Annotated in this window: 43 protein-coding genes and 1 pseudogene; 21 read left to right on the forward strand and 23 right to left on the reverse strand. The window is 74.4% G+C overall.

What is annotated here, in order from left to right; translation table 11 throughout:
- Positions 1-486: pseudogene (locus ACFQ8C_RS09710) on the forward strand (hypothetical protein); the annotation flags it as partial.
- A gap of 3 nt (positions 487-489) precedes the next feature.
- Here ACFQ8C_RS09710 and ACFQ8C_RS09715 read toward each other — a convergent pair.
- From ACFQ8C_RS09715 to ACFQ8C_RS09755, 9 genes are all read right to left on the reverse strand, one after another.
- A complete protein-coding gene (locus ACFQ8C_RS09715) occupies positions 490-1,638 on the reverse strand; it encodes a GNAT family N-acetyltransferase (protein WP_383454107.1) in 1,149 nt (382 codons plus the stop codon).
- Positions 1,635-2,309, reverse strand: coding sequence for a lipopolysaccharide biosynthesis protein (locus ACFQ8C_RS09720; protein ID WP_383454110.1), 675 nt, complete (start codon positions 2,307-2,309; stop codon positions 1,635-1,637). Before ACFQ8C_RS09720 ends, ACFQ8C_RS09715 begins: the two co-directional genes overlap by 4 nt.
- A 47-nt stretch (positions 2,310-2,356) precedes the next feature.
- Positions 2,357-3,502, reverse strand: coding sequence for a glycosyltransferase (locus ACFQ8C_RS09725; RefSeq protein ID WP_383454113.1), 1,146 nt, complete (start codon positions 3,500-3,502; stop codon positions 2,357-2,359).
- Entirely contained in the window at positions 3,499-4,302 is an 804-nt protein-coding gene (locus tag ACFQ8C_RS09730) for a polysaccharide deacetylase family protein (RefSeq protein ID WP_383454116.1), read from the reverse strand. The genes ACFQ8C_RS09725 and ACFQ8C_RS09730 overlap by 4 nt, the downstream gene beginning before the upstream one ends.
- The gene (locus ACFQ8C_RS09735) at positions 4,199-5,881 is read right to left on the reverse strand and encodes a lipid II flippase MurJ (RefSeq protein WP_383454278.1); all 1,683 of its coding nucleotides are present in this window, start codon (positions 5,879-5,881) and stop codon (positions 4,199-4,201) included. Before ACFQ8C_RS09735 ends, ACFQ8C_RS09730 begins: the two co-directional genes overlap by 104 nt.
- 367 nt (positions 5,882-6,248) lie before the next feature.
- A complete protein-coding gene (locus tag ACFQ8C_RS09740) occupies positions 6,249-7,589 on the reverse strand; it encodes an O-antigen ligase family protein (RefSeq protein ID WP_383454119.1) in 1,341 nt (446 codons plus the stop codon).
- Between the two features lie 2 nt (positions 7,590-7,591).
- Positions 7,592-9,046 carry an exopolysaccharide biosynthesis polyprenyl glycosylphosphotransferase gene (locus tag ACFQ8C_RS09745; RefSeq protein ID WP_383454122.1) on the reverse strand — a complete coding sequence of 485 codons (1,455 nt, stop codon included), beginning with the start codon at positions 9,044-9,046 and terminating at the stop codon, positions 7,592-7,594.
- Positions 9,043-10,179 (reverse strand): glycosyltransferase, encoded by a 1,137-nt coding sequence (locus tag ACFQ8C_RS09750; RefSeq protein ID WP_383454124.1) that lies wholly within the window; start codon positions 10,177-10,179, stop codon positions 9,043-9,045. Before ACFQ8C_RS09750 ends, ACFQ8C_RS09745 begins: the two co-directional genes overlap by 4 nt.
- Before the next feature lies 1 nt (position 10,180).
- The gene (locus ACFQ8C_RS09755) at positions 10,181-11,242 is read right to left on the reverse strand and encodes a DUF3344 domain-containing protein (protein ID WP_383454126.1); all 1,062 of its coding nucleotides are present in this window, start codon (positions 11,240-11,242) and stop codon (positions 10,181-10,183) included.
- Positions 11,243-11,618: 376 nt separating this feature from the next.
- On the opposite strand from ACFQ8C_RS09755, the gene ACFQ8C_RS09760 reads away from it, so the two are divergent.
- From ACFQ8C_RS09760 to ACFQ8C_RS09785, 6 genes are all read left to right on the forward strand, one after another.
- On the forward strand, positions 11,619-11,858 hold the full coding sequence (locus ACFQ8C_RS09760) for a chaplin (protein ID WP_383454128.1): 240 nt from the start codon (positions 11,619-11,621) through the stop codon (positions 11,856-11,858).
- Positions 11,859-12,130: 272 nt separating this feature from the next.
- A complete protein-coding gene (locus ACFQ8C_RS09765; RefSeq protein ID WP_383454131.1) occupies positions 12,131-13,063 on the forward strand; it encodes a hypothetical protein in 933 nt (310 codons plus the stop codon).
- 245 nt (positions 13,064-13,308) lie between these two features.
- The gene (locus ACFQ8C_RS09770; RefSeq protein ID WP_383454133.1) at positions 13,309-13,581 is read left to right on the forward strand and encodes a hypothetical protein; all 273 of its coding nucleotides are present in this window, start codon (positions 13,309-13,311) and stop codon (positions 13,579-13,581) included.
- A 161-nt stretch (positions 13,582-13,742) separates the two neighbouring features.
- Entirely contained in the window at positions 13,743-14,792 is a 1,050-nt protein-coding gene (locus ACFQ8C_RS09775) for a hypothetical protein (protein ID WP_383454135.1), read from the forward strand.
- 123 nt (positions 14,793-14,915) lie between these two features.
- Positions 14,916-15,428: a hypothetical protein gene (locus tag ACFQ8C_RS09780; protein ID WP_383454138.1), complete on the forward strand. Its 513-nt coding sequence runs from the start codon at positions 14,916-14,918 to the stop codon at positions 15,426-15,428.
- Positions 15,429-15,714: 286 nt separating this feature from the next.
- Entirely contained in the window at positions 15,715-16,002 is a 288-nt protein-coding gene (locus tag ACFQ8C_RS09785; protein ID WP_383454140.1) for a chaplin, read from the forward strand.
- Between the two features lie 76 nt (positions 16,003-16,078).
- On the opposite strand, the gene ACFQ8C_RS09790 is transcribed toward ACFQ8C_RS09785, so the two are convergent.
- Together ACFQ8C_RS09790 and ACFQ8C_RS09795 are read right to left on the reverse strand one after the other, a co-directional pair.
- Complete coding sequence (locus ACFQ8C_RS09790) at positions 16,079-16,945, reverse strand: tyrosinase family protein (protein ID WP_383454143.1); 867 nt, start codon at positions 16,943-16,945, stop codon at positions 16,079-16,081.
- Positions 16,929-17,327 carry a tyrosinase family oxidase copper chaperone gene (locus tag ACFQ8C_RS09795; RefSeq protein ID WP_383454145.1) on the reverse strand — a complete coding sequence of 133 codons (399 nt, stop codon included), beginning with the start codon at positions 17,325-17,327 and terminating at the stop codon, positions 16,929-16,931. Before ACFQ8C_RS09795 ends, ACFQ8C_RS09790 begins: the two co-directional genes overlap by 17 nt.
- Positions 17,328-17,476: 149 nt before the next feature.
- Between ACFQ8C_RS09795 and ACFQ8C_RS09800 the strand changes: the two genes are divergently transcribed.
- Genes ACFQ8C_RS09800 through ACFQ8C_RS09810 form a run of 3 tightly spaced genes read left to right on the forward strand, consistent with a single transcriptional unit; the run spans position 17,477 to position 19,690 of the window.
- A complete protein-coding gene (locus tag ACFQ8C_RS09800; protein WP_383454148.1) occupies positions 17,477-17,980 on the forward strand; it encodes a DUF5949 family protein in 504 nt (167 codons plus the stop codon).
- A 17-nt stretch (positions 17,981-17,997) separates the two neighbouring features.
- Complete coding sequence (locus tag ACFQ8C_RS09805) at positions 17,998-18,657, forward strand: vitamin K epoxide reductase family protein (RefSeq protein ID WP_383454151.1); 660 nt, start codon at positions 17,998-18,000, stop codon at positions 18,655-18,657.
- A 1-nt stretch (position 18,658) separates the two neighbouring features.
- Positions 18,659-19,690, forward strand: a complete 1,032-nt coding sequence (locus ACFQ8C_RS09810; protein WP_383454153.1) for a glycoside hydrolase family 26 protein — start codon at positions 18,659-18,661, stop codon at positions 19,688-19,690.
- Here the strand turns inward: ACFQ8C_RS09810 and ACFQ8C_RS09815 are convergent.
- Together ACFQ8C_RS09815 and ACFQ8C_RS09820 are read right to left on the reverse strand one after the other, a co-directional pair.
- A complete protein-coding gene (locus ACFQ8C_RS09815) occupies positions 19,656-20,264 on the reverse strand; it encodes a TetR family transcriptional regulator (protein WP_383454155.1) in 609 nt (202 codons plus the stop codon). The two genes, ACFQ8C_RS09810 and ACFQ8C_RS09815, sit on opposite strands and share 35 nt — an antisense overlap.
- 17 nt (positions 20,265-20,281) lie before the next feature.
- Positions 20,282-20,968, reverse strand: coding sequence for a hemolysin III family protein (locus ACFQ8C_RS09820; protein WP_383454280.1), 687 nt, complete (start codon positions 20,966-20,968; stop codon positions 20,282-20,284).
- Between the two features lie 211 nt (positions 20,969-21,179).
- On the opposite strand from ACFQ8C_RS09820, the gene ACFQ8C_RS09825 reads away from it, so the two are divergent.
- Entirely contained in the window at positions 21,180-22,997 is a 1,818-nt protein-coding gene (locus tag ACFQ8C_RS09825; protein ID WP_383454157.1) for a phosphoenolpyruvate carboxykinase (GTP), read from the forward strand.
- Positions 22,998-23,145: 148 nt separating this feature from the next.
- Here the strand turns inward: ACFQ8C_RS09825 and ACFQ8C_RS09830 are convergent, their stop codons facing one another.
- The 6 genes from ACFQ8C_RS09830 to ACFQ8C_RS09855 form a co-directional block, all read right to left on the reverse strand.
- Positions 23,146-23,736: a hypothetical protein gene (locus ACFQ8C_RS09830; protein ID WP_383454160.1), complete on the reverse strand. Its 591-nt coding sequence runs from the start codon at positions 23,734-23,736 to the stop codon at positions 23,146-23,148.
- On the reverse strand, positions 23,723-25,330 hold the full coding sequence (locus tag ACFQ8C_RS09835) for a substrate-binding domain-containing protein (protein ID WP_383454162.1): 1,608 nt from the start codon (positions 25,328-25,330) through the stop codon (positions 23,723-23,725). The genes ACFQ8C_RS09830 and ACFQ8C_RS09835 overlap by 14 nt, the downstream gene beginning before the upstream one ends.
- On the reverse strand, positions 25,327-26,583 hold the full coding sequence (locus ACFQ8C_RS09840; protein WP_383454164.1) for a toxic anion resistance protein: 1,257 nt from the start codon (positions 26,581-26,583) through the stop codon (positions 25,327-25,329). Before ACFQ8C_RS09840 ends, ACFQ8C_RS09835 begins: the two co-directional genes overlap by 4 nt.
- The gene (locus ACFQ8C_RS09845; RefSeq protein WP_383454166.1) at positions 26,580-27,704 is read right to left on the reverse strand and encodes a hypothetical protein; all 1,125 of its coding nucleotides are present in this window, start codon (positions 27,702-27,704) and stop codon (positions 26,580-26,582) included. The genes ACFQ8C_RS09840 and ACFQ8C_RS09845 overlap by 4 nt, the downstream gene beginning before the upstream one ends.
- A gap of 213 nt (positions 27,705-27,917) precedes the next feature.
- Positions 27,918-28,307, reverse strand: coding sequence for a hypothetical protein (locus ACFQ8C_RS09850; RefSeq protein ID WP_383454168.1), 390 nt, complete (start codon positions 28,305-28,307; stop codon positions 27,918-27,920).
- A gap of 101 nt (positions 28,308-28,408) precedes the next feature.
- Positions 28,409-29,620: a pyridoxal phosphate-dependent aminotransferase gene (locus tag ACFQ8C_RS09855; protein ID WP_383454171.1), complete on the reverse strand. Its 1,212-nt coding sequence runs from the start codon at positions 29,618-29,620 to the stop codon at positions 28,409-28,411.
- Between the two features lie 109 nt (positions 29,621-29,729).
- Here ACFQ8C_RS09855 and ACFQ8C_RS09860 point away from each other — a divergent pair, with 109 nt between their 5' ends.
- Together ACFQ8C_RS09860 and mptB are read left to right on the forward strand one after the other, a co-directional pair.
- Positions 29,730-30,176 carry a hypothetical protein gene (locus ACFQ8C_RS09860; protein WP_383454174.1) on the forward strand — a complete coding sequence of 149 codons (447 nt, stop codon included), beginning with the start codon at positions 29,730-29,732 and terminating at the stop codon, positions 30,174-30,176.
- Positions 30,177-30,222: 46 nt separating this feature from the next.
- On the forward strand, positions 30,223-31,647 hold the full coding sequence (gene mptB, locus ACFQ8C_RS09865; RefSeq protein ID WP_383454177.1) for a polyprenol phosphomannose-dependent alpha 1,6 mannosyltransferase MptB: 1,425 nt from the start codon (positions 30,223-30,225) through the stop codon (positions 31,645-31,647).
- Positions 31,648-31,815: 168 nt separating this feature from the next.
- Here mptB and ACFQ8C_RS09870 read toward each other — a convergent pair whose 3' ends face one another.
- Entirely contained in the window at positions 31,816-33,423 is a 1,608-nt protein-coding gene (locus ACFQ8C_RS09870) for an amidohydrolase family protein (RefSeq protein ID WP_383454179.1), read from the reverse strand.
- 13 nt (positions 33,424-33,436) lie between these two features.
- Entirely contained in the window at positions 33,437-34,705 is a 1,269-nt protein-coding gene (locus ACFQ8C_RS09875) for an alanine racemase (protein WP_383454182.1), read from the reverse strand.
- A 171-nt stretch (positions 34,706-34,876) separates the two neighbouring features.
- On the opposite strand from ACFQ8C_RS09875, the gene ACFQ8C_RS09880 reads away from it, so the two are divergent.
- The 4 genes from ACFQ8C_RS09880 to ACFQ8C_RS09895 all read left to right on the forward strand — a co-directional run bounded on the left by ACFQ8C_RS09880 (position 34,877) and on the right by ACFQ8C_RS09895 (position 37,621).
- Positions 34,877-35,875 (forward strand): sugar kinase, encoded by a 999-nt coding sequence (locus ACFQ8C_RS09880; protein WP_383454282.1) that lies wholly within the window; start codon positions 34,877-34,879, stop codon positions 35,873-35,875.
- Positions 35,872-36,648, forward strand: coding sequence for an IclR family transcriptional regulator (locus ACFQ8C_RS09885; RefSeq protein WP_383454184.1), 777 nt, complete (start codon positions 35,872-35,874; stop codon positions 36,646-36,648). The genes ACFQ8C_RS09880 and ACFQ8C_RS09885 overlap by 4 nt, the downstream gene beginning before the upstream one ends.
- Positions 36,641-37,051 (forward strand): RidA family protein, encoded by a 411-nt coding sequence (locus ACFQ8C_RS09890; protein ID WP_383454187.1) that lies wholly within the window; start codon positions 36,641-36,643, stop codon positions 37,049-37,051. The genes ACFQ8C_RS09885 and ACFQ8C_RS09890 overlap by 8 nt, the downstream gene beginning before the upstream one ends.
- A gap of 84 nt (positions 37,052-37,135) precedes the next feature.
- Complete coding sequence (locus tag ACFQ8C_RS09895) at positions 37,136-37,621, forward strand: hypothetical protein (RefSeq protein ID WP_383454190.1); 486 nt, start codon at positions 37,136-37,138, stop codon at positions 37,619-37,621.
- 115 nt (positions 37,622-37,736) lie between these two features.
- Here ACFQ8C_RS09895 and ACFQ8C_RS09900 read toward each other — a convergent pair whose 3' ends face one another.
- Both ACFQ8C_RS09900 and ACFQ8C_RS09905 read right to left on the reverse strand, forming a co-directional pair.
- Complete coding sequence (locus tag ACFQ8C_RS09900; protein ID WP_383454192.1) at positions 37,737-39,080, reverse strand: M14 family metallopeptidase; 1,344 nt, start codon at positions 39,078-39,080, stop codon at positions 37,737-37,739.
- Between the two features lie 198 nt (positions 39,081-39,278).
- Complete coding sequence (locus ACFQ8C_RS09905) at positions 39,279-41,003, reverse strand: chitinase (RefSeq protein ID WP_383454193.1); 1,725 nt, start codon at positions 41,001-41,003, stop codon at positions 39,279-39,281.
- A gap of 339 nt (positions 41,004-41,342) precedes the next feature.
- Here ACFQ8C_RS09905 and ACFQ8C_RS09910 point away from each other — a divergent pair, with 339 nt between their 5' ends.
- The 4 genes from ACFQ8C_RS09910 to ACFQ8C_RS09925 are packed head-to-tail and all read left to right on the forward strand — an operon-like array spanning position 41,343 to position 44,582.
- Entirely contained in the window at positions 41,343-42,197 is an 855-nt protein-coding gene (locus tag ACFQ8C_RS09910; protein WP_383454196.1) for a hypothetical protein, read from the forward strand.
- Between the two features lie 21 nt (positions 42,198-42,218).
- A complete protein-coding gene (gene cpaB, locus ACFQ8C_RS09915) occupies positions 42,219-42,932 on the forward strand; it encodes a Flp pilus assembly protein CpaB (protein ID WP_383454198.1) in 714 nt (237 codons plus the stop codon).
- Positions 42,933-42,941: 9 nt separating this feature from the next.
- Entirely contained in the window at positions 42,942-44,207 is a 1,266-nt protein-coding gene (locus tag ACFQ8C_RS09920; RefSeq protein ID WP_383454201.1) for a CpaE family protein, read from the forward strand.
- Between the two features lie 3 nt (positions 44,208-44,210).
- On the forward strand, positions 44,211-44,582 hold the full coding sequence (locus ACFQ8C_RS09925; RefSeq protein ID WP_383454203.1) for a TadE/TadG family type IV pilus assembly protein: 372 nt from the start codon (positions 44,211-44,213) through the stop codon (positions 44,580-44,582).
- The last annotated feature ends 166 nt before the right edge of the window (positions 44,583-44,748 follow it).

Here is a 44,748-nt window from a genome sequence, read left to right on the forward strand (position 1 = left end):
GAGCCGAAGCCTGAGCCGAAGCCCGAGCCGAAGCCTGAGCCCAAGCCGGAACCGAAGCCTGAGCCGAAGCCCGAGCCGAAGCCTGAGCCGAAGCCCGAGCCGAAGCCTGAGCCCAAGCCGGAACCGAAGCCTGAGCCGAAGCCCGAGCCGAAGCCTGAGCCGAAGCCGGAACCGAAGCCTGAGCCCAAGCCCGAGCCGAAGCCGGAACCGAAGCCCGAGCCCAAGCCCGAGCCCAAGCCGGAACCGAAGCCTGAGCCGAAGCCGGAACCGAAGCCCGAGCCCAAGCCCGAGCCCAAGCCCGAACCCAAGCCCGAGCCCAAGCCCGACTGTTGGAAGGTCGAGCTCGGGGACTGGGTGGAGAGCTGGATCGGTGGGCCGGTGTGCGTGCCCAAGGAGACCGGGTGGAAGGACGAGCTGAAGCCCGGCCTCGGCCTCGACCTCGATCTCGACTGGAAGGGGGCCCTGAACGGGGTCTGGCCGTTCTGACGGTCAGCCGCCCGGCACGGACGCGGGCGCGCGGCCGGGGAGGCGGGCGAGGAGCCGGCCGGCCCAGGCCCGCTCCCGCGCCTGCCGGGCCGCCCAGCGCCGCGCGTCCGCCGCGCCCGCGTGGAGCCACAGCAGCGGGGCCGTACCGCGGCCGGTGAGGAGCAGTCGCCGGTTGCGGACCGGCTCCGGCCGCCAGTGGTGCTTGTACGGTTCGCTGCCCCGCAGCATGCTCAGGGTGGCCCGGCCGCCCGCGCTGGTCTCGCCCGCCCCGTGCCGCAGCAGCATCGCGGCGACGTCGACCTTGCGCTCCCGCAGGACCGGGTCGGCGCCGTAGAGGTAGCCGCCGGCGAGGCGGGGGGACATCAGGGTGAGGTCGGCGGCGACCACGTCGCCGCCGAGCCGGAACTCGGTGACCATCGCGTCGCCGCGCTCCACCATGGGCCGCACCGCCCGCGTCAGGTGCTGGGCGAACCGCTCGCTGGTGTGCTCGGCGGTGACCCCGCGGCCCCGCCACTGGAGTCGATGGAGGGTCAGGAGCCGGTCGAGGGCGGCCGGCACGTCGGGGGCGGTCACCACGTGCGCGTCGATGCCGAGCGCGTCGAGCTTGCGCAGCTTGGCCCGGACCCGCTGGGCCTTCCCGGACGGGATCCGTTCGAGCAGGCCCTCCATGGGGACGGCCGGCAGTTCCAGGCAGAGCGAGTCGGGGAGCCGGCGGCGGGGGCCGCGCCACCGGGCGAAGACGCGTTCGGCGGCGGCGCCGGGCCGCACCTCCCGCAGGTCGACGACCGCGCCCCGGGCGGCCCGGGCGACGGCCTCGGCCAGCGCGGCGGCCGCCTCGGGACGCTCGTCGTCGAGGAGGACGTCGGTGAAGTCGGTGATGGCGCCGCCGAGCTGGGTCAGCACCGGCAGCGGCCCGCGCGCCCGCATCAGGGGCGCCGCCGCCACGAGCGCGCCGACCCCGTCCCGTACGAGCACCACCCGCAGCGCGCCGGGACGTCCGTACGACAGCCACCAGGAGTGCAGCCAGGAGTGGGACTGGAACGGGGTGGCGGAGGAGCAGCGCCCGTACAGCGCCGTCCACTCGGCCGCCAGCCGCCCGAACTCCTCCGTGTCACGGCAGATCTCGGTCCTCAGTGCTCTTCCCGGGGTCACACCGCCTCCGGTTCCGGCTGGTGGGAGGCGGGCGCGGGCACCGCGGCACCCGTGGTCGCGGCCGGGCGGGAGTGGCGGCCCTCGGCGCGTCCGGCCGTCCGCTGGGGGCGGACGAGCAGCGCGAGCCCGCCGAGCAGCCCGCCGGCACAGGCGCCGACCAGCGCGGAGAGCGGCGCGGACGGCGACACGGGGGCCGTCGGCTTGGTCGCGCGGGAGAACTGGACGACCTTCACGCCCGTGCTGCCGGCCACGTGCGAGGAGTTGAGGACGAGCGAGCGGGCCACCCCGTCGGCGATCGACACCGCCTTCGAGGCCTTCGGGGCCCGGGCGGTGATGGAGATCATCGGCGCGTCCGGGGAGGTCTCCGCCCGCACGCTCTCGCGGAGGGTGGCCGCGGTGACGCCCGCCCACACCTGGGCGTCGCCGGTGACCGCGATGTCGGTGGCGACCCGGCCGTACGCCTGGGCGAAGCCGAGCGCCGCCGCCGGGTCGGACTTCTCGCCGGGCACGACGATCACGTAGCTGGTCGCCGCGTACTCGGGGGTCTTCAGCGCCCCGTAGCCGCCGCCGAGGGCGGCCCCGGCGACCACGGCGGCGGGCAGCACCGCCCAGCGTCCGGGGGAGCGCAGTCGGGCGGGCATGCGGACGGCGCGGGATGGGGTGGTGGTCATGACGGGCTCTCTCGCTGGGACGGGCAGGGGGCTTCGGGGGGAGGTGTTCACGGGCCGGGGCGGCCGTGGACGGCCTGGTCGTAGAGGGTCATCAGCCGGTCGGCGCTGCTCGCGATGTCGTAGCGGCGGGCGGCGGCCGGGGCGGGCAGGCGTACGGGCCGGGGGCCGTGCGCGGCCCGCAGCTCGCGCAGGGCGCCGACCAGTTCGGGCACGGACTCGCCGATCCGGCGGGCGCCGGGCGCCGCGTCGGCCGGCAGGTCCTCGATCGCCGGGCACGCCACGTACAGCACGGGCAGTCCGGCGGCGAGCGCCTCGACGGCGGCGAGTCCGAAGGTCTCGTCGGTCGAGGTGGAGACGAAGACGTCCATGGCGGCGAGGAGTTCGGGCAGCATCGGGCCGGCGGGCCCGTCCGCCGGCGGGTCCTCGCAGGCGCCGAAGAACAGCACCCGGTCGGCGGCGCCGCACGCGTCGGCCACCGCGCGCAGCTCCTCGCGCCGCTCGCCGTCGCCGACGAGGAGGAGCCGGGCCTCCGGCACCGAGGCCACGGCCCGGATCAGCCGGTCGAACCGCTTCCCCGGGGCGAGCCGCCCGACCCCGCCGACCACGAACGCGTCCTCGGGGATGCCGAGGACGCCCCGGGTGAGCCGGCGGGCGCGGGGGACGAAGGCGAAGCGGCCGGTCTCGATGCCGTTCGGCACCACCTCGATCCGCTCCGGCGCCACCCCCCAGTCGGCGAGGCGGCGGGCCACGCTGGCCGAGACGGCGACGGTGGAGGTGCCGAGCCGCTCCGAGGCCAGGTAGAGCGCGCGGGTGCCCGCCGACAGGGGGCGGCCCTCGATCTGCGAGGCGCCGAGCGAGTGCTCGGTGGCGATGACCCGGCGGACCCCGCCGAGCCGGGCGGCGAGCCGGCCGTAGACGCAGGCCCGGTACAGATGGGTGTGGACGAGGTCGTAGCCGCCCTCGCGGACCAGCCGGGCGAGCCGGGGCAGCGCGCCGAGGTCCCGGTTCCCGGTCATGCCCAGATGGGTGACCGGGGTCCCGTCGGCCTCGATGCCCTGCGCGACCGGGCCGGGGTTGGTGAGCGTCACCACCCGGCCCTGCACGGGGAGGTGGCGCAGCAGCAGCCGCAGCTGCTGCTCGGCTCCGCCGATGCCGAGCCCCGTGATGACGTGCAGCACCTTCAGCCGGCTCATCCGAGCACCGCCGCGGCCGGGCCGGTGCGGGCCGGGACCAGTTCGGCGGGGTGGCGGCGGCGCAGCGGGTGCAGGGCCCGCTTCGCGGTGAGCCGCCACGAGGTGTCGTCCTCGCCGATGTGGACGCGGGGCAGGGCGTGGGCGCCGGTCAGCGGGCCGGGGTCGATGGCGCAGGCGTAGCCGTACCCGGCCTTGCGCACGGCGCGGACCACACGCGGGTCGACCGCCCCGTACGGGTAGCAGAAGCCGTCCACGGGGCCGCCGGTGATCTCCTCCAGGAGGGTCCGGGAGCACCGGGTCTCCTCGGCGAGGGTGGCGTCGTCGGCCTCCGTGAGCCGGCGGTGCGTCAGGCCGTGCGAGCCGATCTCCATGCCGGCGCCGGCGATCCGCTCGATGCCCTCCTCGGTGAGCAGCGGCTTGCGCGGGCCCTGGGCGTCCCAGTCGTTGACGCCGCCGAGCCGGCCCGGCAGGACGTAGACCGTGGCCGTGAAGCCGTGGCGGCGCAGCAGCGGCAGCGCCGAGTCGAGGAAGTCGGCGTAGCCGTCGTCGAAGGTGAGGCCGACGAGGCCCTTCGCGCGGCCCTCGGCGGTCGCGGCGAGAAGCTCCCGCACCGACACCCCGCGCAGCCCCCGGTCGCCGAGCCAGTGGAGCTGGCGGGCGAAGCGCACCGGGGAGACGGTCACGCGGTACGGATCGTCAGCGGTGTCCGTGATCGAGTGGTACATCGCCACCCACAGGGGCGGCTTCGCCCACAGGGGTGGCTTCGGCAGCAGACGGCGCAGCACGGCGGGGGCGGGCATGGGCGGTCCTTCGGCGTCGGGTGGAGGTGTGGGGGAGGGGAGGGATCTCCGGCGCCCTGGCGGCGCAGGCGATGAAGGTCAGGAAGACGCCGGCGACGACGAGGCACACGACTGCGAGGGAGAGCAGCGGCGGGCCGATCGCCATCGAGCAGAGCCAGCCGGCGCCGGTCGCCCAGGCGCCGGCCGTGGCGAGCCGCAGCAGGCCCTCGCCGAGCCGGTCGGGCCGGACCGGGACGGTCTGCCGGTGGGCGCCGCGCAGCAGCAGTACGGCGGTCAGGGTGATGCCGAGCGCGTTGGCGGCGGCGATGCCGACGGCGCCCCAGGCGGCGGCACCGGGCACTCCGGCGGCGGCGGTGGCGGCGAGCCCGGCGGCCATCGCGGCGGCCGGGTACCAGAGGGGCCGGGCGGCGGAGAAGTAGCAGCGGACGAGGGCGCCGACCATGGTCTGGCCGAGCAGCCCGAGCGCGTAGACCCGCATGACGGCGGCGGTGGCGACCGTGTCGGACCGGTCGAACTCGCCCCGCTGGAAAAGCAGTTCGACGATCCTCGGGGCGGCGGCGATCACCACGGAGGCGCCCACCAGGACCACCACGGCCGCCAGCAGCAGGTCCCGCTCGACCCGCCGCCGGGCCCCCTCGGGATCACCCGCGGCCAGCGCCCGCGCGACCACCGGGAAGCTGACCGTGCACAGCATCAGCGAGAGGATCATCGGCATCTGCGCGATCTTCTGCGCGTAGTTCAGGTGCGAGATCGCGCCGGACGGCAGCGGCGCCGCGAGGAACCGCTCGATCAGCGTCTGCGACTGCCGGATCAGCGAGAAGACGACCACCGGCGCGATCAGCCCGAACACCACGAGCCGCCCGTCCCCGGCGAACCCCGGCGCCGGTGCCTCCGGCTCCCGCGAGGGCACCGGCCGCGTCCGCAGCTCCCGCACCAGCGCCGGCGCCTGCACCAGCACCATGAACACGCCGCCGACCGCGACCCCGGCGGCCGCCGACCGCACCCCCCACGGCTCGCGCAGGAGCACCATCGTGCCGATGATGCCGACGTTGTACGCCACGTAGATCGCGGCCGGCGGCAGGAAGACGTGGTGCGCCCGCAGCGCCGCCGAGCAGTAGCCGACCAGCGCGAAGGTGAGCACACAGGTCGCGGTGAGCCGGGTGCAGTCCACCGCCAGCCCGGGGTCGGAGAGCCCCGGCGCGAGCAGCGAGACGACCGCCGGCGCGGCCGCGACCAGGACGGCGGAGACGACCGCGACCCCGAGGGTGAGCCGGGGCAGCGTCCCCCGCACCAGGTCCCGTACGGGATCCCCGAAGAGCGACCCCGAACGCCGGGCCAGCGCACGGGAGAACGCCGGCACCAGGATCAGCGCCATCGCGTCCTCGATGAGCAGCGTCGACGCGAACTCCGGCACCGTCCACGCCACCAGGAAGGCGTCCGTCTCCGCGCCCGCGCCGAAGTACCCGGCGAGGATCTGGTCCCGTACGAGCCCGAGCACCGCCCCCACGGCCGTGAGCGCCGCCGTCACGGCCGCCGCCTTGGCGAGGAACCCCCGCCCCTGACCGCCCGCCCGCCGCACCTTCGCCCGCGCGTGCGCCCGCCGCCCGGTCCTGGGGGCGGGGGAGGCGACGGGCGCGGGAGGCGGAGGGGAGGCGACCGTGGCGACCGGCGCGGGCGCCCACACGTCGGAGGGGGGAGCGTGCCCCGCCGGGCGGTGGACGGCGACCCGCCGCGCCCCGGAGAGACCGGCCGGCGGCGAGCCGGCACCGCCCCCCGGCAGCACGGCGGCCCCCGGCGCGCACGGGGAGTCCGTGGCGCCCGGGGGCAGGGGGGACCAGGGGTCGGTCAGGGGTTCGCCGCGCGGTGGGCACGGCGGGAGGGTGGGGCCGCCGGGGCCCGGGGGCGCGACGTACGCGTCCGTGGGATCCGGCGGACCGGCCCACGGGTCACGCACCGCGCACCTCCAGCGGGGCCTCGGGGTCGGGCGCCAGCGCCCACCAGGCGGCGAGGCCGAGGACCACCGACATCAGCACCGTCGACGGGCCGCCGATGTCCGCGTAGAAGAAGTCGATCAGCTGCCAGGCGAGCAGCCCGCCCGCCACCAGCGCGCACTCCGCGCCCGTCCGGCGCCGCCGCAGCGCGCCCACGAGCAGCGCCAGCCAGCTCCCGGCGAGCGCCAGCAGCCCGATCAGGCCCTGCTCGCTGAGGACCAGCAGGTACATGTTGTGCGGGGAGAGCAGCGGCTGCTTCCGGAAGCCCGCGCCCGCGCCGGCCGTGTCGCTGCCGGCGGAGAGCGCCACCGAGGCGTTCGAGTCCCGGTAGTGGGGGAAGCCCTTCAGCCCGACGCCGGTCAGCGGCTCGGAGCGCCACATCCGCCCGGCCGCCGCCCACATCGTGTACCGGTCCGTCACCGACTGGTCCGGCGCCGCCGTCACCCGCGTGATGCTGGTGACGCGCTCCTTCACCATCTCCGAACCCAGCCCGAAGCCGCCGACGAGGACCACCGCGAGCGCGCCCACCGCCAGCGTCACCCGCGCCGCCCGCCGCACCCCGCCGAGCAGCAGCTGGATCCCGCAGGCCAGCACGGTCGCGATCCACGCCCCCCGGCTGAAGGAGAGCAGCAGCGGGACCACGAGCAGCCCGACGCAGACCAGCGCGGCGGTCCGCGTCCGCCCGGCCGGAGAGCCGAGCGCGATCCCGGTGACGACGACCAGCCCGTACGCGACCACCGTCGCCATGCCCATCACGTCGGTCGCCCCGAAGGTGCCGACCGCCCGGATGTCCTCGCCCTGGTACGAGGCGCCCGTCCCCGTCAGGTACTGCCCGACGCCGACCGCGCCCTGGAGCAGCGCCAGTGCCACGAGCCCCCACGCCACCACCGCGAAGTCCCGCCGGTCCCGGATCGTCAGCAGCACCGCCGCCGGGACCAGCACGAAGACCTGCACGTAGCGGGCGACGCCCGGCAGGCTCGACGCCGGGTCGCCGGAGGTGACCGCGGCCAGGCAGATCCCGAACACCGGAAGCCCGAGGACCACCGCCGCCGTCCGGGTCAGCGGCCGCGCGCCGCCGCGCAGGAGCCGTACGAGACAGATCAGGACCAGCAGCCCCGAAGCCGCGTCGGCGACCGTGCCGGTGCCGCCCGTCCCGCCCTGCGCCCCACCGCCGCCCGGCACCAGGAGCAGCGCGATCACCGCGAGGACCGGGGAGAGCGCCCCGGCCCTGCGGAGCCCGTCCCGGAAGCCCGGCGCCCCCGCGAGGGCCGGCACCGTCGTCACGGCCGTGGCCATCCTCAGCTCCCCGTCGGTCGCACGAGCCCGGCCGCCGTGCGGACGAGGATGCAGACGTCCTGCCAGAGCGACCAGTGGTCGATGTAGTGGTTGTCGAAGCGGCAGCGGTCCTCGATCGAGGTGTCGCCGCGCAGCCCGTGCACCTGCGCCAGACCGGTCAGCCCGACCGGCATCCGGTGACGGGTCGCGTATCCCGCGTGGATCTTGCTGAACTGGGCCACGAAGTAGGGGCGTTCGGGACGCGGACCGACCAGGCTCATATCGCCGCGGAGCACGTTCCACAGCTGCGGCAGCTCGTCCAGCGAGGACTTCCGCAGGAAGCCGCCGGCCGCGCTCATCCGCCGGTCCCCGGCCACGTTCCACCGGGTCGCCGACTCCGTCTCGTCCGTCGGCCGGAGCGTACGGAACTTCAGCAGCGTGAAGTGCCGCCCGTGCTGGCCCACCCGTTCCTGCCGGAACAGCACCCCCGGCCCGTCCGAGAGCCGCACCGCCAGCGCGCACACCGCGAGCACCGGCAGCGCGAAGGCCAGCGCCGGACCGGCGAGCGCGATGTCCAGGGCCCGCTTGGCCAGCACCCCGCGCCGCTCCGTCGCCGGCACCAGCCGGCGACGGGCGTACCCCCACACGTGCTCGCCCATCGGTCCCTCGCGCCGCTCCCCGCCGACCCGCCAGGTCGTGCAGCCGTAGTGCTGGAAGAGGGTCACCAGCTCCGGCTCGTCGGAGAGGAACACCGCCTCGCGGACCGTGTTCTGGATGACCGCCCGGCGGATCTCCTCCGCCGTCGTCAGCACCGGCAGCCCCGGCTCCAGCGGCCGCTGCTCACCGACCGTCCCGTCCGGCAGCCCCACGATCCCGACCGGCCGCATCCCGTACTCGGGGTGCTGCCCGGCCGCCGCCGCGAACCGGCGGGCCGCCGCCGGCGGGCCCACGACCAGCGCCGACCGCGGCCGCTCCCGGGCGATCCGCCGCCCGCGCGCGAGCAGCGCCGCACGCAGCAGGGCCGCGACCCCGACGTGCGCGAGGTACGCCCCGCACAGCCGCAGCGGTCCGATCGCGAGCTCCGGCGACCAGGCCGCGGCCCCCGCCGCCGCCACGCACCACACCACCCCGGCCCGCGAGGCCAGCGCCGGCAGCTCGTCGAGCAGCCGCACGTGCGCCGGCGGCCGGTACAGCCCCCCGCGCCCGTCCAGCAGGAGCAGCAGCGCCACGACCGGCAGCAGCAGCCGCGGGTCCTGGTGCGCCGGGCCGAGCAGCGCGGCGCCGGCGAGCACGGCCAGGCAGTCGAGGGCCCGCAGCGCGGGCGCCCCGGGAACCGGCCGCACGGCCGCCCGGTGGCGCGGCAGCGCGAGCCGGCCGGAGATCCGCCGACGGGGGGCGAGCGAGGCCGACCCGAAGGCCGGACCCGCGACCGGCCACGGGCCGGGTGAAGAGGGAACGCTGGTACTTTCCGTGGTCACTGCGCAATCGGCTCTCTGTGCTCGGTGCCCCGCACTCCGGCCAGCTCGCGGTAGATCTCCGCGACGGCCGCGCCGGTGCGCCGCACATCGAAACTGCTGAGGACGTGCTCGTGGGCCTCGCGGCCCAGGCGGTGCCGCAACTCCGGCCGGCCGAGGAGGCGGCCGAGAGCGGCGGCGAGGGCGGCCGGGTCCTCCGACGGGACCAGGCACGTGGCTTCGTGGCCGGGCGGCAGGCTCTCGCGGGCCCCGTCGACGTCGGCGACGACGACCGGCCGGCCCGCCGCCATCGCCTCCAGGGGCGCCAGCGCCATGCCCTCCCAGCGGGACGGCAGCACGACGACGTCCGCCGCCCGGTACCAGGGGGCGGTGTCGCCGACCGCGCCGGTGAACCGGACCGAAGGACCGGCGGCGGCCCGCAGCCGGTCCCCGTCCGGCCCGTCGCCGACCAGCACCAGCCGGGCGGCCGGCACCTCGGCGAGGACCGCGGGCCAGGCGGCGAGCAGCACGTCCTGGCCCTTCTGCCGGCAGAGCCGGCCCACGCACACCACGGTCGGCGCCGGGTTCCCGGCGGGCCCGTCGGTCGCGAACCGCGCCACGTCCACGCCGTTGTGCACCACCGACCAGGCCGCGTCGACCCCGGCCTCCTCGCCGGTACGCCGCTCCGCCGCGCTCACGCACAGGATCCGGTCGGCCCAGCGGGCGCCGAACCGCTCCCAGCGGCGCGCGAGTTCGGCGGTGGTGCCGGTCACGGCCTCGAAGGACCAGGCGTGCGGCTGGTACACGGTCGGGATCCGCCCGCGCACCGCGAGCCGGGCGCAGAGCCCGGCCTTCGCCGAGTGCGCGTGGACGAGCCCGGGCCGCACGGCACGGACCACCCGGGCCAGCTCGCGGGTCTCCCGGAGCAGCGCGGGACCGGGGTCGCGGCCGGCCCGCCAGTCGTGGACCTCGGCACCCTCGGCGCGCAGTTCCGCGGCGAGCGCGGTGCCGGGCGGGCAGGCGGTGACGGGCCGCAGCCCGGCCGCGCGCTGGGCGCGCACCAGGTCGACGACGACCCGGGCGACCCCGCCGTCGCCGGGCTGGACCGCGTGCAGGACGGTGACGGACCCGGGGTCCGTCTCGATCGGGGCCCGCACGTCAGCGCCGTACGTCCGCCTGCAGGAAGAGCGCGCCGAGCCAGACGGTGTCCTCGCGGCTGCCGAGCCGGACGTGGACACGGTCGGCTCCGTTGCGCAGCGCCCCCCGCAGATCGAAGACGTCGGAGTCGTACCCCAGGGTGTTCCCGGCGGCGGGGAAGCGTGTGGTCCCGGCCTTGCCGAATTCGGTGATGCTGGAGTTCAGGACGTCGTTCACGGAATTGGCGGAATCGCCGATCATGGTCGCCTTCTGACGGCCCGTCCGCACCTGGAGGTAATCCCCGGAAGTTCCCCGGTCGCCGTCATAGGCGATCACTCCGAGCCGCCCCTCGGTGTCCTTCGGATAACGGTGGCCGTCGAGCGTGACACGCAGCTCGCCGGAGCGCGGACCGACCGTCTCGAAGCCGTCCCAGACGCTCAGCCGGCGCAGCGGCTCCTCGTCCTTCTCGTACGCGGCGACCAGCGTCCAGCCGCCCCAGCCGCCCACCGCGCTGCGGCCCATGGCGACGTTCACCTGGGCGACCGTCCACTGCCCGGGCTCGGTCCAGCGGACCAGGTCGGTGACGTCGGCGGAGGCCTGGAAGGCGTCGGCGCCGTCGGCGGTGCGGTGGCCGACCAGGGTGTCGGCGAGGACCGCCTTGTACCGACCGCCGGGCTCGGCGACCAGCACCCGCCCGTTGTCCTCGGGCGGCTTCTGCTCACCCACCCGCAGGTTGCCGCCCCAGTACAGCCGGGCCCAGGCGACCCGGGCCCCGGCCGGCACGCGCAGCTCGGCGCGGCTGGAGTTGTACGTGTGGGGGTCGTCGTCCACGTCGACGTAGCCGATCGCGGCCCCGTCGTTGGAGGTCTCGGTGCCCTCGACGCCCTTCGCCGAGGCGTTGGCGGCGCGCACGATCCCGCCGTGCAGCTCGGCCTGGTAGCGCGCGGCGAAGGGGACCCGGGCCGCCTCCCCGGGCGCGGGCGGCGCGGCGGCGGAGGCGAGCGGCGGCGCGGCCGACAGAACCGCGCACGACAAGGCGCACAACACGCTGCGACGCACAGCAAGAACCGCTGAATTCCGCATACAGGTTCTCCGCTTTGATGAGAGAAGGAAGGGAAGACCCGTGAAGACCGGGGGAGGGGGAGGTGTCCGCACGAAATGGGTGAACGCGCGGCGGGCCCGGAAGCAACGTTCGGGAACGTTATAACCCCGGCGCGGAGCGATAGTAAGCATTAGATGCTCGGAAACGCTAACTCCCGTATCCGGGCGGCAGGTTCCTCGTTGAGCGTGTTGCGCCTTTCTCCGGCCCGTCGCTCGAATGGCCCTCCCGCAACCCAAAGATCGGTTGAACGTCACCCGTTCGGGAGAGCAACCGAAGGAAATCCGGTGCGTTGTTGAGGGAGCCGGGCCGAACAGTCCGCGCAGTCCGAGTCGGAAATCGATCGAGGAGAACTTCTCCATGTCCCGTATCGCCAAGGCCGTTGTCCTGACCGTGGGTGCCGCCGCCGCGGTCGCCGGTGCCGCCGGTGCCGCCGCCGCCGACTCCCTCGCCGAGGGTGCCGCCGTGAAGTCCCCCGGCGTCGGCTCCGGCAACGTCGTCCAGGTCCCGGTCCACGTGCCGGTCAACGTCTGCGGCAACACCGTGAGCGTCATCGGCGCGCTGAACCCGGCCTTCGGCAACGCCTGCGTCAACGCCTGATCTCGCACCTCGGATCGGTCCTTCCGAAGCCGGTGCGCCCCCCTCGGGGCGGGCGCACCGGCTTTTTCCTTGCGGCCACTGGGTCGGTACTCGTTCGGACGCACCCCCGTGCGCCGTCCGGTGCAACGGCGTACGCCCCTTCGGGGGGCAGGTCGGAGGGCGGATTCACTCGAACGGGGACGTGGCGCTCCGTAGTTCCTCGGTTGCGGAGGGCTATATCCGCAGGCACGGTGAGAGAGCAGTTGTCCGACGCATAAGGAAAAGGAACACATATGCGTCCCCTGGCTTCACGCCGTCTCACCGCCCTGGCGATATCCGCCGCCCTCACCCTCGGCACGGCGGGACCCGCCTTCGCCGACGAACACCACCCGTCCCGCGCGGCCGACCCGGCCGCTCATGCCCCGCTCCCCGACGCCGCCGCCCTGCTGACCCAGACCAAGGCCCTCGCGGACGTCGGCGGGGTGACGACCCCCGTGACCGCACTGGTCGCGGCGGCCCTCAAGGCCGACGACGGCCAGATCCCCGCGGCCGACGCCGAGGCCCTGAAGGGCAAGATCCAGGCCGCCGTCGACCAGGCCAAGGAGACCGTCCCCGCCCCGCTGCCGGAGACCCCGGCCACCCCGGAGCTGCCGGTCACCCCGCCCGCCGTCGACACCCCGGTCACCCCGCCCGCCGTGGAGGCGCCGGTCGCCCCGCCGGCGGTCGAGACCCCGGTGACGCCGCCCGCCGTGGAGGCCCCGGTGACCCCGCCGGCGGTCGAGACCCCGGCCGGGCTGCCCGTGAAGCCGCCCGTGACCCTGCCCGTCGCGGCCGGGGCCAAGGCCGCCGAGGCCGCGCCCGCCGATCTGGTGGACGACGCGCTCGCCACCGTCGAGAAGGCCGTCGCCGGGCTGCTCGCCGCCGTCACCTCCGGGGACGCCGGCGGAGTCGTCCCGCAGGTCACGGCCACGCTGACCTCCCTGGTCAACCTCGCCGTCGCCACCGTGCTCGGCAGCGGACTGCCCGCCCCGGACCTGGCCGGCCTGCCCGCGCTGCCCGCGCTGCCGGTCGAGGCGCCGGAGCTGCCCGTCGACCCGCCGGTCGAGGCACCGGAGCTGCCGGTGGACCCGCCGGTCGAGGCCCCGCAGCTGCCGGTCGACCCGCCGGTCGAGGCGCCGCCGCTGCCGGTCGACGTACCGGTGAAGCCGCCGCTGCCGGTCCGCTGAGCCGCCGCGCGCACCCCCGACCCGTACCGGTCCGGCCTCCCGCCGGGCCGGTACGGGCACGTCCGCGTCCGGTCATCCGGAAATAGCACCGGTCCCCTTCGATCGGGTGCAGTGTCGAGAAATCCTTCCTTCTGGAGTTTCCGGGGAGCGAACCTCTCGTTACAGAAGACGAAAGCGACGTACGGGATTTCCTCAAGAAGCCTGTGCGGAACGCGAGTTGAAAGAACAGAGAAAGGACTCTCCCCATGAAGCCCACCAAGGTCGCCGCGGTCGTCGCCGGTTCCCTGATGGCCCTCGGTGTCGCCGCCCCCGCCATGGCGCAGCAGGCGTTCACGCCGACCAGCCTGAACGGCGGCCTGGAGGCCATCGCCGCCAACGGGCTGAAGTCGGACGTGCTCAGCAGCACCACCGAGGGCTCCCCGGTCAAGTCCGTGACCGACACCGCCACCCAGCTGAACCAGACCGGCAAGGGACTCCCGCTCGTCGGCGGCCTTCCGGTCAACCCGCTCGGCGGCTGATCGAATGATTTTCTGACCGGTCGCCGTGTGGCCTCGACTCCACACGGTGCGCCGCTCCCTACTCTCGGGACCGTCCCACGCCAACGTCAGCGCGGGGCACGGCCGGACGGAGCGAGGGGGGATCCTCGCCGGTCTCTCCCTTTCTCCAGAGGAAGAGCGGTATGCGGTCCATCATCAGCAGGAAAGTACTCACCGCGGCGGCAGCGACCGGCCTGCTGTCGCTGACCGGCGGTCTCGCACTGGCCGCGAACGCGCACCCCGGCACCGGCGACACACCGGGACCCGGCAACGGCCAGGCCCACGCCCCCCTTTCGCCGGAACTCTGCGGCGCCGGCATGGACCTGGGCGGTTACGTGGCGTCGGCCGTCGGAGACCTCTGCGCCCACGCGACCGGGGAACCCGACGGCGGCTACGGCGAGGAGCCCGGGGAACCCGACGGCGGCTACGGCGAGGAGCCCGGGGAGCCCACCCCGACGCATCCCCCACACCCCACGCACCCCACGCATCCGTCGACCACCCCGCCCACCACGGCCCCGCCCACGTCGGCGCATCCGACGACCAGCCCGCCCACCTACCCCCCGGACGAGTGTGAGGCGCCGGCGCCGGGCGAGGAGCCGGAGCCCGGGTGCGAGGAGCCGACCGAGCCCCCGGCGACTCCGACGACGACCCCGCCCACGTCGACGCATCCGACGACCACTCCGCCCACCTACCCCCCGGACGAGTGTGAGGCGCCGGCGCCGGGCGAGGAGCCGGAGCCCGGGTGCGAGGAGCCCAGCACCCCGCCGGCGACCCCGTCGACCACTCCGCCCACGTCCCCGCCGTGGACCCCGCCCACCAACCCGGACGAGCCTCCGGGCGAGTGCGAGGAGCCCGCGCCCGGCGAGGAGCCGGAGCCCGGGTGCGAGGAGCCGACCGAGCCCCCGGCGACTCCGACGACCACTCCGCCCACGTCCCCGCCGTGGACCCCGCCCACCAACCCGGACGAGCCTCCGGGCGAGTGCGAGGAGCCCGCGCCCGGCGAGGAGCCCGAGCCCGGCTGTGAGCCCACCACGCCGACCACCCCGCCGCACGGGCCCGACAAGCCCGAACTCCCCGACACGGGCAGCGATCCCGCCCTGTGGGGAGCGGCCGCCGTCAGCGCCGCCCTCATCATCGGCGGCACCGTCGTCCAGCTCCGGGGCGGCCGCCTCGTCCGGAGCCGTCGCCACTGACGTACACGTCGGCCTGACGTGACGTCAACAGAGGCCCCCGCCTTCACCGGTGGGGGCCTCGGGCTTTGCTGCACATGGGGGATCCCCGCGCGACGTTTCGGCCAGGCGTCTCGTTCACACGGCATGACTCTGCGCTCTCACGCCGGCATGGGACTCCTCATGACCGCGCTCGCCTCCGCCGCCCTGGCCGCCCCGGCCGCCGCCGTCGAGGCCCCGGTGGTCGTCCCCCTCCAGGGCCTGGACCCGGTCCTGCCGATGGACGCCCCGACCGTCGCGACCGGCGTGCCGGTGCCGGTGCCCGGCGCCCCCACCGGTTTCCAGAAGGGCCTCGGCTCGCTCCCCGACGTGACCCTGCCGAGCGTCCCGCTCACCGGCACCCTGCCCGAGACCGTCGTGGACGCCCCGCTCCCCGAGCTCCTGGAGGACAGCGAGCCCGGCAGGGCGCTCCTCGCCACCCCGCACTCCGAGATGCAGGCCGCCACCCCCGGTGCCGTCCTCGGCCACCCCGTCGAGGCCCCCCGTGGCAACGGCCTCGCCGGGCTGCCCGACCTCGCCGACCCCCGGCTCGGCCTCGTCGCCCCGACGCTCAGCGGCGCCCTCGATTCGCAGCTCGGCCTTTCCCCCGAACACGGCTGATCCCTTTCCCCTTGTCTTTTCGGAATTCTGTTCGGGCCCGGTCCGCGCGAGTGAAGACACGATTCTTCCCCGCTACCACAAGGGCCTTTCCTCGTTGCACCGGAAGGCTTGTCGCATGGCCGCGGCCCGCGGTCCGGAGTGTCGCCCGTCGTATCCGACGGGGGGCGGCCACCGGACCGCGGGCCACCTTTTCGGCCCAAAGGCCGTGACCCGCTCCGCGGTACGGCGTTGAACGCACGTGACGGCCGTGATCCCTGCGGTCGCTCGACCCATTCAAGGAGTTCTGATGTCTCGCATCGCGAAGGCTGCCGCCGTTCTGGCCGGCACCGGTGCCGTCGCCCTCAGCGGAGCCGGCCTGGCCGTCGCCGACTCGGGCGCCGAGGCCGTCGCCGCCCACTCGCCCGGCGTCGCCTCCGGCAACGTCGTCCAGGTCCCGGTCCACGTCCCGGTCAACCTCTGCGGCAACACCGTCAACGTCATCGGCCTGCTCAACCCGGCCTTCGGCAACAGCTGCGCCAACGTGGACGCCCCGCACGACCACGGCGACCACGGCGACGGCGGCTACGGCGGCTGAGCCGTCCCGCTTCTCCCGGACGTCCCCCCGACCCCACCAGGGCCGGGGGGACGCCCGCGTCCGGGGCCCCGCCCCGTCAGGCGTACCGGTAGATCGCGCTGTGGTCGAACATCTCGGCCGGCGTCACGCCCCACGGCGCCATCGGCTGGTGCCGCGCCACCACCTTCCGGTACTGCGCGTCGCCCAGCGGCGGCGGTTCCGCCGGCAGGTATCCGGCCTGCGGATTGCGCTGCTGCCACCGCGACCACACCAGGTCCACGAAGGAGTGGTGCAGCCAGAAGACCGGGTCGTTCACCGAACCGCCGCCCAGCATCAGCCCGCCCACCCAGCGGTGCACCCGGTTGTGGACGCGGAACCGCTCGTTGCCCGAACCCGCCGCCCAGCCTTCGAGCCGGTTGCGGAAACCGGACGGGCTGGTCGAGTTCCACGGGGCCGTGTCGTACGCCCGCTCCCGCATCACCTCGTCCAGCTGGACCGCCGTCGGCAGCGCGACCGGATCGCGCGGACGGCCGAAGTCCCTGGTCAGGAACGAGATCTCGGTCATCGCGTGCTTCACCGTCCACTTCCCCTTGGCGTACGCGAAGGGGCCGGTGGTCACCTGGAGGTCCGAGCGGCGGCCGTTGCCGCCCATGAAGTCCTCCGACCAGAGCGAGGACGCCGGCGTCGAGTCCCGGGTCCAGTCCCAGTACGGGACCGTCACCGTCGCGTCGATCCGGCGCAGCGCCCGCTCGAACTCGAGCAGGAACTTCCGGTGCCAGGGCAGGAAGCTCGGCGCCATGTGGGCGGTCCGCAGCCGGCCGGCGCCGTCGGCCACGTAATGGTCGATGTGCGCCCGTACGAACTCGTCGTACGTGCCGCGGCGCTTCAGTTCGAGCACCGCGGCCACGAACCGCCGGCGTTCGGCCGTCGTCAGGTCGCGCTGGTTCTTACGCGTGTACACCACGCGGGTTCCCTCCCGTCGGGTCGGAGTGGAGGCCGTGCCCCGCCGCGTACCGGGAGAGCGGGGCCGAGCCCGCCGCGTCCACGGCCGCGCGGGTGGCGGCGAGCGGGGTCGGGCAGGACTCGTAGTGGTCCAGCGGGGTCACCCAGCCGCCGCCGGCGCACCGCATCAGGTGCAGCGGCCGCCCGTCCACCAGCGCCACCGGCTCGCCCGCGGGACCGGTGAGGCCGCGGATCCGGCGGCCCGCGTACATCTCGTCGAAGGCGTACGGGTCCGCCGCCGGCTCCGGGGAGCGGGCGGCGATCCGGCCGAGGGCCCCGCCGGTGGCGGCGGTGACGGCCAGCGCGAAGAGGGACCGGAGGGCGACACGGCGCGGGAAAGGCATCGGCGATCTCCTGGCGTCGACAAGGGGCCTCAGGGCACAACGATGAAAACCCGCGTTCGTTGCGGCCGGGAGTTCGAGCGGGGGAATGTCGGCCGGATGAGTGAATTCGGTACGGGGAAAGGGTGGTTGCCCCACTAGCATCCCCTTCCATGACCACTCCCCACGTCCTTTCCGAGGCGCGCAGCCTCTCTCCGCTGGGCACGCTCACGGTGATTCCGTGGTCCAGCGAAGTCACTGAAGACTCCGCCGGCACGCCCTTCCTCATGGCGTACTCGCTCGGCGACGGCCGCGACGGCCCGGAGGCCGGTCAGCAGGCCATGCGCGCGGCCCTGGAGTCCATGGGCCTCTCGGTCGGCGACCGGCTCTTCGACCTGGAGAAGGACGCGGGGATCAGCGCCACGCTGCTCGTCGAGGCCGGCACCGCGGTCCTCACCCTCCCCTTCCTCAAGGTGCAGTGCCCGGTGCCCCCCGAGTGGCAGACCGCCGCCCGTGAGAGCGGCAAGGTCTACTTCCTCTGCTCGGTGCGCCCCTGGGCCGAGGCGGTCCCCGGACGGCCCGTGGACGAGGACCGGCTGCGGGCCTTCGTCTCCGACGAGGAGATGCTCGCGGAGTGCGCCCACGTCCTGCTGCCCGTCCGGCGCGTGCAGGGCTGAACGGAAGGGGCGGCGCGATGACGACGCTCGGGGTACGGGGTGGCGTTCCGGAGCAGCGGCGGGAGGACCGCCCGGCGGAGGCCGGGCGGTCGGAGGACGGCACGGTCGGCGCGGGCCGGGCGCTCGGCTGGCTGCTCGTCGTCACGGGGGCGGCCGGGATCCTGGCCGCGTGGGTGATCACGATCGACAAGTTCAGGCTCCTGGAGGACCCGGGCTTCCAGCCGGGGTGCAGCCTGAACCCGGTCGTGTCCTGCGGGAACATCATGAAGAGCGAGCAGGCGGCGGTCTTCGGCTTCCCCAACCCGATGCTCGGTCTCGTCACCTACGGCGTCGTCGTCGCCGTGGGCGCCGGGCTCCTCGCGGGAGCCCGGTACCGGGGGTGGTTCTGGCTGGGGCTGAACGGCGGGACGCTGTTCGGCGTCGGCTTCTGCACCTGGCTGATGCAGCAGTCGCTGTACGAGATCAACGCGCTCTGCCTGTGGTGCTGCCTCGCCTGGACGGCGACCATCACCATGTTCTGGTACGTCACCGCGCACAACGTGCGGACGGGGGTGCTGCCCGCGCCGGCGGCGGTCCGGGGCTTCCTCGGCGACTTCGCCTTCGCGCCGCCCGTGCTGCACATCGGGATCATCGGGATGCTGATCCTGACCCGCTGGTGGGAGTTCTGGACCAGCTGACGTGAGCCGCATCCGCCTCCGTCCCCGGCCGCGGGCCGCACTCCTGGTGCTGCTCGCGGCCGTTCTCGCGCTCCTGCTGGTGCCCGGTCTGATCGTCCGGCTGGCGCCCGGCGAGCGGCCCGGCGGGCCCGTGACCGCGCCGGAACCCTCGCCGCTGCCCGGCGTGCCGTCCGGCTTCTTCACCGGCTCCGACGCGGAGGGGGTGCGGCGGATCTCCGGGGTGGAGTCGTGGCTGGGCGGCGGCGAGCTGACGGTCGGGCACACCTATCTGCCGGGCGACCGCTGGTCCAACATCGAGGGGCATCCGGAGCTCTTCGCGCCCTGGGCGCGGTGGAAGGCCGAGCGGCCCGGGCGGCTCTTCGTGCTGAACGTGCCGATGATGGACCGCAACGAGGCCGGGCTGAGCGACGCCGAGGTGCGGAGCGGGCTGCGGCGCGGCGCGGCCGGCGACTTCGACGCCCACTTCGAGGCGCTGGGCGAGGGGCTGGTGGAGCACGGGCTCGGGGACGCGATCCTGGTGCTCGGCTGGGAGATGAACGGCACCACCTACGGGCACCGCTGCGGGCCGGACCCGGCGGCCTGGAAGGCGTACTGGCGGCAGGTCGTCGGGGTGCTGCGGGGGGTGGAGGGGCAGCGCTTCCGCTTCGACTTCACGCCGAGCCGCGGCCGGGACGCGGTGCCGTGGCCGGAGTGCTATCCGGGGGACGACGTCGTCGACATCATCGGGATGGACGCCTACGACCAGCCCGAGGGGGTCTCCTTCGAGGAGCAGGTGGGCGAGGAGTACGGGCTCGCGCACCACGTGGCCTTCGCGGCGGCGCACGGCAAGCCCGTCTCGTACCCCGAGTGGGGGCTCTTCCGGAACGGGGACAACCCGGCGTACGTGCGGGGGATGCTCGACTGGTTCGCCGCCAACCGGCCGGTCTACCAGACGGTGACCGACTACTGCCCGCACGGCGTGTGGGGGTGCGCGGACAATCCGCGCTCGGCCGAGGTGGTCAGGGGCGCGCTGGGAGCGCCGGCCCGGCCTTGAGGGTGTCGAGCGTGCGGTGCAGCAGCGCCGGCAGGTCCTCGGTGAGGCCGCGCTCGGCCCAGTAGAGGGTGGCCTCGCGCAGGGCGCCGAGGACGGCGGCGGCGAAGACCCGGACCTCCAGGTCGTCGGCGGCGCGGCCGGTGCGGTCGGCGAGGGCGCGGGCGAGCCGGCGGCCGGTCTCGGCGGTGGTCTCGGTGAGCCGGGCGCGGACGGCGGGGGTGCCGGCCATCAGCCGGGCGCGGAGCCGGACCTCCTCCGGGTCGGTCTCCAGGGCCGTGCCGATGGCCTCGACGATGACCGCGCGGAGGGATTCGAGGGGCTCCTCGCCGGCCGGGCGGGCGCGCAGCCGGGCTTCGAGGCGCGCGTCGTCCTCGTCGGTGAGGACGATGTCCTCGCGGACCGGGAAGTAGCGGACGACGGTGGAGGGGGAGACCTCGGCCTCGGCGGCGATGCGCTCGATGGTGGCGGCCTCCCAGCCGTGGGCGGCGGCGATCCGCCGTCCGGCCCGGCGGATGGCCGCGCGCGTGCGCTCCTTCTTCCGTTCCCTCAGGCCGTTCGTCGTGGTGGTGGGCATGAGGTGATTCTGCCCGGTCAGCTCTGGTAGACGACCAGGGAGATGCCGACGTAGTGGGCGATGAAGGCGGCCAGGGTGAGCGAGTGGAAGACCTCGTGGAAGCCGAACCAGCGGGGGGACGGGTTCGGGCGCTTCATGCCGTAGATGATGCCGCCGGCGCTGTAGAGCAGTCCGCCGACCACGACCAGGACGAGGACGGCGATGCCGCCGGCCCGCATGAAGTCCGGCAGGAAGAAGACGGCGGCCCAGCCCATGGCGATGTAGCAGGGGGTGTAGAGCCAGCGGGGGGCGCCGACCCAGAAGACGCGGAAGGCGATGCCGGCGGTCGCGGCGGCCCAGACCGCCCACATGAGCGGCTTCGCGGTGGAGTCGGGGAGCAGCAGCAGGGTGAGCGGGGTGTAGGTGCCTGCGATGATCAGGAAGATGTTGGCGTGGTCGAGGCGGCGCAGGACGGCCTCGCCGCGCGGGCCCCAGTTCCCCCGGTGGTAGAGCGCGCTGATGCCGAAGAGCAGGCAGGCGGTGAGGACGTAGATCCCGCAGGCCACGCGGGCGCGGGGGGAGTCGGCGAGCGCGACGAGGACCAGGCCCGCGACGATCACGGCGGGGAACATGCCGGCGTGCAGCCAGCCCCTGAGCCGTGGCTTCAGCGGGAGCGACGGGTCCTGGACGGTCGGATCGGGCTCGACCGGGGTCACTTCCGGCATGGCTGCAGTCATGACACGTAAGCGTACCTACGGCCCCGTAGGTGCCGGATACGAGTGGCGATGCTCACGTGTGCACCCCCCTGGACATATGGGCGTTTCCAGCGGATGATCAAATGAGTGCGGTCGGCACCGGATGAGCAGCTACGACGCATCCGGGTCGCGGCCCCCACGGGGCATACAGCGAAAAAACACCCCTCTACAAGGAGCGATCGTGGCGCGCGACAACGCGGCTCCCCTTCCCACCCAGCACCAGGAGCTCGTCTCCTGGGTGAACGAGATCGCAGAGATCACCCAGCCCGACCGCATCGTCTGGTGCGACGGCTCCGAGGCCGAGTACGAGCGCCTGTGCGAGCAGCTCGTGGCCAAGGGAACGTTCACGAAGCTCGACCCGGTGAAGCGCCCGAACTCGTACTACGCCGCCTCCGACCCGTCCGACGTGGCCCGCGTCGAGGACCGGACCTTCATCTGCTCCGAGAAGGAGGAGGACGCCGGCCCGACCAACCACTGGAAGGCCCCGGCGGAGATGAAGGAGCTCTTCGCGGGCTCCGAGGGCATCTTCCGCGGCTCCATGAAGGGCCGGACCATGTACGTGGTCCCCTTCTGCATGGGCCCCCTGGGCTCCCCGCTCTCCGCGATCGGCGTCGAGATCACCGACTCCGCCTACGTCGCGGTCTCCATGCGCACCATGACCCGCATGGGCCAGGCCGTCCTCGACGAGCTCGGCACCGACGGCTTCTTCGTGAAGGCCGTCCACACCCTCGGCGCCCCCCTCGCGGAGGGCCAGGAGGACGTGCCGTGGCCGTGCAACCCCACCAAGTACATCTCGCACTTCCCGGAGTCCCGCGAGATCTGGTCGTACGGCTCCGGCTACGGCGGCAACGCGCTCCTCGGCAAGAAGTGCTACGCCCTGCGCATCGCCTCCGTCATGGCCCGTGACGAGGGCTGGCTCGCCGAGCACATGCTCATCCTCAAGCTGACCCCGCCGCAGGGCGAGGCGAAGTACGTGGCCGCCGCCTTCCCGTCCGCCTGCGGCAAGACCAACCTGGCCATGCTGGAGCCGACGATCCCCGGCTGGACCGTGGAGACCATCGGCGACGACATCGCCTGGATGCGCTTCGGCGAGGACGGCCGCCTCTACGCCATCAACCCCGAGGCCGGCTTCTTCGGCGTCGCGCCCGGCACCGGCGAGCACACCAACGCCAACGCCATGAAGACCATGTGGGGCAACTCCGTCTTCACCAACGTCGCGCTCACCGACGACGGCGACGTGTGGTGGGAGGGCATGACCGAGACGGCGCCCGCGCACCTCACGGACTGGAAGGGCAACGACTGGACGCCCGCGTCCGAGACGCCGGCCGCCCACCCGAACGCCCGCTTCACCGTCCCGGCCGGGCAGTGCCCGACCATCGCGCCGGAGTGGGAGGACCCGAAGGGCGTGCCGATCTCGGCGATCCTCTTCGGCGGCCGCCGCGCCACCGCCGTGCCGCTGGTCACCGAGTCCTTCGACTGGAACCACGGCGTCTTCCTCGGCGCCAACGTGGCCTCCGAGAAGACCGCCGCCGCCGAGGGCAAGGTCGGCGAGCTGCGCCGCGACCCCTTCGCCATGCTGCCGTTCTGCGGCTACAACATGGGCGACTACATGGCCCACTGGGTCAAGGTGGGCGCCTCCGCGGACGCCGCGAAGCTGCCGAAGATCTACTACGTGAACTGGTTCCGCAAGAACGACGCCGGCAAGTTCGTCTGGCCCGGCTTCGGCGAGAACAGCCGCGTCCTGAAGTGGATCGTCGAGCGCCTCGACGGCAAGGCCGAGGGCGTCGACACCCCGATCGGCGTCCTGCCGACCCGGGAGGCCCTGGACACCGACGGCCTGGACCTGGCCGACGAGGACCTGGACTTCCTGCTCACCGTCGACAAGGACGTCTGGCGCGAGGAGGCCGCTCTGGTCCCCGCGCACCTGGAGACCTTCGGCGAGCACACCCCGAAGGAGCTGTGGGACGAGCACCGCGCGCTGGTCGAGCGCCTGGGCTGATCCCGTAGCAGTATCGAGACTCGTGGTGGGCTGCCCCGACATACCGCCCTGACCAGTGGGGTCACGACGGTCCATCACGACGCAACCGGCCCCGGAGCCCCCTCAGGCTCCGGGGCCGGCGCATGTCCCGGGCGCCGGGAGAGGCCCCCTACGCGCCCCGGTCCTCCAGATAGCGGGTGTGCGCCCGCTGACGGAGCTCCTCCGCCTCCTGGAGTGCCGCGGCGATCCCGCCGGCCTCCTCGCGCAGGGCGGTCAGCTGCCGCTCCAGATGGCGCTCGGGAGGCTCGGAGCCCGGATTCACCCGGGACCACCAGCGGGTGCGCACGAAGGCGTCGACCGCTTCCGGCACGTCCTGGCGGACCGCGCGGGCCAGCACGCGCAGGTGCTCCGGGTCGGCGACCCACCCCGGTTCGAGCAGCGCCCCGACGAGGGCGTCCAGCTCGTCGAGCCGCTTGCGGGCCTCCTCCGGCAGCTCCACCTCGGCGAGGTACTCCCGCAGGGTGGCGTGGTCCGCGCGCAGCGACTCCAGCTGCTCGTCGGCGCTCGGGAAGGCCGGGGCGTCCGGCCGCTCCGGCGGGGCGATCAGCGCGCCCGCGCCGTACAGGCCGAGCACCACCAGCGGCCAGAGCCCGCCGGCCGCGCCGGTGAGGGCGACGCCGAGCCCGGCCAGACCGCAGAGGCAGCCCGTCACGTTCTTGCGGGACTCCGCGTAGCGGAGCACGGGGTTACTGGTAGCCACGGATCTCCTCGAAGGCGCCGTTCAGGGACCCCTCGGCCCCGAAGACCCGGCCGCCGGTCAGGTCCGCGAGGTGCTCCAGCTCGCCCCGGTCGGAGTCGCCGAAGAGGATCGGGAAGACCGGGGTGCGCCGCTGCTCGGCGGGCAGGCCGCGGAAGAAGGCGTCGAAGTCGGCGGCCTCGATCCCGTCGGTGTTCTCCCCGTCGGTCATGAGCACGACCGAGGTGAAGGCGTCCCGGGGCGCGGTGCCCAGGCCGCGGTAGGCCTCGGTGAGGCTGGAGTAGATCGCGGTGCCGCCGGAGGCGGTCAGCCTGCCGACGTCGGCGCGGAGGGCGTCCCTGGCCTTCGCCGGGTCCTTCGGGTCGACCGTGTGCGTCCGCACCTCGCCGGTCTTCACCGCGGTGCCGAAGGGCATCAGGGTGACCTCCTCGCGGTCCCGGAAGTCCGCGGTCAGCTCGGTGATCGCCTCCTTCAGGCGGGCCAGCCGCTCGCCGCCCATCGAGCCCGAGGTGTCCAGGACGTAGACCGTGCGGGAGGGCCGGCGGAGCGTGTTGTCGTACGCGTCGAGCAGGCCGTCGGCGACCGAACGGCTGCCGGGGAAGGGCAGCTCCCGCCGCAGGTCGCGGCCGAGCCGGGGCGCGGGGTCGACGCCCGCGACGACCGGGCGGCGCAGGGTCGTCTCGGTGATCCGGCGCTGCGCCTGAGGGCTGCGGAGGTAGGTGGTGAGCCGCTGGGCCGACTCCTTGGCGTCGGCGGAGGCGGCGGTGAGGAGGGTCAGCGGGTAGTCGGCGGTGACGACGCCGTCGGAGGGGCGGATCACCGTGAGCCCGCCGGGCGCGGAGAGCAGCACGGACTCGTAGTTGACCAGCGCGTCGACGTCGGTGCGGCGGCCGTACGCGGTGGCGAGCCAGCCGGAGGAGCCGGAGGTGAGCTTCTGGCCGGTGAAGAACTCGCGGAGCTTCGGGGTCGCCTTCGCCACGTCCTGGTCGCTGAGCGCGGCCTGGGCGCCGGAGAGCCCGGAGGCGACCGAGACCAGCGCGGAGAAGCCGGAGTTGGAGCGCTTGGGGTCGGTCATGCCGTACGTCAGCCTGCCCGCGGCGACCGCCTGGTGGAGCTGCGACCAGGTCACCTTCTCCGGGTCCCAGCCGAGCCGGGCGACGACCTCGGGGCGGACGCCGAGCGCCACCGGGGAGGTCATCACGGGGGTCTCGCCGGTGATCCGGCGGGCGGTGTCGGGGCGCAGCCGCAGATAGTCGTTGGAGGAGAGCCAGACGGCGTCGTACTCCTTCTCGGCCCGGCCCGAGGCGATCTGCTCGACGGCGTCGAGGGTGCCCGCGTAGGTGGTGCGGACGGTGACGCCGGTCGCCTCGCGGGCGTCCTCCAGGACCGGTGCCATGTCGGACAGTTCGGAGGAGGCGAGGACGCGGAGGGTGCCGGGGGCGGCGGGCGCGGTCGGATCGCCCTTCGGGCGGCCCGAGCCCTGTCCGCCGGCCGAGCCGTCGGGGGTCGAGCAGGAGGAGGCCGTGGTGGTGAGCGCGAGGGCGAGGGCGAGGACGGCGAGGAGCCGGGTGCGCGCCCGCGGGGTGCGGGGTCTCATGCCGGGGTGCCGCCTTCCAGTGCGCTCGTACGGCGGCTGCGGTCCAGGTGGGCGCCGGCTTCCCGGAGTTCGGTCGTGAGGGAGGAGACGGTCGCCGCCATCGCCTCGGTCGCCTGGACCTTGTACGTGTCGATGGCGTCGAGCGTGCGGTAGATCTGCTGGAAGGCGGCGCGCAGGGTCTCGGTGCCGACCGCCGGGTCGGCGGCGATCCGCTGGATCTCGCCGGCCTGGGTGGAGAGCATCTCGGCGTTGCCCCGGATGAGGTCCTCGGTGGTCGAGCGGAGGACGTTCACCTGCTCCGTGACCTTGCGCTGGTTCTCCAGGGCGGAGGCGAGCATGACCGCGATCCGCAGCGCCGACAGGGTCGTCGTCGCGGCCCGGTCCACGCCCTTGATCAGCTCGTCGTTGTTCCGCCGGACCACGTCCATCGCGAGGTATCCCTGCGCGCAGACGGCGAGTTGGGTGAGCAGGTCCTGGTGCTTCTGGCGGACCGGGAAGAGGACGTCGGCGCGGAGCGCGTCCGCCTCGGACGGGTCGGGGGTGCCCGCGATCCGCTGCTCCACGGCGGCGTCGAGGGCCTCGGCGAGGACGGTGAACTCCTGGAGCTTGCCCATGGTCTCCCAGAGCCGGGCCCGCTCGGTCTGCAACGCGGCGTTGTCGCGCCGGAGTTCGTCCTGGCCGCCGCGGAGCGAGCCGACGATCCGGTTGAGGGTGGCCTGCGAGGAGGCGTACCTGGCGACGTGGTCGCGGAACCTGTTGCCGCCCGGCAGCCTCGCCAGCAGGCGCCGGGCCCCGCGGCCCGGGGTGTCGCGCGGGTCGAGGTCCTCGACGGTGCGGCGCAGCTCCACCAGGGAGGAGCCGACGCGGGAGGAGGCGTCGCCGCCGCCCTGGCCGAGGGAGCGGACCGTGCGGTCCAGCATCCGGTTCGACTGCTGGGCGGCGGCCCGCATCTCGCCGGAGCCGAGCGCCGTGATCTCGCCGACGCGGCCGGCGAACTCCGGGGAGCGCGGGTCGAGTCCGGCGAGCGAGCCCACGTACTCCTCGGCCCGCCGGGACATCTCGGTGCGCACCGACGCGTCCAGCGGCACCAGGCCGGAGGCCTGTTCGGCGCGGACCACGGGGGTGGGGGCGGGCGGGGTGAGGACGAGCGGGGCGTCCTGTTCGGGCGGGGTCAGCAGGAAGGTGGACTCGGGCGGTCCCGCGGAGGGGTCGCGGGGCTGCCCGCCGGTGCGCGGGTCGGTCTGCTCGGTCATGCGGTGCCCCCCTGTTCCCGGGCCCGCCGCGCCATGTCGCGCAGCACCGCGCCGGTGGGCACGGGCGCCTGGCGGACTCCGGTCAGTGTCTGGTTGAGGTATTCGCCGTGCGCGTTGGTGGCCTCGGTGAACTCGGGCGCGGCGCCCTGCGGCCGGAAGCCGTGCCGGACGGCGAGGCGGCGCAGCTCCGGGTCCTCGGACAGCAGCCGGCCCAGCTCCTTGCCGCCCTCGGTGAGCGGTACGAGGGTGTGGTCGCTGTTCACCGTGGTGTCCGGGTAGAGCACGACGAGGTCGCCCATGGGGCGGCCGGCGAGGAGCTGGGCGGCGACCTGGGACTCGTACACGAGGACCAGTGGGTTGCCGACGCCGCTCACGAAGTCCCGGAAGGGGGCGTCGGAGCCGGTCTGCTGGGCGCCCTGGACCTGGGTGAGCTTGCGCAGCAGCGGTGCGGTGCGGGCGACGGCCTCCTTGCCGTCGGCGACCCGGCCGCCGTCGGCGACGTAGCTCGCGGCGGCGAGGTAGAGGGCGCCGGAGTTGGAGGCCACCGGGTCGGTGGAGGTGATGAAGAGCGTCCCGCTCAGCTCGGTGTGCCGGTCGGCGCCCTTGAGCTGGCGCCAGCCGCGGTCGGCGCGGACGGCGGCCAGATAGGCGTCCATCCGGAGGATGCCGCTGGTGCCGCGGGCGCCGAGGGTGGCCAGGCCGTTGTCGGCGAGGACCCGGGCGGCGTTGCTGTGCGCGACCACCACCAGCGGCGAGTAGAACGGGCGCAGCGGCGCGGCGGCGGCCTTGTCGGCGGCCTTGGCGCGCAGCTCGTCGGCCGGTCCCTTCGAGGACGGGAACGCGAAGTCGTATCCCTCTAGGGGGAGTTGCTCCATGTCCCAGGACCCGGAGGTCTCGGTCCGTACGGTGAGGCCCCTGTCGGACAGGGCCTTCACGACGTCGGGGTCGGCGAAGAACTCGCTCTTCTCCGAGCCGATGACTCCTCGCACGGTCTTCGTTGCCGTGCCCTTGTCCTTTTCGCCGCCTGTCACGAGGACGGTGGCCACGCCGCCGAGGAGCAGGACGGCAAGGACGATTCCGAGAATGCGTCTCACGCGGGCAGAGTGCTCGCGGAAACCCACATTCCAGAGGGAGTTGGGTGTACGGCGGGTGAAGGAGCGATCCCGGAAGGGAACCGGAGGGGTGCTTGTCGTGTTCCCCCGGGGTCTGCGGGGGGCGCGGCTCGGGGGTGTGGAGGGCGTGGACCGGGAGGGGAGGGCCTGGTGGGGGTGGGGCTCGGGGTGGGGTGGGTGGCTCCCGGGCCGGGCGGTTCGTGCCGCGCGGCCCGGGGCCGTCTAGGGGGCGGCGACCAGGGGGGTTCCGGTCAGGGCCGCGGTGTGGGTGTCCATGCGGGTGGCCGCGAGGATGGCGGCGGAGGTGTCGGCGCGGGAGGCGGCGACGACCAGGGCCCGGCCCGCGAGGGTGTGGGCCCTGCGGTGGAGGGCCTCGGGGGTGGCGCCGCTCAGGGCGGCGTGCCGGGCGGGGGGCGCGCCGCGGAGGCGGGCGACCTGGCGGGCGATCTGTTCGCCTCCCTCGCCGTCGCCGAGCTCGTCGGTCACGGCGAGCAGGGCGGCGAGGTGGCCGGCGAGCTGGATGTCCAGCTCCTCCTCGCGGGAACGGTGCGGGAAGGCGCCGGGCTCGCCGACCGTCGTGTGGACCGACTTGGTGCGGATCGGTTCGTACATGGGGACGGCCTCCTGACTGCTCGGAGACCAGCCTATCTTAGATTCCGTCTAAAGTTGATTCGGGTCCGGTTCAAGGGCGGGTCAAGAACGGAGGGGGCGGTTCAGGGCTGGCCGTAGCCGTCCAGGAAGCGGCCGATCCGCGTCACCGCGTCCGTGAGGTCCGCGACCGACGGCAGCGTCACGATCCGGAAGTGGTCCGGCTCGTGCCAGTTGAAGCCCGTCCCGTGCACCACCATGATCTTCTCGGCCCGCAGCAGGTCCAGGACCATCTGCCGGTCGTCCTTGACCTTGTAGACGTTCGGGTCGAGGCGCGGGAAGAGGTACAGCGCCCCCTTCGGCTTCACGCAGGTCACGCCCGGGATCGAGGTCAGCAGCTCGTACGCCGTGTTCCGCTGCTCCAGGAGCCGCCCGCCCGGCAGGACCAGGTCCTCGATCGACTGCCGTCCCTGGAGCGCGGCGGCCACCGCGTGCTGGGCCGGCATGTTCGCGCAGAGGCGCATGTTCGCGAGGATCGTGAGCCCCTCGATGTACGAGGAGGCGTGGTGCTTCGGGCCGCAGACCGCGAGCCAGCCGGAGCGGAAGCCGGCCACCCGGTAGTTCTTGCTCATGCCGTTGAAGGTGAGGCAGAGCAGGTCGGGGGCGATCGCGGCGGTCGGGGTGTGCGTGGCGCCGTCATAGAGGATCTTGTCGTAGATCTCGTCCGAACAGATCACCAGGTCGTGCCGGCGGGCGATGTCCGTGAGCGAGCGGAGCATCTCGTCGTCGTAGACGGCTCCGGTCGGGTTGTTCGGGTTGATGATCACGATCGCCTTGGTGCGGTCGGTGATCTTCCGCTCGATGTCGGCCAGGTCCGGCATCCAGTCCGACTGCTCGTCGCAGCGGTAGTGCACCGCCGTACCGCCCGCGAGGGAGACCGAGGCCGTCCACAGCGGGTAGTCGGGGGCCGGGACGAGGACCTCGTCGCCGTCGTCGAGCAGCGCCTGCATCGACATCTGGATGAGCTCGGAGACGCCGTTGCCGAGGTAGACGTCCTCGACGGAGAGGTGGATGCCCTTGGTCTCGTAGTGGCTCATCACCGCGCGGCGGGCGGCCAGCAGGCCCTTCGCGTCGCCGTAGCCGTGCGCCTCGGAGAGGTTCCGGAGGACGTCCTCCAGGATCGCGGGCGGGCACTCGAAGCCGAAGGCGGCCGGGTTTCCGGTGTTGAGCTTGAGGATGCGATGACCCGCGGCTTCGAGCCGCATCGCCTCTTCGAGCACCGGGCCGCGGATTTCGTAACAGACGTTGGCGAGCTTCGTGGACTGGATCACCTGCATGACGAGAGCTTACGGCGGGTGGGGGTGGGATGCCTCGTGTTCTTGGACACGTCGGGCACCCGGGTGCGCCCGGAGTACGGACCTGTCGTGATCCCTACAATGCGGGGCCATGAGCTTCGAGGACCCTGACAGACGTGCGCCCGGGCGCCGCCGGCACGCCTCCGCGAGGCGGGGGCGCGGGGCGGTGTGGCTGGTCGCCGCGGGCGGGGCCGCGGTGCTCGGCCTCGGCGCGGTGGCGCTGACCGGCGGCGGGACGAAGCGGCCGGCCGACCGGGAGGGCGGCGGAGGCCTGCCCGCGCTGATCCAGGCGGTCCCGACGGAGAGCGGTACGGCCCCGACGCCGGCCCCGAGCCGCAGCGCGAGCCGACCGGCGGCCCCCGGCCGGTCCACCGCCCCCGGGGCCGTGGCGTCCAGGCCGCCCACGACGGCCCCGTCCGAGCCCGCGGCCCCCGTGACGCCGGAGGAGACCGCGCCGGCCGCCGTACCCACCGACTCCGGCGGCACCGCGACCGGCAAGCCGGGCCGGGGACGCGGCAACGGCAAGGGCCCGCGCTGAGACCGGCCCCCGGGCCGCACCGGGGCCCGGGGTAGGTTGGCTGGTCATGTGGGCTGTGAGTGGTTCCGGATGCCGGTGGCTGGGTGCGGGCGGCGCGCTCGCCGTCACCCTCGGCGGGTACGCGGCCGGGGCGCTGCCCGTCGTCGGCGGCGGCGCCCTGTGGGCGCCGCGCGGCGGTGCCGCCGGGACCGCCGGGGCCGTGCTCGCGGCGCTGGGGCTGACGCTGCTGGTCGCCGCCTGGTGGCGGTACGGCGTGCTCCTCGCGCGCGGCGCCGCCGGGGGCGTGCTCGGGACGCTCGCCGCGTGGGCCGCGCCGCTGCTGGTCGCGCCGCCGCTGCACAGCGCCGACGTGTACAGCTACATCGCCCAGGGCGCGATGGTCCTGGAAGGGCACGACGTCTACGGCGCCGGACCCTCCGTGCTCGGGCCCGGCCAGCTGGGGGCGGACGCCGCGGCGAGCGTCGGCGGGAACTGGACCGACACCCCGGCACCGTACGGGCCCGTCTTCCTGCTCCTCGCCGAGGCCGTGGTGAAGCTGACCGGTGGGGCCGTCGTCCCCGCCGTCCTGCTGCTGCGGCTCGTCGCGGTCGGCGCGCTGGCGCTGCTCGTGTGGGCGGTGCGCGGCTTCGGGAAGGGCGACGGGGCGCTGTGGCTCGCCGTGCTCAACCCGCTGCTGCTCGTCCACGTCGTCGGCGGCACGCACAACGACGGCCTGATGGCCGGGCTCATGCTCGCGGGGGTGCTGCTCGCCGTGCGCGGGCGGTGGGTCCTGGGCAGCGTGCTCGTCGGCTGCGCCGTGATGGTGAAGTCGCCGGCCGCCGTCGCGCTCCTCTTCGTCGCGGTGATCGTCGCCCGGCGGGGCGGACTCCTGAAGGGGCTGCTCCTTCCTCCCGCGGTCGCCGGCGCGGTGGCCGCCGGGGCGAGCCTGGTCTCCGGGACCGGCTTCGGCTGGCTGGGGACGCAGTCCGTCGCCGGTGCCATCCACACGCCGCTCTCGCTCACCAGCGACCTCGGCCTCGCGCTCGGCGAGCTCGTCGCGGACGACCCCGAGCCGGTCAAGGCCGTCGTGCAGAAGCTGGGCCTGCTCGCCGCCGTCGTGATCATCGCGGTCCTGGCGTGGCGGGCGTACCGGGGCCGGATCGACCCGGTCCTCGGGCTGGGGTACGGGCTCCTCGCGCTGGTCGCCCTCTCGCCGATGGTGCAGCCCTGGTACCTGCTGTGGGGCACGGTCGCCGTCGCGGCCGTCGCCTGGCACAGCCGGGCCGGGCAGGTGCTCGCCGTGCTCTCGGCGGCCCTCGTGTACGAGACCCAGCCCTCCGGCTCCACCCCCTGGTACGGCTTCGTCGCCGCCGTCCTCGTCCTGGCCCTGGGCGCGGTGTGGCTCCGACGGAACCGGTGGCCCACCACCGCCGTCGCCTGTCCGGCCGAGCCCGCCCCGCCGGCCCGGCGCACGGCCGGAACCCCCGGGTGACCACGGCCCCGGCGGCGCCCCGGCGGCACGCCGATCGCCCGCGCCGCCTCGCGCCGGGCGGCCCGGCCCCGGATCCGACCCGGAACCCGTCATCCGGGCCTCCACGGGGCCGGTGAGGAACCCGGCCCGATCCGAGAGGCCCGAACAGGGGCCCGGCCCGGAGCGGGCCTAGACCCCCCGCACCGGCGTCCGCCGGATCGCGCGCCCCGCCAGGGCGTCCGTGCGGCGCCCGTCCTCGATCACGAAGCGGCCGTCCACCAGGACGTGCGGGATGCCGACGGGGAGGGTGCGCGGGGCGTCGTACGTGGCTCCCGCCGCGACCGTCGCCGGATCGAAGAGCACCAGGTCCGCCACGTACCCCTCCCGGACCAGGCCCCGGTCGGGCAGCCGGAGCCGGGCCGCCGGGCGCGAGGTCAGATGGGCCACGCACTCCTCCAGGGAGAGGACGCCCTCCTCGCGGACGTAGCGGCCCAGGTACTCGGGGAAGGTGCCGTAGGCGCGCGGATGCGGCTTGGCGCCCTGGAGGATGCCGTCCGAGCCGCCGGTGTGGACCCGGTGGCGCATGATCGCCCGCACGTTCTCCTCGTGGCCGACGTGCTGGAGGATCGTCGAGCCGAGCCGGTCGGCGAGGAGCAGCGCCCGCGCCTCCTCCCAGGTGGCGAGCCGCCGGCCCACCCGGTCGGTCAGCGACGGGTCCGTGACGCCCGAGACCTCCACCGTCCCCCAGTCGACCGGCACCCCGTGGCAGCCGTCCGAGCCGGTCACCTCCAGGTCGTGGCGGATCCGCTCCGCCGTCGCCCCGTCCGCGAGCCGCCCGAGGACCGCCTCCGGGCCGCCCTCCTGCGCCCAGGAGGGGAGCAGCGCGAGCAGGGTCGTGCAGCCGGGGGTGTACGGGTACGTGTCGAGGCTGAGGTCCGCGCCGGCGTCCAGCGCCCGGTCGAGGAGGGCGAGGAGCTCCGGCGCGCGGCCCTCGTTCCCGGCGAAGTTCAGCGTGGCGTGCGCGAGGTGGAGCGCGCAGCCCGCCTCCCGGGTCAGCGCGATCATCTCCTCGTACGCGCGCAGCGCGCCGGCCCCGTAACTGCGGTGGTGGGGGCAGTAGTAGCCGCCGTACTCCGCCACCACCCGGCACAGTTCGGCGAGTTCGGCGTCGGGGGCGTACATGCCGGGGGTGTAGGTGAGGCCGGAGGACATGCCGACGGCGCCCTGCGCGAGGCCCTCGGCGACGAGACGGCGCATCCGGTCGAGTTCGGCGGGGGTCGCGGGCCGGTCCTCCCAGCCCATCGCGTACATCCGGACCGTGCCCTGCGGGACGAGGTAGGCGGCGTTCACCGCGATGCCCCGGCCGCCGTGGGCGGTGTCGAGCCGGTCCAGGTACTCGCCGACCGTCCGCCAGTCCAGGTCCAGGTCGGACCCGTCGCCGTTCCAGCCGGTGATCGCCCGCCGCACCTCCTCGCGGGTGCGGTCGTCCACCGGCGCGTACGACAGCCCGTCCTGGCCCAGGACCTCGAGGGTCACGCCCTGTGCGGCCTTCGCGCCGTGGTCCGGGTCCCGGAGCAGCGCGAGGTCGCTGTGGGCGTGCATGTCGACGAAGCCGGGGGAGAGGACCAGCCCCTCCGCGTCGACGCTCCGGCGGGCCGTCGGCCGCTGGCAGCCGGCCGCCGCGGCCTCCTTCACGATCGAGACGATCCGGCCGTCCTCGACCGCCACGTCGGCCCGGTACGAGGGCGCGCCGGAGCCGTCGACGACCTCGGCGTCCCGGAAGACGAGATCCATCATCCCCGGCCCCCGGTCAGAAGAAGGTGCGGACGTAGTCGACGACCGTGCCGTCCGCCTCGACCAGCGGGATCAGCTGCCACTTGTCGAAGGAGGTGCACGGGTGGGACAGGCCCATCCCGACCCAGTCGCCGACCTCCACGTCCGCGCCGTCCTCGGTGCGCAGCCAGGCGTGCTGGTCGGAGAGGGCGGTGACGGCGACCCCGTCGGCCGGGCGGACCTCGCCGGTCCGGGCGGAGCGCACCACCTGCGCCTCCGGCAGGTGGAGGTCGTACGCGGCGTCCCGCTTGCCCGCGTTGGTGAACGCCTGCCCGGCGGACGGGCGGGACACCACCTGCGACCAGAGGCGGAACGCGGGCTGGAGGACGCCCTCCTCGGGGACCCGGTTGAAGGGGGTCTTCTCGCGGTACTGGCCGTCGTCGTGCGAGACGTACGCGCCGGAGCGCAGCAGCTTCAGGACCGGGAGGGAGAGACCGGGGATCTCCGCGAAGACGTCGGCGACCGCGTCGAACCACGCGCTGCCGCCCGCGCTCACCACGATCTCGCCGGCGGACGGGTCGAAGCGGCCGTCCTTGTCGAAGGCGACGGCGAGGCCGGTGAGCCGGCGCAGCCAGGCGCGCACCGACTCCCCGTCGGCGCCCGGGACCTCGGCCTCGTAGCCGGCGACGCCGACGAGCCGGAGGGTCGTCGTGGCGGCGACGGCGTCGGCGACGGCCGCGCACTCCGCCTCCGTGCGGGCGCCGGTGCGGGCCCCGTCGCCGGCGCCCAGCTCCACCACCACGTCCAGCGGGCGCCGGGCCCCGGCCGCGCGCAGCGCCCCGTCCATCAGCTCGACCCCGCGCACCGAGTCGACGTAGCAGACCAGGCGGAAGTCCGGGTGGGCGTCCAGCTCGGCGGAGAGCCAGCGCAGCGCCGCCGGGTCGACGACCTCGTTGGCGAGGAAGACCCGGTCGACGCCGTGGGCGCGGCAGACCCGGACCTGGTGGGGGACGGCGGCGGTGATGCCCCAGGCGCCGTGCTCGATCTGGCGGTGGAAGAGGACCGGCGCCATCGAGGTCTTGCCGTGCGGGGCGAAGGCGAGGCCGTGGCGCTCGGCGTACTCCTCCAGGGCGCGGAGGTTGTGCTCGACGGACTCGGCGGAGAGGGCGAGGACCGGGGTGGTGAAGCCGCCGGTGAAGAGGGAGCGGCGCTGGGCGGCCAGCTCGCCGACGGTCAGGCCCTCGGCGTCCGGCGGCAGGCCCTTGAAGCGGTGGTCGACGCGCTCGTTCGCCAGCTCGTCCGGCATGGATCCTCCTCCGGCGTTGCACTGTACGCAACGCCCATTGCGTATATCGCTCACCGCTGTCTAACATCCGGGCCGAGGCCGGGTCAATGGACACGGCACGCAGGCCCGAGGACCAGCAGGAGCGTGACAGTGGCCGGACCGCCCCCCGAGGTCGTCTGCGTCGGCGAGTCCATGGTGACCTTCCTGCCCTCCCGGCCGGGCCGACTCGCCGACGTCCCCGCCTTCACCCGCGCCGTCGGCGGCGCCGAGTCCAACGTCGCCTGCGCCCTCGCCGCCGCCGGGCACCGCGTCCGCTGGATCGGCCGGGTCGGCGCCGACGGCTTCGGCGACCACCTGCTCGACACCATCGCAGCGTACGGAGTCGACACCGGAGCCGTCCGACGCGACCCGCACCGGCCCACCGGCGTCTACTTCCGCACCGACGCGGACCGGTCCACCGACGCGCACGAGGTCGTCTACTACCGGGCCGGCTCCGCCGCCTCCGCCATGTCCCCGGCGACGCTCCCGTACGACACCGTCGCCGACGCGGCGATCCTCCACCTCACCGGCATCACCGCCGCGCTCTCCGAGGACTGCCGGGCGCTGCTGTACGAGCTGACCGAGCCGCGCCCCGGCCGCCCGCTCGTCTCCTTCGACGTCAACCACCGGCCGGCGCTCTGGCCCGGCGGCGGGGCCGCCGAGGTGCTCCTCGACCTCGCCGCCCGCGCCGACCTCGTCCTCGTCGGCGCCGACGAGGCCGAACACCTCTGGGGCACCCCCGACGCCGACGCCGTCCGCGCCCTCCTGCCCCGGCCCGCCGTGCTGGTCGTGAAGGGCGGAGCGGGCCCCGCGATCGCCTACGAACGCGCGCCCGGCGGAGGCCCCGACACCGTCACCGCCGGCCCCGCGCCCCGCGTCGACGTCGTCGCCTCGGTCGGCGCCGGCGACGGCTTCGCCGCCGGGTTCCTCTCCGCGCTGCTGCGCGGGCTGCCCATGGAGGCCCGGCTGCGGCACGGCCACCTCGTGGCCGCCGCCGCGCTCACCGTCCCCGGGGACCTCGCCGTGCCGCCCCGCCGCGCCCACGCCGACCGGCTCGCCGGACTCGACGACGGGGCCTGGGGGAGACTGCACCTCGGCCCCGGGTGGACGTCCGCCGACACGGAGGCCGACGAGGAGGTACGTACCCGATGAGCCAGACCGTCGACCGCGCGCTCAGCATCCTGCCGCTGCTCGCGCAGGGGCCCGCCGACCTCGGACAGGTCGCCGACCGGCTCGGGGTGCACAAGTCCACCGCGCTGCGGCTGCTGCGGACGCTGCACGAGCACGGGCTCGTCTACCGGCAGGGGGACCAGCGCTACCGCCTCGGCGCCCGGCTCTTCGCCCTCGCCCAGGAGGCCGTCGAGAACCTCGACGTGCGCGAGATCGCCCACCCCCACCTCGCCGCCCTCAACGAACGCACCGGCCACACCGTCCACCTCGCCGTCCACGAGGACGGCGAGGTGCTCTACATCGACAAGGTGGAGAGCCGCTACCCCGTCCGCATGTACTCGCGGATCGGCAAGCCCGTCGCGATCACCGTCGCCGCCGTCGCCAAGCTCCTCCTCGCCGACCTGTCCGAGCCCGAACGCCGCGCCCTCGCCGCCCGGCTCGACTACCCCCGCTACACGCCCCGCTCGACCCCCGACGCCGCCGCGTTCCTCCACGAGCTGGCCACCGTGCGCGAGCAGGGCTGGGCCACCGACCTCGGCGGCCACGAGGAGTCCATCAACTGCGTCGCCGCCCCGATCCGCGGCGCCGACGGGCGGGTCGTCGCCGCGATGTCCGTCTCCGCGCCCAACGTGGTCGTCACGGCGGAGGAACTGCTCGCGCTGCTGCCGCTGGTGCGCCGCACGGCGGAGGCGATCAGCCACGACTACTCCGGCACCACCCCACCGAAGGAAACAGAGGCAAGCGTCGATGAGTGAGAAGACCGCGATCACCCCCGCCACCCACACCGCCCCGCCCGCGAAGTTCTCGCACGGCGTGCGCAAGGGGAACATCCTCCAGGTCGCCGGGCAGGTCGGCTTCCTCCCCGCCGCCGAGGGGCGGCCGCCGACGCCGGCCGGTCCCACCCTGCGTGAGCAGACCCTCCAGACCTTCGCCAACGTCAAGGCGATCCTGGAGGAGGGCGGCGCGAGCTGGGACGACGTGATGATGATGCGCGTCTACCTGACGGACGTGGACCACTTCGCCGAGATGAACGCGATCTACAACCAGTACTTCGAGGAGCAGGAGCTCAAGGCCCCGCCGGCCGCGCGCACCACCGTCTACGTCGGCCTGCCCGCGGGCCTCCTCGTCGAGATCGACGCGCTGGCCGTCCTCGGCTGAGTCCCGCGGGGTCCCGGAGGGTCCCGGAGGGGAGCGCGGGACCCCGGAGGGTCCCTTCACAGCCGCGTCGGCCATACTGCCGCCGTGGAGCAGAGCAACGGACCCATAATCGAGCCCCTGCGGGCCGCTTCGGCCGACCCGTCGTTCGTCCCGGGCATCACGGGAGCCGCGCCGGCGGAGCCGGAGGAGCCCGCCGGAGAGCCGGCCCCCGTCGTCGAGGACGCGCCCGGGACGGCCGACGACGAGCGGCCCGCGCCTGCGGCGGAGCCCGGTGAGGAGCCCGCCGACGGGCCGGTCTTCGAGGCCGCCGACCGGCGGGGCCGGATCGTCGCCGACGCCGAGGGCGTGCGGCTGAGCTACGACGAGGAGGCGTGCGAGTTCCGCTGGGACGAGCTCGCCGCCGTCGAGAGCGAGAAGGGGCGTTTCGGCAAGCGGTTCACCGTCACCGTGCACACCCCTGACCGGCGCTGGTACCCGATCGAGATCATCGCGCCGGACAGGGGGCGCGTCACCGCGTGGGAGTCGGAACTCGACGCGGTGCTGGACGCCTACTTCGACGAGACCGCCTGAGGCACCGTCAGGCCGGCCCGCGCGGTCGGACCGGCCCGCGCGGTCGGACCGGCCCGCACGGTCGGGCCGGTCCGCGTGGTCGGCCCGATCCGCGCGGTCGGGCCGGTCGGCCGGGTCAGGCCGCGCAGTACTGCGTCTGCTTGCCGATCGAGCGGTACATGCAGTCCGCGTTCTCCAGGAGCTGGAGGACGGCGTCGCGGTTGCGGCTCGTCTCGCGCTCGATCACCTCGTCGGGCGGGTAGAAGCCGCCCCCGCCGGACGAGGCCGGGTACATCTCGAAGGTGTACCCGAAGATCCTGTGCACGCCCCACAGGTAGTCGTCGATCGAGCCGTCCGTGATGTAGAGGTCGCTGGACTGCTCGGGCGTGTAGCCGTTGCTCGCGGCCATCTTGCCGCCGACGGTCGCGAAGGCGTCGCGGTCGTCCTGCGTCATGCCGGTGGTGGTGTTCGCCGTCGTCCAGCCGAAGGGCCAGAGGACCAGCTCGCTGTAGGTGTGGAAGTCGATGGCCGCGGTGATCTGCTGCTTGCCGCCGACCACCCGCGAGCGGACGAAGTCGGCGACGACCTTCACCTCGGGGGCCGACTCGGGGGCGGCGCCCCGGTAGGTCTCCGAGCTCTTGGTGCCGGAGGAGCCGCCGCAGCAGCCCCACTTGTAGTCCCAGTTCCGGTTCATGTCGGTGCCGACGTACGACGAGCCGGAGTTGGGCTGCCGGTTCTTGCGCCAGCTGCGGTAGGAGCCGGAGGCGATGTCGTACTCGCCGCCGTCCGGGTTGAGGTCCGGCACGATCCAGATCTCGCGGTCGTTCACCATCTTCGTGACGCGGGCGTCGGAGCCGTACCCCGCGCCCAGCTCGCGCAGCAGGTAGAGCGCCATCTCGACGGTGAGGTGCTCGCGGGCGTGCTGGTGGTGGGTGAAGAGGACCTCCGGCTCGTTCTCGTCCGCGGCCACGTTGTCGCTGATCTTGATGGCGACGATGTCGCGGCCCTGGTAGCTCTTGCCGATGACCCGCTTGCTCATGATCGACGGGTACGCGGCGAGCCGTTGGTCGATCTCCGCCGTCATCTCGGCGTGGTTGTGGTACTTCGCGTCGGCGGACGGGAAGTCGAGCGGGCCGAGGGCCGATCGGGCGGCCTCGCCCCGGTCGGGCGGGGCGGGGAGGGCGACCGGCGCGTAGCCGAGGGCCTTGAGCCGGCCCAGCTCCCGCTCGTCGGCGCTGACCACGACCGAGCGGGCGTCGACCTCGTCGATCGAGACGCCGGTGGCGGTGAGCGCGGAGCGGGCGGCGGAGGTGGAGGGCCCGGCGATCTCGTACTGCCGGATCACCTCCTCGCCGCCTCTGGCGGCGGTCGCCGGATCGGCTCCGGCGGGAGAGGAGAGGGCGGAGAGGGGCGCCGCGAGGGCGAGCGCCACGAGGGCCGCGAGGGTGGCGGACCTTCTGCCGCTTCGGGGACGTCGCATGGTGTCTCCTGGGTGGGGAGTGTGGGGGAGTGCGACAACAGGTGCGGGTGTCCGGGGCACATGGTGAGGGCCATGTCATGGACGGGTCAAGAGAGCAGGTTCGGCCATGGTCGTTGTCACGCTAGGCGACGGAACCCCCGGAAACGCGGCACGGCGCCGCCGGAGGACCGGCGGCGCCGCGATGGGGGTGTGCGGGGGTTACGGCAGGCCGTGGACGTGCGGGCCGACCGCGTTCGACCAGGCGTTGCCGGCCGTCGCGTCCCAGTTGGTCGACCAGGTCATGGCGCCCCGGAGGGTCGGCCAGGCCTGGGCGGGCTTGAAGGTGCCGCAGCCGGTCAGCTTGGTGAGGCAGTCGATCGCGCTGTTCACGACCGACGGGGCGACGTAGCCGCTGCCCGCGCCCCGGGTGGAGGCGGGGACGCCCAGGCCGACCTGGGACGGGTCGAGGCCGCCCTGGATCTGGATGCAGGCGAGCGCGGTGAGGAAGTCCACCGAGCCCTGGCTGTAGACCTTGCCGTCGCAGCCGAGCATCGAACCGCTGTTGTAGTACTGGGTGTTGACCACCGTGAGGATGTCCTTCACGGCGAGCGCGGTCTTGAAGTACTCGCTGCCCGTGGACTGCATGTCGATGGTCTGGGGGGCCATCGTCAGGACCATCTTCGGGCCCGCCAGGGCGGACAGCTGGCGCAGCGCCTTGGTCAGGTAGGTGGAGTTGATGCCGTGCTCGAGGTCGATGTCGATCCCGTTGAAGCCGTACTCCTGGAAGAGGGCGTAGGCGCTGTTCGCGAAGGCGGCGGCGCTGGCGTCACTGTTGATCGTGACGTTGCCCTTCTCGCCGCCGACCGAGATGATCACCGACTTGCCGGCCGCCTTCTTGGCCGCGATGTCGGCCTTGAAGTCGGCGACCGAGGTGTAGCCGACGGCCGGGTCGAGGTTGAAGGTGATCTGGCCGGGCGTGGTCGTCGAGTCCGCGAAGGAGACGGCGATGATGTCGTACGCGGCCTGGACGTCGCGGATCTTCTGCTTGGCGGCGCCGTTGTCGAAGTTCTGCCAGTAGCCGGTGACCGCGTGCTTCGGGACGGCCGGGTTGTCGCCGCCGCCACCGCCGCTCTTGGCCGTGCGGGCGCTCACGGCCGCCGACTTGGCGGACTCGCCCGCCGCGTTGGTGGCCGCGACCTGGAAGGAGTACGCGGTGTCGGCGGTGAGGCCGGTGACCGTGGTGGAGGTGCCGCCGACGGTCGCGGCGAGCGCGCCGTCCCGGTACACCTTGTAGCCCGTCGCGCCGGAGACCGCGCCCCAGCTCAGCGGGACCGCGCTGGTGGTGGGCGTGCCGGCGGCGAGCCCGGCGGGCGTGCCGGGGACCACCGGGTCGGGGTCCTGGCCGCCGCCGCCGTCGGGGCCGTACACGCTGACGTCGTCCACGTGGTAGGCGGCGGTGCCGTACCACCCGTGGGTGTAGATCTCGACCGAGGTGGTCGAGGCGCCGGTGGTGAAGGTGGTGGTGAGCTGCTTCCAGGACGGGGAGTCGGGCGTCCAGGTGGAGACGGTGCCGGTGCCGGTCCCGGTGCCGCTCGCGCCGAGGTAGGCGTAACCGCCCTGGACCCAGGCGCTCAGCGTGTAGGTGGAGTTGGGCTTCACGGTCACGGTCTGCGCGCACTTGGCGTTGTCGAGACCGGCGGGGAGGGCCTTCAGCGCGCCGGCGCCGCTGTGGGCCGGGGTGGCGACGGCGGTGCCGCTGCCGGCCGAGCAGGCCCAGTTGGCCAGGCCGTTCTCGAAGCCCGCGTTCCGGGCGTTGTTGACGTCGGCGGCGAGGGCGGTGCCGGCGCCGCCGACGAGGGCGAGGCCGGATCCGACGGCGAGCGCGAGGGCTCCGCCGAGCCAGCGGCGCGCGGCCGGGCGGGTGGTGGTGCGGTCCACGTGCATCCTCCGGTGGGGGAGTCGGGAGCTGGAGGTGCCGTACGTCGTCGTACGGGGAACTGCGGTCAGGTCAGGGGGTTCGGGAGGTGGCCACCGCCGTCGTCGCACCAAGTTGGTCCAGACCAATTGCGTTGTCAAGACCTCTGGCAAAGACCGGTGGCGGGCGGAGCCTCGGAATCCGGTGACGCGAAAGGGGGTGGGAGTTGACGGATTGTGTGTTCACCACCCCGGTCCGCGTGGATAAGGTGCAGAACAGCCGTACCGAGGGGACGGGAAGGCCGGTGCGGGCCGGAGGGGACGCGTACGGCCGAACGGCCGGGCGGGCCGGGAAGGACGGGGGCTGACGTGCCGACAGCGATCGCGGTCACCGGCGCCGATCTCGTGCTGCCGCCCACCGACCCCGCGACCCCCAACGCCGCCGTGCTCGCCGACCCCGCGGCCCGCACCCTCGACGACTCCGTCACCGAACTCCGCCGCCTCGTCGACCGCTTCGGCCACGTCCTCGTCGTCTGCCCCACCTCCGCGCCACCCGCCGTCGCCCACCGCCTCCACACCGTCCGCGGCCTCCTGGAGAGCGACCGGATCGCCCTGGTCAGGACCGACCTGCCGCCGCTCGGCGCCGCCGTCCTGGTCCGCCAGCTCCGCCAGCTCTCCGCCTGCGACATCAGCCCCGGAGTCCTCGCCTCCGCCGCCCGGCTGCTCGCCCACTACATCTACGCGGGCGCCGTCCTCGGCTCCGTCTCCCGCCTCGACCGCGTCCCCGTCACCCTCGGCTCCCACCTCAAGGGCTGGCTCCCCGGCGCCCACTTCGCCGTCCTCGCCGGTCCCACCCCCCGGATCGTCCGCGTCGGCGCCGACGAATCCGGCTTCACCGGACCCGAGTTCACCACCCGGCTGATGATCGCCCGCGGCCAGCTCGCCACCGAATGGCCCACCACCGCCCTCGCCCCCCGCTGGGCCGTCGCCGGCCCCGTCGAGGAGACCGCCCTCCCCGCCTCCTCGCCCGCCTGGTGGGGCACCGCCAAGCTCACCGAGTTCGCCGCCTACCTCCCCGACCTGCCCGTCCTCCACCGACTCGTCGCCTCGGTACGCCGCGAGACCTGCCACTGGTGCGGCATGGACCTCATCGGCGACCGCTGCGGCTTCTGCGCCGCCCCCCTGGCGGGCGGCACCACCGCCCCGGCCCAGGCGGGCCGGTGACCCGATGAACGAGGAAACCCGATGAACTCCCGCCAGCGCCGCGGCGTCATCCTGCTGCTGCTCTCCGTCCTCTGCGCCCTCGGCGCCTTCGCCGGCGTCCTCGCGGTCATCAGCGACGTGAACGCCAAGGTCGGGCCGGAGACCACCGCGTACCGGGTCAAGAAGGACGTCGAGCCCTACAAGCGGCTGAGCGCGGGCGACTTCGAGAAGATCTCCATGCCCGAGCGCTGGCTCTCCGAGACCGCCGTCACCGACCTCGCCCAGATCGAGGGCAAGACCGCCGTCACCCGCCTCAAGGCCGGCTCGCTCCTCCAGAAGGACATGATCGTCCCCCGCCCCGCCCTCCGGCCGGGCGAGCAGGAGATCGCCATCATGATCGACGCCGCCACCGGCGTCGCCGGCAAGATCACCCCCGGCGCCACCGTCAACATCTACGCCACCTTCGCCGGCGACAAGAAGGGCGAACCCAGCCAGTCCCGCCTCCTCGTCGCCGCCGCCCGCGTCATCGACGTCGGCACCCTCACGCCCTTCGGCAAGCCCAAGTCCGGTTCCCGCACCGCCACCGAAGCCGTCCCCATCACCTTCGCCCTCTCCGGCCAGGACACCCAGCGCGTCGCCTACGCCGAATCCTTCGCGGAGCACGTACGCCTCGCCCTCGTCGCCCCCTCCGCCGACGGCGCCCCCGCCAAGCCCGCCCCCGGCGACCGCACCTACACGCTCGACAAGGACAAGTGAGGCCCGGCCATGCCCACCAGGATCCTGCCGGCCGTCGGCGACCCCGACGCCGCCCGGGCCGTCGCCACCCTCCTCGGCCAGCTCCCCGACGCCGAACCGGCCCCGCCCGTCCCCGACTCCACCCAGCTCGTCGACACCCTCGCCAGGCTCGCCGCCGAATCCCTCGACGCGCTCCCCGAGGTCGTCCTCGTCCACGAGCGGATCGGCCCCGTCCCCGCCCTCGACCTCGTCCGCGAGGTCGCCCTCCGCTTCCCCGCCGTCGGCGTCGTCCTCATCACCGCCGACACCGGACCCGGCCTGCTCTCCGCCGCCATGGACTCCGGCGCCCGCGGCCTCGTCTCCCTCCCGCTCGGCTACGAGGAGCTGGCCGGCCGCGTCCAGGCCGCCGCCCAGTGGTCCGCCGGCTTCCGCCGCCACCTCGGCGGCGGCGCCGCCGAACTCCTCGCGGGACCCGGCGGCACCGTCGTCACCGTCAGCGGCGCCAAGGGCGGCGTCGGCACCACCCTCACCGCCGTCCAGCTCGCCCTCGCCGCCCGCGCCGCCGGCCGCACCGTCGCCCTCGTCGACCTCGACCTCCAGAGCGGCGACCTCGCCTCCTACCTCGACGTCCAGTTCCGCCGCTCCGCCGCCGACCTCGCCGCCATCACCGACATCTCGCCCCGCGTCCTCCAGGACGCCGTCTACGTCCACGAGACCGGCCTCTCCCTCCTCCTCGCCCCCGGCGAGGGCGAACGCGGCGAGGAGGTCACCGACCGCGCCGTCCGCCAGATCGTCAGCGCCCTGCGCGGCCGGCACGAGGTCGTCGTCGTCGACTGCGGCTCCCGCCTCGACAGCGCCAACGCCGCCGCCGTCGAGATGGCCGACACCGCCCTCCTCGTCACCACCCCCGACGTCATCGCCGTCCGCGCCGCCAAGCGGACCGTACGGATGTGGGAACGGCTCCAGGTCCGCAAGGCCGAGCACACCCTCGCCCTCGTCAACCGCCACTCCCGCACCAGCGAGATCCAGCCACCCCTGGTCCAGAAGATCACCGGCACCCGCATCGCCGGCGTCACCGTCCCCGCCGCCTACAAGGAACTCCAGGCCGTCGTCGACGCCGGCCGCCTCCACGAACTCGACGCCCGCTCCACCGTCAAGCAGGCCCTGTGGTCCCTCGCCGCCGAACTGGGCCTCACCGGCCCCCCGGCCGGCGCACCCGCCGCCCCCGGCAAGCAGCTCGCCCGCGCCGGCGACCGCGGCTCCCTCGGCCTGCGCCGCCGCGGCGGAGGCCGCTGAACCATGCGCCGGCTGCGGGGAAGCGGAGACAGGGGCCAGGTGGCGGTGGAGTTCGCCGGCATGGTGCCCCTGATCCTGCTGACCCTCGCGCTGCTGTGGCAGGTGGTCCTCGTCGGCTACACCTACACCCTGGCGGGCAACGCGGCGGACGAGGCGGCGCGGGTCTGCGCGGTGGACGGCCCCTACGAAGAGGCGGGGACCCGGCACCTGGACGGCGCCTGGTCCGGCGCGGTGAGCTGCACCGGCCCGGCGGACGGCATGGTCACCGCGACCGTCACCGTCGACACCCCGATCCTCTTCCCCGGCCTGGGCGGCTTCCCGGGCGTCGAGGCGACGGCCGGCGCGGTGTACGAGGGGGAGGTGACGGACGAGTGAGGCGTACGGGACGACTCCCGGCCCGGGCGACCACCGGCGGCGCGGGCGCTGCCCGGCGGGGCGGTGCCGACGGTCGGGGCGCGGGCGCGGAGACGCGGGGGGGGGGCCCCGCGCGGGGGGGGGGCGGGCGGGTATAGGAATGTCCGAGCCCACGAGAGCAAAAGCG

The organism is Streptomyces sp. NPDC056503 (assembly GCF_042794995.1).
Lineage (GTDB): Bacteria > Actinomycetota > Actinomycetes > Streptomycetales > Streptomycetaceae > Streptomyces.

Coding starts and splice junctions, on each gene's coding strand:
- ACFQ8C_RS09720 (WP_383454110.1), bottom strand. CDS start 2,309: ATGACCACCACCCCATCCCGCGCCGTCCGCATGCCCGCCCGACTGCGC.
- ACFQ8C_RS09725 (WP_383454113.1), bottom strand. CDS start 3,502: ATGAGCCGGCTGAAGGTGCTGCACGTCATCACGGGGCTCGGCATCGGC.
- ACFQ8C_RS09730 (WP_383454116.1), bottom strand. CDS start 4,302: ATGCCCGCCCCCGCCGTGCTGCGCCGTCTGCTGCCGAAGCCACCCCTG.
- ACFQ8C_RS09740 (WP_383454119.1), bottom strand. CDS start 7,589: ATGGCCACGGCCGTGACGACGGTGCCGGCCCTCGCGGGGGCGCCGGGC.
- ACFQ8C_RS09755 (WP_383454126.1), bottom strand. CDS start 11,242: ATGCGGAATTCAGCGGTTCTTGCTGTGCGTCGCAGCGTGTTGTGCGCC.
- ACFQ8C_RS09760 (WP_383454128.1), top strand. CDS start 11,619: ATGTCCCGTATCGCCAAGGCCGTTGTCCTGACCGTGGGTGCCGCCGCC.
- ACFQ8C_RS09765 (WP_383454131.1), top strand. CDS start 12,131: ATGCGTCCCCTGGCTTCACGCCGTCTCACCGCCCTGGCGATATCCGCC.
- ACFQ8C_RS09770 (WP_383454133.1), top strand. CDS start 13,309: ATGAAGCCCACCAAGGTCGCCGCGGTCGTCGCCGGTTCCCTGATGGCC.
- ACFQ8C_RS09775 (WP_383454135.1), top strand. CDS start 13,743: ATGCGGTCCATCATCAGCAGGAAAGTACTCACCGCGGCGGCAGCGACC.
- ACFQ8C_RS09780 (WP_383454138.1), top strand. CDS start 14,916: ATGACTCTGCGCTCTCACGCCGGCATGGGACTCCTCATGACCGCGCTC.
- ACFQ8C_RS09785 (WP_383454140.1), top strand. CDS start 15,715: ATGTCTCGCATCGCGAAGGCTGCCGCCGTTCTGGCCGGCACCGGTGCC.
- ACFQ8C_RS09795 (WP_383454145.1), bottom strand. CDS start 17,327: ATGCCTTTCCCGCGCCGTGTCGCCCTCCGGTCCCTCTTCGCGCTGGCC.
- ACFQ8C_RS09800 (WP_383454148.1), top strand. CDS start 17,477: ATGACCACTCCCCACGTCCTTTCCGAGGCGCGCAGCCTCTCTCCGCTG.
- ACFQ8C_RS09805 (WP_383454151.1), top strand. CDS start 17,998: ATGACGACGCTCGGGGTACGGGGTGGCGTTCCGGAGCAGCGGCGGGAG.
- ACFQ8C_RS09815 (WP_383454155.1), bottom strand. CDS start 20,264: ATGCCCACCACCACGACGAACGGCCTGAGGGAACGGAAGAAGGAGCGC.
- ACFQ8C_RS09820 (WP_383454280.1), bottom strand. CDS start 20,968: ATGCCGGAAGTGACCCCGGTCGAGCCCGATCCGACCGTCCAGGACCCG.
- ACFQ8C_RS09835 (WP_383454162.1), bottom strand. CDS start 25,330: ATGAGACCCCGCACCCCGCGGGCGCGCACCCGGCTCCTCGCCGTCCTC.
- ACFQ8C_RS09840 (WP_383454164.1), bottom strand. CDS start 26,583: ATGACCGAGCAGACCGACCCGCGCACCGGCGGGCAGCCCCGCGACCCC.
- ACFQ8C_RS09850 (WP_383454168.1), bottom strand. CDS start 28,307: ATGTACGAACCGATCCGCACCAAGTCGGTCCACACGACGGTCGGCGAG.
- ACFQ8C_RS09855 (WP_383454171.1), bottom strand. CDS start 29,620: ATGCAGGTGATCCAGTCCACGAAGCTCGCCAACGTCTGTTACGAAATC.
- ACFQ8C_RS09860 (WP_383454174.1), top strand. CDS start 29,730: ATGAGCTTCGAGGACCCTGACAGACGTGCGCCCGGGCGCCGCCGGCAC.
- mptB (WP_383454177.1), top strand. CDS start 30,223: ATGTGGGCTGTGAGTGGTTCCGGATGCCGGTGGCTGGGTGCGGGCGGC.
- ACFQ8C_RS09870 (WP_383454179.1), bottom strand. CDS start 33,423: ATGATGGATCTCGTCTTCCGGGACGCCGAGGTCGTCGACGGCTCCGGC.
- ACFQ8C_RS09875 (WP_383454182.1), bottom strand. CDS start 34,705: ATGCCGGACGAGCTGGCGAACGAGCGCGTCGACCACCGCTTCAAGGGC.
- ACFQ8C_RS09880 (WP_383454282.1), top strand. CDS start 34,877: ATGGTGACCTTCCTGCCCTCCCGGCCGGGCCGACTCGCCGACGTCCCC.
- ACFQ8C_RS09885 (WP_383454184.1), top strand. CDS start 35,872: ATGAGCCAGACCGTCGACCGCGCGCTCAGCATCCTGCCGCTGCTCGCG.
- ACFQ8C_RS09890 (WP_383454187.1), top strand. CDS start 36,641: ATGAGTGAGAAGACCGCGATCACCCCCGCCACCCACACCGCCCCGCCC.
- ACFQ8C_RS09900 (WP_383454192.1), bottom strand. CDS start 39,080: ATGCGACGTCCCCGAAGCGGCAGAAGGTCCGCCACCCTCGCGGCCCTC.
- ACFQ8C_RS09905 (WP_383454193.1), bottom strand. CDS start 41,003: ATGCACGTGGACCGCACCACCACCCGCCCGGCCGCGCGCCGCTGGCTC.
- cpaB (WP_383454198.1), top strand. CDS start 42,219: ATGAACTCCCGCCAGCGCCGCGGCGTCATCCTGCTGCTGCTCTCCGTC.
- ACFQ8C_RS09920 (WP_383454201.1), top strand. CDS start 42,942: ATGCCCACCAGGATCCTGCCGGCCGTCGGCGACCCCGACGCCGCCCGG.
- ACFQ8C_RS09925 (WP_383454203.1), top strand. CDS start 44,211: ATGCGCCGGCTGCGGGGAAGCGGAGACAGGGGCCAGGTGGCGGTGGAG.